This window comes from Pseudarthrobacter sp. AB1 (assembly GCF_014926485.1).
Classification (GTDB): Bacteria; Actinomycetota; Actinomycetes; order Actinomycetales; family Micrococcaceae; genus Arthrobacter.
Genome location: NZ_PZKO01000043.1, coordinates 1 through 55,489 on the forward strand (window position 1 = coordinate 1; position 55,489 = coordinate 55,489).

At 65.5% G+C, this 55,489-nt stretch carries 53 protein-coding genes and 2 pseudogenes (1 of these 55 cut by a window edge); 29 read left to right on the forward strand and 26 right to left on the reverse strand.

The window, feature by feature from the left end; all coding sequences use genetic code 11:
- The 3 genes and pseudogenes from DAD99_RS11305 to pucL form a co-directional block, all read right to left on the reverse strand.
- Positions 1-174, reverse strand: a pseudogene (locus tag DAD99_RS11305) (IS1380 family transposase); the annotation flags it as partial.
- Between the two features lie 120 nt (positions 175-294).
- The gene (locus DAD99_RS11310) at positions 295-1,794 is read right to left on the reverse strand and encodes a nucleobase:cation symporter-2 family protein (protein WP_193341611.1); all 1,500 of its coding nucleotides are present in this window, start codon (positions 1,792-1,794) and stop codon (positions 295-297) included.
- A gap of 146 nt (positions 1,795-1,940) precedes the next feature.
- On the reverse strand, positions 1,941-2,849 hold the full coding sequence (gene pucL, locus DAD99_RS11315) for a factor-independent urate hydroxylase (protein WP_193341612.1): 909 nt from the start codon (positions 2,847-2,849) through the stop codon (positions 1,941-1,943).
- Between the two features lie 362 nt (positions 2,850-3,211).
- Between pucL and DAD99_RS11320 the strand changes: the two genes are divergently transcribed.
- Positions 3,212-3,400, forward strand: coding sequence for a hypothetical protein (locus DAD99_RS11320; protein ID WP_185261643.1), 189 nt, complete (start codon positions 3,212-3,214; stop codon positions 3,398-3,400).
- 2 nt (positions 3,401-3,402) lie between these two features.
- Here DAD99_RS11320 and ligD read toward each other — a convergent pair whose 3' ends face one another.
- Complete coding sequence (gene ligD, locus DAD99_RS11325) at positions 3,403-4,647, reverse strand: non-homologous end-joining DNA ligase (protein WP_193341613.1); 1,245 nt, start codon at positions 4,645-4,647, stop codon at positions 3,403-3,405.
- A 61-nt stretch (positions 4,648-4,708) separates the two neighbouring features.
- Entirely contained in the window at positions 4,709-6,079 is a 1,371-nt protein-coding gene (locus DAD99_RS11330) for an 8-oxoguanine deaminase (protein ID WP_193341614.1), read from the reverse strand.
- 389 nt (positions 6,080-6,468) lie between these two features.
- Here DAD99_RS11330 and DAD99_RS11335 point away from each other — a divergent pair, with 389 nt between their 5' ends.
- From DAD99_RS11335 to DAD99_RS11370, 8 genes are all read left to right on the forward strand, one after another.
- On the forward strand, positions 6,469-6,963 hold the full coding sequence (locus DAD99_RS11335; RefSeq protein ID WP_193341615.1) for a nucleoside deaminase: 495 nt from the start codon (positions 6,469-6,471) through the stop codon (positions 6,961-6,963).
- 14 nt (positions 6,964-6,977) lie between these two features.
- Positions 6,978-8,504 carry an NCS2 family permease gene (locus DAD99_RS11340; RefSeq protein ID WP_193341654.1) on the forward strand — a complete coding sequence of 509 codons (1,527 nt, stop codon included), beginning with the start codon at positions 6,978-6,980 and terminating at the stop codon, positions 8,502-8,504.
- A 140-nt stretch (positions 8,505-8,644) separates the two neighbouring features.
- The gene (locus tag DAD99_RS11345) at positions 8,645-9,901 is read left to right on the forward strand and encodes an XdhC family protein (protein ID WP_193341616.1); all 1,257 of its coding nucleotides are present in this window, start codon (positions 8,645-8,647) and stop codon (positions 9,899-9,901) included.
- Positions 9,892-10,851: an FAD binding domain-containing protein gene (locus tag DAD99_RS11350; protein ID WP_193341617.1), complete on the forward strand. Its 960-nt coding sequence runs from the start codon at positions 9,892-9,894 to the stop codon at positions 10,849-10,851. The genes DAD99_RS11345 and DAD99_RS11350 overlap by 10 nt, the downstream gene beginning before the upstream one ends.
- A 2-nt stretch (positions 10,852-10,853) precedes the next feature.
- The gene (locus tag DAD99_RS11355; protein ID WP_193341618.1) at positions 10,854-13,688 is read left to right on the forward strand and encodes a molybdopterin-dependent oxidoreductase; all 2,835 of its coding nucleotides are present in this window, start codon (positions 10,854-10,856) and stop codon (positions 13,686-13,688) included.
- Positions 13,689-13,950: 262 nt separating this feature from the next.
- Positions 13,951-15,519 (forward strand): NCS1 family nucleobase:cation symporter-1, encoded by a 1,569-nt coding sequence (locus tag DAD99_RS11360; RefSeq protein WP_193341619.1) that lies wholly within the window; start codon positions 13,951-13,953, stop codon positions 15,517-15,519.
- Positions 15,520-15,547: 28 nt separating this feature from the next.
- A complete protein-coding gene (locus DAD99_RS11365; protein ID WP_193341620.1) occupies positions 15,548-16,291 on the forward strand; it encodes an aspartate/glutamate racemase family protein in 744 nt (247 codons plus the stop codon).
- 43 nt (positions 16,292-16,334) lie between these two features.
- A complete protein-coding gene (locus tag DAD99_RS11370) occupies positions 16,335-17,114 on the forward strand; it encodes an SDR family oxidoreductase (protein ID WP_185261634.1) in 780 nt (259 codons plus the stop codon).
- Positions 17,115-17,136: 22 nt separating this feature from the next.
- Here DAD99_RS11370 and nboR read toward each other — a convergent pair whose 3' ends face one another.
- From nboR to uraD, 4 genes are all read right to left on the reverse strand, one after another.
- Positions 17,137-17,799, reverse strand: coding sequence for a nicotine blue oxidoreductase (gene nboR, locus DAD99_RS11375; protein ID WP_185261633.1), 663 nt, complete (start codon positions 17,797-17,799; stop codon positions 17,137-17,139).
- An 83-nt stretch (positions 17,800-17,882) separates the two neighbouring features.
- Positions 17,883-20,648 carry a pyruvate dehydrogenase (acetyl-transferring), homodimeric type gene (gene aceE / locus DAD99_RS11380; RefSeq protein ID WP_193341655.1) on the reverse strand — a complete coding sequence of 922 codons (2,766 nt, stop codon included), beginning with the start codon at positions 20,646-20,648 and terminating at the stop codon, positions 17,883-17,885.
- A gap of 172 nt (positions 20,649-20,820) precedes the next feature.
- Positions 20,821-21,162 carry a hydroxyisourate hydrolase gene (gene uraH / locus DAD99_RS11385; protein ID WP_193341621.1) on the reverse strand — a complete coding sequence of 114 codons (342 nt, stop codon included), beginning with the start codon at positions 21,160-21,162 and terminating at the stop codon, positions 20,821-20,823.
- Positions 21,159-21,656, reverse strand: a complete 498-nt coding sequence (gene uraD / locus DAD99_RS11390; protein WP_193341622.1) for a 2-oxo-4-hydroxy-4-carboxy-5-ureidoimidazoline decarboxylase — start codon at positions 21,654-21,656, stop codon at positions 21,159-21,161. The genes uraH and uraD overlap by 4 nt, the downstream gene beginning before the upstream one ends.
- Positions 21,657-22,252: 596 nt before the next feature.
- Here uraD and DAD99_RS11395 point away from each other — a divergent pair.
- The 5 genes from DAD99_RS11395 to DAD99_RS11415 all read left to right on the forward strand — a co-directional run bounded on the left by DAD99_RS11395 (position 22,253) and on the right by DAD99_RS11415 (position 25,927).
- Positions 22,253-23,026: an oxygenase MpaB family protein gene (locus DAD99_RS11395; RefSeq protein ID WP_193341623.1), complete on the forward strand. Its 774-nt coding sequence runs from the start codon at positions 22,253-22,255 to the stop codon at positions 23,024-23,026.
- Between the two features lie 197 nt (positions 23,027-23,223).
- The gene (locus DAD99_RS11400; RefSeq protein ID WP_193341624.1) at positions 23,224-24,270 is read left to right on the forward strand and encodes a metallophosphoesterase; all 1,047 of its coding nucleotides are present in this window, start codon (positions 23,224-23,226) and stop codon (positions 24,268-24,270) included.
- A 58-nt stretch (positions 24,271-24,328) separates the two neighbouring features.
- Positions 24,329-24,508, forward strand: coding sequence for a hypothetical protein (locus DAD99_RS11405; RefSeq protein WP_185261628.1), 180 nt, complete (start codon positions 24,329-24,331; stop codon positions 24,506-24,508).
- 63 nt (positions 24,509-24,571) lie between these two features.
- Entirely contained in the window at positions 24,572-25,141 is a 570-nt protein-coding gene (locus DAD99_RS11410) for a GNAT family N-acetyltransferase (RefSeq protein WP_193341625.1), read from the forward strand.
- 102 nt (positions 25,142-25,243) lie between these two features.
- Positions 25,244-25,927: a DNA alkylation repair protein gene (locus DAD99_RS11415; protein WP_193341626.1), complete on the forward strand. Its 684-nt coding sequence runs from the start codon at positions 25,244-25,246 to the stop codon at positions 25,925-25,927.
- A gap of 86 nt (positions 25,928-26,013) precedes the next feature.
- On the opposite strand, the gene DAD99_RS11420 is transcribed toward DAD99_RS11415, so the two are convergent.
- Positions 26,014-26,211: a hypothetical protein gene (locus DAD99_RS11420; protein WP_185261625.1), complete on the reverse strand. Its 198-nt coding sequence runs from the start codon at positions 26,209-26,211 to the stop codon at positions 26,014-26,016.
- A 185-nt stretch (positions 26,212-26,396) separates the two neighbouring features.
- Complete coding sequence (locus tag DAD99_RS11425; RefSeq protein ID WP_193341627.1) at positions 26,397-26,939, reverse strand: TspO/MBR family protein; 543 nt, start codon at positions 26,937-26,939, stop codon at positions 26,397-26,399.
- 95 nt (positions 26,940-27,034) lie between these two features.
- Here DAD99_RS11425 and DAD99_RS11430 point away from each other — a divergent pair, with 95 nt between their 5' ends.
- Positions 27,035-27,367 (forward strand): metalloregulator ArsR/SmtB family transcription factor, encoded by a 333-nt coding sequence (locus DAD99_RS11430; protein ID WP_185261623.1) that lies wholly within the window; start codon positions 27,035-27,037, stop codon positions 27,365-27,367.
- Positions 27,368-27,379: 12 nt separating this feature from the next.
- A complete protein-coding gene (locus tag DAD99_RS11435) occupies positions 27,380-27,877 on the forward strand; it encodes an SRPBCC domain-containing protein (protein WP_193341628.1) in 498 nt (165 codons plus the stop codon).
- Between the two features lie 89 nt (positions 27,878-27,966).
- On the opposite strand, the gene DAD99_RS11440 is transcribed toward DAD99_RS11435, so the two are convergent.
- Complete coding sequence (locus tag DAD99_RS11440; RefSeq protein ID WP_193341629.1) at positions 27,967-29,262, reverse strand: MFS transporter; 1,296 nt, start codon at positions 29,260-29,262, stop codon at positions 27,967-27,969.
- A gap of 27 nt (positions 29,263-29,289) precedes the next feature.
- Positions 29,290-30,510, reverse strand: coding sequence for a M20 family metallopeptidase (locus DAD99_RS11445; RefSeq protein WP_193341630.1), 1,221 nt, complete (start codon positions 30,508-30,510; stop codon positions 29,290-29,292).
- 145 nt (positions 30,511-30,655) lie between these two features.
- Between DAD99_RS11445 and DAD99_RS11450 the strand changes: the two genes are divergently transcribed.
- Together DAD99_RS11450 and DAD99_RS11455 are read left to right on the forward strand one after the other, a co-directional pair.
- On the forward strand, positions 30,656-31,693 hold the full coding sequence (locus DAD99_RS11450) for an Lrp/AsnC family transcriptional regulator (protein ID WP_185261619.1): 1,038 nt from the start codon (positions 30,656-30,658) through the stop codon (positions 31,691-31,693).
- A 102-nt stretch (positions 31,694-31,795) separates the two neighbouring features.
- On the forward strand, positions 31,796-32,386 hold the full coding sequence (locus DAD99_RS11455; RefSeq protein ID WP_193341631.1) for a DUF1992 domain-containing protein: 591 nt from the start codon (positions 31,796-31,798) through the stop codon (positions 32,384-32,386).
- A gap of 74 nt (positions 32,387-32,460) precedes the next feature.
- Here the strand turns inward: DAD99_RS11455 and DAD99_RS11460 are convergent, their stop codons facing one another.
- Positions 32,461-34,794, reverse strand: a complete 2,334-nt coding sequence (locus DAD99_RS11460; RefSeq protein ID WP_193341632.1) for a transglycosylase domain-containing protein — start codon at positions 34,792-34,794, stop codon at positions 32,461-32,463.
- A gap of 115 nt (positions 34,795-34,909) precedes the next feature.
- Here DAD99_RS11460 and DAD99_RS11465 point away from each other — a divergent pair.
- Positions 34,910-35,356, forward strand: a pseudogene (locus DAD99_RS11465) (PadR family transcriptional regulator); the annotation flags it as partial.
- Between the two features lie 66 nt (positions 35,357-35,422).
- Here the strand turns inward: DAD99_RS11465 and DAD99_RS11470 are convergent.
- Positions 35,423-36,730, reverse strand: coding sequence for an ammonium transporter (locus DAD99_RS11470; protein WP_193341634.1), 1,308 nt, complete (start codon positions 36,728-36,730; stop codon positions 35,423-35,425).
- 370 nt (positions 36,731-37,100) lie between these two features.
- Positions 37,101-37,895 (reverse strand): carbon-nitrogen hydrolase family protein, encoded by a 795-nt coding sequence (locus tag DAD99_RS11475; protein ID WP_193341635.1) that lies wholly within the window; start codon positions 37,893-37,895, stop codon positions 37,101-37,103.
- A 32-nt stretch (positions 37,896-37,927) separates the two neighbouring features.
- Here DAD99_RS11475 and DAD99_RS11480 point away from each other — a divergent pair, with 32 nt between their 5' ends.
- Positions 37,928-38,584, forward strand: a complete 657-nt coding sequence (locus tag DAD99_RS11480) for a GntR family transcriptional regulator (RefSeq protein WP_193341636.1) — start codon at positions 37,928-37,930, stop codon at positions 38,582-38,584.
- 88 nt (positions 38,585-38,672) lie between these two features.
- Here DAD99_RS11480 and DAD99_RS11485 read toward each other — a convergent pair whose 3' ends face one another.
- Complete coding sequence (locus DAD99_RS11485) at positions 38,673-40,064, reverse strand: MFS transporter (protein ID WP_193341637.1); 1,392 nt, start codon at positions 40,062-40,064, stop codon at positions 38,673-38,675.
- A 150-nt stretch (positions 40,065-40,214) separates the two neighbouring features.
- On the opposite strand from DAD99_RS11485, the gene DAD99_RS11490 reads away from it, so the two are divergent.
- The 6 genes from DAD99_RS11490 to DAD99_RS11515 all read left to right on the forward strand — a co-directional run bounded on the left by DAD99_RS11490 (position 40,215) and on the right by DAD99_RS11515 (position 45,283).
- Positions 40,215-40,901 carry a DUF2848 domain-containing protein gene (locus DAD99_RS11490; RefSeq protein WP_193341638.1) on the forward strand — a complete coding sequence of 229 codons (687 nt, stop codon included), beginning with the start codon at positions 40,215-40,217 and terminating at the stop codon, positions 40,899-40,901.
- Between the two features lie 53 nt (positions 40,902-40,954).
- Entirely contained in the window at positions 40,955-41,353 is a 399-nt protein-coding gene (locus tag DAD99_RS11495; RefSeq protein ID WP_193341639.1) for a DUF3592 domain-containing protein, read from the forward strand.
- Between the two features lie 82 nt (positions 41,354-41,435).
- A complete protein-coding gene (locus DAD99_RS11500) occupies positions 41,436-42,470 on the forward strand; it encodes an LLM class flavin-dependent oxidoreductase (protein ID WP_193341640.1) in 1,035 nt (344 codons plus the stop codon).
- 102 nt (positions 42,471-42,572) lie between these two features.
- The gene (locus DAD99_RS11505) at positions 42,573-42,776 is read left to right on the forward strand and encodes a hypothetical protein (RefSeq protein ID WP_185261609.1); all 204 of its coding nucleotides are present in this window, start codon (positions 42,573-42,575) and stop codon (positions 42,774-42,776) included.
- A 208-nt stretch (positions 42,777-42,984) separates the two neighbouring features.
- Positions 42,985-44,082, forward strand: a complete 1,098-nt coding sequence (locus tag DAD99_RS11510; RefSeq protein WP_193341641.1) for a ferredoxin reductase — start codon at positions 42,985-42,987, stop codon at positions 44,080-44,082.
- Between the two features lie 13 nt (positions 44,083-44,095).
- A complete protein-coding gene (locus DAD99_RS11515; RefSeq protein WP_185261607.1) occupies positions 44,096-45,283 on the forward strand; it encodes an acyl-CoA desaturase in 1,188 nt (395 codons plus the stop codon).
- A gap of 62 nt (positions 45,284-45,345) precedes the next feature.
- On the opposite strand, the gene DAD99_RS11520 is transcribed toward DAD99_RS11515, so the two are convergent.
- The 5 genes from DAD99_RS11520 to DAD99_RS11540 form a co-directional block, all read right to left on the reverse strand.
- Positions 45,346-46,191: an alpha/beta fold hydrolase gene (locus tag DAD99_RS11520; protein WP_193341642.1), complete on the reverse strand. Its 846-nt coding sequence runs from the start codon at positions 46,189-46,191 to the stop codon at positions 45,346-45,348.
- Positions 46,192-46,297: 106 nt separating this feature from the next.
- Positions 46,298-46,495 carry a hypothetical protein gene (locus DAD99_RS11525; protein WP_193341643.1) on the reverse strand — a complete coding sequence of 66 codons (198 nt, stop codon included), beginning with the start codon at positions 46,493-46,495 and terminating at the stop codon, positions 46,298-46,300.
- Positions 46,496-46,612: 117 nt separating this feature from the next.
- Positions 46,613-48,217: a carbohydrate-binding domain-containing protein gene (locus tag DAD99_RS11530; protein ID WP_193341644.1), complete on the reverse strand. Its 1,605-nt coding sequence runs from the start codon at positions 48,215-48,217 to the stop codon at positions 46,613-46,615.
- A 31-nt stretch (positions 48,218-48,248) separates the two neighbouring features.
- Entirely contained in the window at positions 48,249-49,025 is a 777-nt protein-coding gene (locus tag DAD99_RS11535; protein WP_193341645.1) for a polyphosphate polymerase domain-containing protein, read from the reverse strand.
- Positions 49,022-49,693, reverse strand: a complete 672-nt coding sequence (locus DAD99_RS11540) for a DUF4956 domain-containing protein (protein WP_227007938.1) — start codon at positions 49,691-49,693, stop codon at positions 49,022-49,024. The genes DAD99_RS11535 and DAD99_RS11540 overlap by 4 nt, the downstream gene beginning before the upstream one ends.
- Before the next feature lie 178 nt (positions 49,694-49,871).
- On the opposite strand from DAD99_RS11540, the gene DAD99_RS11545 reads away from it, so the two are divergent.
- Positions 49,872-50,624 carry a lytic transglycosylase domain-containing protein gene (locus tag DAD99_RS11545; protein WP_193341646.1) on the forward strand — a complete coding sequence of 251 codons (753 nt, stop codon included), beginning with the start codon at positions 49,872-49,874 and terminating at the stop codon, positions 50,622-50,624.
- Between the two features lie 8 nt (positions 50,625-50,632).
- Here the strand turns inward: DAD99_RS11545 and DAD99_RS11550 are convergent, their stop codons facing one another.
- The 4 genes from DAD99_RS11550 to DAD99_RS11565 form a co-directional block, all read right to left on the reverse strand.
- Positions 50,633-51,733, reverse strand: a complete 1,101-nt coding sequence (locus tag DAD99_RS11550) for a bifunctional glycosyltransferase family 2/GtrA family protein (RefSeq protein ID WP_193341647.1) — start codon at positions 51,731-51,733, stop codon at positions 50,633-50,635.
- Positions 51,734-51,741: 8 nt separating this feature from the next.
- The gene (locus DAD99_RS11555) at positions 51,742-52,716 is read right to left on the reverse strand and encodes a phosphodiester glycosidase family protein (protein WP_193341648.1); all 975 of its coding nucleotides are present in this window, start codon (positions 52,714-52,716) and stop codon (positions 51,742-51,744) included.
- Between the two features lie 88 nt (positions 52,717-52,804).
- On the reverse strand, positions 52,805-53,212 hold the full coding sequence (locus DAD99_RS11560; protein ID WP_193341649.1) for a response regulator transcription factor: 408 nt from the start codon (positions 53,210-53,212) through the stop codon (positions 52,805-52,807).
- A gap of 132 nt (positions 53,213-53,344) precedes the next feature.
- Positions 53,345-54,088 (reverse strand): GAF and ANTAR domain-containing protein, encoded by a 744-nt coding sequence (locus DAD99_RS11565; RefSeq protein WP_193341656.1) that lies wholly within the window; start codon positions 54,086-54,088, stop codon positions 53,345-53,347.
- 480 nt (positions 54,089-54,568) lie between these two features.
- On the opposite strand from DAD99_RS11565, the gene DAD99_RS11570 reads away from it, so the two are divergent.
- Together DAD99_RS11570 and DAD99_RS11575 are read left to right on the forward strand one after the other, a co-directional pair.
- Positions 54,569-55,027 carry a hypothetical protein gene (locus DAD99_RS11570; protein ID WP_193341650.1) on the forward strand — a complete coding sequence of 153 codons (459 nt, stop codon included), beginning with the start codon at positions 54,569-54,571 and terminating at the stop codon, positions 55,025-55,027.
- A 90-nt stretch (positions 55,028-55,117) separates the two neighbouring features.
- A protein-coding gene (locus DAD99_RS11575; protein ID WP_309233251.1) for a hypothetical protein crosses the window boundary here: on the forward strand, positions 55,118-55,489 show its beginning. 468 nt of this gene lie beyond the right edge of the window; the window shows 372 of its 840 coding nt (coding positions 1-372); the start codon lies at positions 55,118-55,120; its stop codon lies off the right edge, out of view.

The window sequence follows — 55,489 nt, forward strand, 5'->3', positions numbered from 1 at the left end:
GGGCCGGTGCCAGGCGCCGGAGGGGACGAACTGGCCCAAACGGTCTTCGCATAGGTCCCTGAATCCGAGCGCGTCAACAAAAGACGTCACCACGTTCAGCCCGGCATGGGAGACCAGCGACTGCTCCGTCGTGGCAACAGGAAGGGACGGGAAAACTCCGGTAATCTTGGACATCAGAAAGGTGCTTCTTTCAGCCGGTGGATCAGTGCGTCGACAACACTATTTTCCCAGCTCAGAAGCACCTTTCGTCGCTTTAACACACCCCGCGGGCGACAGCCTCATGAAAACCCCGGGCTAGTGCTCAGATTTTGAGGACTCCACCGGGACTTCCTTGCCTTCCGCGTCTATCAGCTTGCCGCCTTCGTAGCGGTCGCCGTCGGTGAGGCATTTGAGGTCTTCTTCCCGGACTACCCGGCCGGTGCCCGCCACGAATACGGACTGGTTTTCGGAGTTGCCGGCTTTGAGGTGGTTGAAGAGCAGGTTCAGCAGGATGGCCATCACGGCGGCGGAGCTGATGCCGGAGTGGAAGATCGTGGCGAACCAGTTGGGGAATTTGTCGTAGAAGGCTGGGGCGGCGATCGGGATCATGCCGAAGCCGATGGAGGTGGCCACGATGATGAGGTTCATATTGTTGCGGTATTCGACCTTGGCCAGGGTGCGGATGCCGCTGGCGGCGACGGTGCCGAACAGGACGATGCCTGCCCCGCCCAGAACCGCTGTGGGAACGGCGGCCACTACGCGGCCGAGGATAGGCAGCAGTCCCAGCAGGACCAGGATCACGCCGCCGGCTGCCACCACGTAGCGGCTCTTGATCTTGGTGACGGCGACCAGGCCGACGTTCTGGGCGAAGGCGCTCTGGGTGAATGATCCGAAGACCGGGGCGATGAGGCTGGAGCCCATGTCTGCGCGGAGGCCTGCTGCGATGCGTTTGGAGTCGACCTTGGTACCGATGATTTCACCGACGGCCAGGATGTCCGCCATGGTTTCGGTCAGGATTACCAGGACGACGATCAGCATGGAGATGATCGCGGCGATCTCAAAGGTGGGGGCTCCGAGGTGGAACGGTGCCGGGAAGGCGACGATTGGGCCGTCTCCGACCTTGGCGAAGTTGGCCATGCCGGTGGCGACGGCGATCAGGGTTCCGATGACCATGGCCAGCAGGATCGAGAGCCGGGAGATGGTTGCGTTGCCGAGCTTGCTCAGGAGGAGAACGAGGGCCAGGGTGACAGCGGCGAGACCGATGTTTTCGATGCTGCCGTAGTTTTCGGCTTTTTTGTTACCGCCCATGGCCCAGTTGGCTGCAACCGGCATCAGGGTCAGGCCGATGGTCGTGATGACAGTTCCGGTGACCACCGGTGGGAAGAAGCGAACGATTTTCGAGAAGACAGGGGCGATCAGCAGGCCGATGGCTGCCGACACGATAACTGCGCCGAAGACGGACTGGATCCCTCCGCCGGTGGTGACGATGGCGACCATCGTTGCCACGCCGGCGAAGGAGACGCCCTGGACCAGCGGCAGCTGGGAGCCGAAGAACGGAATACCAATGGTCTGGAGGATGGTGGCAAGCCCGCCCATGAAAAGTGCGGCGGCGATCAGGATGCCGATGTCGGCAGGGGGCAACCCTGCGGCCTGGCCGACGATGAGCGGAACGGCAACGATGCCGCCGTACATGGTCAGCACGTGCTGGAAGCCGTAGGCGAAGCTGCTCCCGAGGGACAGGCGCTGGTCTTCGGGTCGGTCAGTACGCTGGCGGCCGGTCTTGACGGGGCCGACGGACTTTTTCTTGAGGTTCATGGCAGACTTTCTGGTTCATGGCAGACGTCTTCGTCTGGCTAACGTGGTCTGGCTAAAAATGTGGGCACCGGCCCGGTGGATTTCGCCCGGTGATCGAGCCGGTTGAAACCTGGTGGATTTCGACAGGCTCGATCACAGCGGATGGGTCAGCAGAACCCGGCGATGCCGGACCAGGCGAGGTCCGCCGGTGTGGCGTCGTCGCGCTGGACCGTGGCCTCGATCAGGCCGTATGGCCGGTCGGCTGCGAAGAAGACCTCGTTGGGGTTGTCGAGTCCGAACGGCGAGAGGTCCACCAGGAAGTGGTGCTTGTTGGGCATGGAGAACTTGATCTCGTCGATTTCGCTGTGGGCTTCCAGGACTTTGGTGCCCATGTCGAACAGCGTCTGCTGCAGGGCGTGGGAGTACCTCTCCGTGAACCCCTCGAGCAGAAGGCCCTTGACGTCCTCGTAGCTCTTGTTGAAGTCCAGGGTGCTCAGGTCCGTACCGGTCTTGAACCGCCAGCGGGCGGAAACGTCGGTGGCCAGGATGCGGTCCGTGGTTTCCGGGAGGGTGGTGTATTTGTCCTTGGGGTAGCCCACAAAGCCGGACTGTGTGGTCTTCAGGACGGTCAGGTCCATGAGCCCGGAGATCAGGTGCGTTGCGGCGCCGTCGCGGACCAGGACGGCGGTGCGGACTTCCTGGCCGTTGCGCACGAAGGAGTGGTCGTGTTCGCTGCCGTGCGCCTGGATGCGGTCCCAGCTGTAGGACTCGGCTTCCCAGCGGCCACCAGTGACCCAGTCGAAGCTGGACGTGAAGTGCTCGCCGAGGCGCAGGAGGAACGCTTCGGGGGAGCCGACGCCTTCGCGGGCGAAGGCGTAGATGGTGTTCTTCTGGGTGTCCGTTGCCACCACGTGGGCGTTGTCGCCCTCGCGGTGGGCGGCCTCGAAGTCTCCGCGCAGTTGCGAGGTGACGTTCAAGTCCTCTATCTCGTGGCGGTCTGTGTCGCGGGTGATTTTGACAACCCGGACTTCAGCCTTTCCGTACTGGTTGTGGCCGAGGATGATGTTGCTGCTCATGGTCAGATTCCCAACTTCAGGTATGTGGGACCAAGGTTCCACATAGAAATTAAGCGCGCATTTACCGCGCGTTTCCAGTGCCGTCGGCCCAACAAAAAATGAGCCGACATCAATTGATGTCAGCTCATTACGACCCTGCCTGCTGCTCCCAGGTTACGTGACTTGCGCCACGAGTTGAACATCACAATAGCCCAGCTTTGCGGTGGTGTACATCACAATCTGAAAAATCACTTTGTGACTGAGGGGCTCGCGGACCGTTGACGTACCGAGACTTGGCAGATTACTATATTTCATATAGCAAAAGTTATTTTCCGCTTTGTGGAATTTTCGCAGTAGTATCAACCACCTCGGAGGAGGATCAGATGTACCAGCAGGACACAACGCCGGTCGCACCGGAAAACACGGCGGCACCCGCCGTCCAGGAGTTCTACCTTCCCCTCGGAGGCGGGACGGATCCGGACTTCTATCTGCCCGCAGACCGGGAGCATATTCCGGGCCGCTTCTCCCGCTGGGTCCAGGGCCTGCCGGGCTTCGGCAGCCGGCGCCGCTAGCCCTACTGCCCCGGGCGCCCCGGCCACTGTTTGCCGGCCCAGGGGTCGTAGTCGGAGATGAGCTCCTCCTGCAGCGGGCGCTCCGCTTCGGGGACGTGCTGCAGGTTCACCCGCACCCGGTACCAGAGCGAGCTGGACCCGCGCATTCCGTCGACGAGCACGTCGGCCGGACGCAGGGCCGGGACGATGTCCGCATGCCGGGTCTTCCACTCGTCGAGCGCCGCGACCGCCTTGGCTTTGGATTTGGTCCGGGCCACCTCGATGAGCGGCATTACCGACTGCCGGCGGCCGGAGCCGTCTCCGCTGCGGGGCGCTTTCTCCGCGGGGCCGAGCCTGGCCGCCAGCGCCAGGAGCCCGTCGAGTGCACCCACCGCGCCGTCGATCCCGGCGTGCGGGTCGCCCGCGTCGGCGAAGCGCCCGGGCACCGTGCGCACCGTGAATTGTTCCGGACGGATGGAGCGCACCTCGTCCCAGGTGAGCGGCGTCGACACCCGGGCGTCGGGCAGGGGCCGGATCGAGTACGCGGATGCCACGGTGCGGTCCTTGGCGTTCTGGTTGAAATCGACAAAGACGCTCTCGCCGCGCTCCTCCTTCCACCAGCGCGCGGTGGCGAGGCCGGGCGCGCGGTTTTCGATCTCGCGGGCGAGGGTCTCGGCGGCGAGCCGCACGTCGCGGTAGGACCACTGCGGCGCGATCCGGACCAGGATGTGGAGTCCGCGCGACCCGCTCGTCTTCGGCCACCCCACCAGTCCGACGTCGTCGAGCACCTCCCGCGCGACATACGCAACGTCGACGATCTGGGACCAGCTGACTCCCGGCATCGGATCGAGGTCGACGCGGAGTTCGTCGGGGTGATCAAGGTCCTCGGCGCGCACGGGATGCGGGTTGAGGTCCAGGCAGCCAAGATTCACCACCCACGCCAGGCCCGCAGCATCCCGGATGACGGCCTCCTCGGCCGACGTCCCCGATGCGTAGTGCAGCGTGGTTGTATCGATGAAGTCGGGGTGGTTTTCGGGCACGCGCTTCTGGAAAAACGGCTCAGCGTCGATGCCTTTCGGGAAGCGCTTGAGCACCATGGGCCGGCCGCCCGCACCGCGCAACGCACCATCCGCCACGGCGAGGTAGTAGCGCACCAGATCGAGCTTGGTCAGTCCGGGTTCGGGGAACACCACCTTGTCCGGACTCGAGATGCGCACCTCGGTGCCGCCAATGGTGAGGATCTTGGCCGGGGTCTTCGACGGGCTCATGCCGCCACGCTAGCAACGATCGGATGTTGCGGCCAGAGCTGGTGCGGCGGTCAGCAATGAGCTACCCCGCCACAAGCTTCCTCGCCGCGGCCGAGTGCTCCGCAATGAGCCCCGCGACGTCCAGCCCCGGAATCTGTCCGTCCACCACGCGCCATTTCCCGCCTACCATGACGCGGTCCGCGCGGTCCGCGCCGCACAGCAACAGCGCCGCGACAGGATCGTGGCTGCCGGAGAACCGCAGGTCGTCGAGGCGGAAGAGCGCCAGGTCGGCCTGCATCCCCGGTGCCAGTTGACCGATATCGGAGCGCCCCAGGACCGCAGCCGAGCCCCGCGTCGCCCAGCCAAGGGCCCGCTCCACGGGAACGGATGCCCCGTAGCGCAGCCGCTGCAAGTACAGCGCCTGCCGGGCCTCGAGCATCATGTTGGAGGCATCGTTCGACGCCGATCCGTCCACACCCAGCCCCACCGGAACCCCGGCCGCCTCAAGTTCCAGCACGCGGGCGGTGCCCGACGCGAGCCGCATGTTCGACGTCGGGCAGTGCGCGACGGCGGTGCCCGCGGCTCCCAGCCGGGCGATCTCGTCGTCGTTGAAGTGGATGCCATGGCCCAGCCACGTGCGGTTGCCCAGCCAGCCGACGCTTTCCAGGTAGTCCACAGTCCGCAAGCCAAACATCGCGTGGCAGAAGTCTTCCTCGTCAATGGTTTCGGCGAGGTGCGTGTGCAGCCGGACGTCCAGCCGTTCGGCCATGGCTGCACTCTCCGCCATGATCTCCTTGGTCACCGAGAACGGCGAGCACGGGGCCAGGGCAATCTGGATGACGGCGCCGTCGCCGCGCTCGTGGTACTGCGAGATGAGGCGTTCGCTGTCCGCCAGGATGATCTCCGGCCGCTGCACCGTTGACTGCGGCGGCAGGCCGCCGTCGTCCGTTCCCAACGACATGGAGCCGCGCGTGAGGGTGGCCCGCATGCCCAGTTCGCGTACGACGCCGACCTCCACGTCGATCGCGTTCTCCAGTCCCGCGGGGAACAGGTAGTGGTGGTCGGCGGACGTGGTGCAGCCGGAGAGCAGCAGCTCGGCCAGGGCCACTTTCACCGCGAGTTCCAGGCTCCCAGGAGTCAGCCGGGCCCAGACCGGATAGAGGTTCTGCAGCCAGGGGAAAAGCGGGGCGTTGGCCACCGGACCCCAGGCGCGGGTGAGTGTCTGGTAGAAGTGGTGGTGGGTGTTGATCAGGCCGGGCAGCAGCACGTGGCTGCCGGCGTCGAAGGTCTCATCGCAGGGTGCGGACGGCTGCCCGCCGGCCGGAACAAGCTCGGTGATGACACCGCCGGTGACCACAATGCCGCCGCCGGCGTCGAGCCCATTGGCGGTGAAAATGGCGAGCGGGTTCCTGATCCAGAGCCTGGACGGGGACGGGGAGTGCGGGTGGGCCATGGATGGCTCCTTGTCTGGTCGGCGTGAGTGCGTTCCAGCTCAGTTAGGCCCTGTCTGCTGATCCAGGTGGCGCCAGCCTAGGGTGCTGCCGCGACGGAAGTCAATGCAACACGGGGTCACCTACGGCCCATTCCGCCCCTCCGGATGGGCCGTAGGTGACCCCGCGTTGTTACGCAATTTCACATCACGAAATTAAGTTTCCAGAAACTATGGCGTCACTCACACATCCGGTGCTAGTCTCGATCTTGCCAAAGGCGGGCACCCGGACTCCGGGAAGCTATCTACCAGGCGAACCTTCAAAAGCACATGCTGAAGCCTGGTAGCCATCTCACTGGCGCGTCCCCCGTCTCAGGGTTACTGGGCTTCCTTGCCACTAAGGAAGTCGCAAAATGAGTACCACCGTCACGGCCGAACATTTCCTGGCCACCTCCATAAAACTGGCAACAGCCAACGTCCTGAACAGCGGCGGCCCGTTCGGCGCCGTCATTGTCACCGCGGATGGCCGCGCCTTCGAAGGCGTCAACCGGGTCACCGCCACGAACGACCCCACAGCCCACGCCGAGGTCACCGCCATCCGCAATGCCTGCCGCGAACTCGACACGTTCGATCTCAGTGGAGCCACCCTCTACACCAGCTGCGAACCCTGCCCCATGTGCCTGGCCTCAGCCCTGTGGGCCCGGATCGGCAACGTGGTCTTCGCCGCAGACCGGCACGACGCCGCCTCCGTGGGCTTTGACGACGCCGTCTTCTACGAGTACTTCGAGAACGAGGACCGGGACGCACTGATGCCGGTCGCCAAGCTGGAACTGGGTCACCCCCAGGCCCCGGCCATCCTGGAACCGTTCAACACCTGGAACACGCTCGATTCCAGGATTGACTACTAGGGCCGGTGGCTGACATGACAATCCTGGACCCCGCAGAAATGCGATCGGCAGCTGAAGAGCAGGCTGCGCCCGCAGGCGCAGGGCACACAGCGGCACCCCGCCCCCCGGCGTCGAAATCCTTCCTGGACAGCTTCTTCCAGATCACCAAGCGTGGCTCCACGCTGGCCCGCGAATTCCGCGGCGGCATCGTCACGTTCTTCACGATGGCCTACATCGTGATCCTCAACCCCCTGATCCTGGGCGGCTTCTCGGCCGAGAACGCCCCCACCGACGTCGCCGGCGGCTGGCTCTCAGCAGCGCAGGTGGGAGCCGTTACCGGCCTCACCGCCGGCGTTATGACCATCGTGTTCGGCCTCGTCGCAAACCTGCCCTTCGGGCTCGCGGCCGGCCTGGGCATCAACTCCTTCCTCGCCGTCGCGGTCATTCAGGAAGTCACCTGGCCAGAAGCCATGGGCCTGGTGGTCATCAACGGCGTCCTCATTGTCCTCTTCGGCGCCACGGGTGCCCGGACGGCGATCTTCAAGGCAGTCCCCAAGGAACTCAAGGCCGCCATCACCGTGGGCATCGGCCTGTTCATCGCCTTCATCGGCTTTGTGGATTCCGGGTTCGTCCGCCCCACCAAGGGCGGCCCGCCGGTCCAGCTCGGCAACGACGGCTCCATCACCTCCATCCCCACCCTCGTGTTCATCGTCGGGCTGCTGGTCATGGGCATCCTCGTTGCCCGCAAGATCCAAGGCGGCCTCCTGATCGGAATCGTCGCCACAACTGCCCTCGCCGCCGTCGTCGAGGCCACCATGCATATCGGTCCCGGCAACGCAGACAACCCCGGTGGCTGGCACCTCAACACACCGGTGCTGTCCGGGCAGCTGGTGTCCGCCCCGGACTTCAGCCTGGTGGGCCAGTTCGATCTCTTCGGCTCGTTCTCAAGGATCGGCGGCCTGGCGGCCACCATGCTGGTCTTCACCCTGGTGTTCACCAACTTCTTCGACGCCATGGGTACCATGACCGGGCTTGCCAAGAGCGCCGGCGTGGCGCACAAGGACGGCACGTTCCCCAGGCTCAAGTCCGCCTTCATCGTCGAAGGCATGGGCGCAGTGGTGGGCGGCGGAACGTCCGGTTCCTCCAACACCGTCTACATCGATTCCGCGGCCGGGATTGGCGAAGGCGCCCGCACCGGCCTGGCCTCGGTGGTCACGGGCCTGTTGTTCCTCGGATCGATGTTCTTCACACCGCTCACCTCTGTGGTTCCGCTCGAGGTGGCCGCCGCCGCCCTTGTGGTGGTGGGCGCGATGATGATGGCGCAGATCCGCGAGATCAAGTTCAGCAAGTTCGCGATCGCACTGCCGGCCTTCCTGACCATCGTCACCATGCCGCTGACCTACTCGATCGCCAACGGCATCGGCGTCGGCTTCGTCTCCTTCGCGGTCATCAGCGCGGCATCCGGGAGGGCCAGGAAAGTCCATCCGCTCATGTGGGTGGTGAGCGTGGGCTTCCTGATCTACTTCGCCCGCGGGCCCATCAACGTCCTGCTGGGCGCGTAAACCGGCCCCGCCCCGTCCTCTCAAACCAACCACCGTGACCCTCCCTCTACACCGGCAAGGAATGAGACTATGAGGCAAGACCGCGCTCTGTTCCGGACAGGCTTTCCGTCCGGAACCCCAGTGGTAAAGGACGTGTTGCCATGCTGGATCTGATCCCCTCACTGGGAAGGTGGCAGCCCGCGGTCTCCGGCCAGCGTTGCGCCGTCGCCACCATCGTGGCCGCCGGCGGTTCCGTGCCCCGGCCGCTCGGCACTTCAATGGTGGTCTCCGAACACGGGGACGTCCTTGGCAGCCTGTCCGGCGGATGCGTGGAGGGCGCCGTGGTGGAGGCTGCGCTTGCGGCAATGCGCGACGGCGGCAGCCGCCTTGAGTCGTTCGGCTACAGCGCCGAGGACGCATTCGCCGTCGGGCTGACCTGCGGAGGGCAGCTGGAAGTCCACATCCAGCCGACCGGAACCGCCGGCCTGGACCTGGCCGCCCTGCGCGGCTTTGCCCACGCAGACGCGCCGTCCTCCCTCGCCATCATCCGCCGGCTGGACGACGGCGGCGGGGGCGGGGGAGGGCCCGTGTTGGTGGCCGATCCCGCTCGCTTCACCGCAGCGGGATCGGCCGCGCTGGCAGCCCTGCTGGGCGGCGATTCCTCCGTGATCCGGGCGGCAGCCGTGCAGCTCGAACCCCTGCTGCGCGGCGGCCGGGCCGGCCTGGTCCGGCTGGCCCCGGCCGAAGGCTGCGGGACCACGGTGCCTGTGCCGGAGCCCATCACCCTGTTTGTGGAAAGCCGGCTGCCGCGGGCCCGGATGCTGATCTTCGGCGCCAACGACTTCGGCGCCGCGCTGGTGCCGGCCGGGAAACTGCTGGGCTATGACGTCACCTTGTGCGACGCCCGGCCGGCTTTTTCCAGCCAGGGCCGTTTCCTCGCCGCCGACCAGGTGGTCACGGACTGGCCGCACCGCTACCTTGCCGCCGAAGCAGCCGCAGGACGCCTGGACGGCCGAAGCGTGGTGTGCGTGCTGACCCACGACCCCAAGTTCGACATCCCGTTGCTGGAAACCGCGCTCGGCCTGGGCCTCGCCTATGTGGGCGCCATGGGGTCGCGGCGCAGCCACCGCCAGCGCATCGACGCGCTGCTGGCGGACGGGACGCCGGCTGAAGCGCTGGAGCGGCTCCATTCACCCATCGGCCTGGATCTGGGCGCAGTCACCCCGGCCGAGGTGGCTGTTTCCATCACCGCCGAGATCCTCGCTTCCCGTGTGGCGGCATCAAAGGAAACGCCCACGGCAGCTTCGCTCAAGGACGGCAGCGGCCCCATCCACCACCCAGAACCCAGCTTTACCGACGAACCCCACTCTCACGAACCCCGCACGCACGATCCCCGCCAGGAGGACCCATGGACATGAACACCATCGAGGAAGTCGTCCCAACGACGGACCCCACCGACTGGCGCGACGGCGACGCCTGGCTCGCCGGCGGCACGGTGCTCTTCTCCTACGGCAGTACTGTCCTGAAACGGCTCCTGGATCTGGGTGAAGCGGGCTGGCCGGCGGTGACCGTGAGCGACGCCGGGATTGAACTGGCCGCGACGTGCACCGTCGCGGAGCTCTACGCCCTGCCGGCTTCGGAGTCCGTTGCCGGCAGGAACTGGCCTGGCCTGGACTTGTTCTGGCCGTGCTGCGACTCCTTCGTGGCATCCTTCAAGATCTGGAACATGTCCACCGTGGGCGGCAACCTGTGCACCTCGCTGCCGGCGGGACCCATGATCTCGCTCTGCGCCGGGCTGGACGCGACCGCCACCATCCTCGGCCCCGGCGGCACCAGCCGCACGGTACCGGTGGCCACGTTCATCACCGGGGACGGGCAAAACAGCCTGGCACCCGGGGAACTCCTGCGCAGCATCCACATCCCGGCGTCGGCCCTGTCCGCGAAAGTGGCTTTCCGGCGGCTCTCGCTCAGCAACCTCGGCCGTTCAGGGGTGCTGCTGATCGGACGGCGCGACGGTGACGGCGGCCTCGCCATCACCGTCACGGCCGCCACGAAGCGCCCCGTGCAGCTGCGGTTCGCCGCAGCCAAGATGGCGGGCCCCGCGGCCCTGGCGGCCGCCGTCGGGAAGGCCATCCCGGCGGAGCTGTACCACAACGACATCCACGGCCTGCCCGAATGGCGCCGGGACATGACCCTCCGGCTCGCGGAGGAAATCCGTGCGGAACTGCTGGAAGAACGGCTCACCGTGTCGGGCGATTTCTGGACCGGACCGTCCGGCCGGCCGCACGCCACGTCGCCGCAACCGAGTGCGCAACCAAGCGCAAAACCCGCACCCGCATCAACCCCGAAACAGCAGAAGGAGGCCTGAGCATGGCAATCGAAATCAACGGAACCGCCACCCCGGCCACACCCCGCCCCGGCCAGTGCCTGCGCACCTTCCTGCGCGAACAGGGCAACTTCGGTGTGAAGAAGGGCTGCGACGGCGGCGACTGCGGTGCCTGCACCGTCCACGTGGACGGCACCCCCGTGCACAGCTGCATCTACCCGGCCGTCCGCGCCGAGGGCAAGGCCGTCACCACCATCGAAGGCCTCGCCCAGGGCGGAGCGCTGCACCCCGTGCAGGAACAGTTCCTGGCCGAACAGGGCTTCCAATGCGGCTTCTGCACCGCCGGCATGATGATGACCGCCGCTACCTTCGATGCCGAACAGAAGGCCAACCTGCCCCGCAGCCTCAAGGGCAACCTCTGCCGCTGCACGGGCTACCGCTCCATCGCGGACGCCGTCTGCGGGACCCACAACACGCACAATCACGACGGCGGCGCGGCGGATCCTGCGGCCCGTCCGGCTTCCACGGATGGCACCGCCGCGGCCGCAACCACAACATCCCGGACCGGGCAGCTCGGCGACAATGTGCCCGCCCCGGCAGGCGCCGCCGTCGTCACCGGTACGGCCCGCTACACCCTCGACGTCCCGGCGGAGGAGCTCGAAGGCCTGCTGCACCTGAAGCTGCTGCGCTCACCCCACGCGCACGCGCGGATCGTCTCCATCGACAGGACGGCCGCGCTTCAAGTGCCCGGCGTCGTCGCGGTCTTCACCCACGAGGACGCCCCGGCGCAGCACTTTTCCACCGCCCAGCACGAGCTCTACACCGACGACCCCGACGACACCCGCGTCCTCGATGACGTGGTGCGGTTCATCGGCCAGCGCGTGGCCGCCGTTGTGGCCGAATCCGTAAGTGCCGCCGAGGCCGGGGCCCGGGCCCTTCACGTGGAATACGAGCTGCTGGACACCGTCTTTAGCGCGCAGGACGCTATGCTTCCCGGCGCTCCGGCCCTGCACGGGGACAAGGACGCCGTGAAGGCCAGGATCTCGCGTCCGCGGCAGAACGTGGTGGCCGAGCTGCATTCGGAGCTGGGCAGCGTGGCGGACGGGTTCGCCGCGGCCGACTTCATCCACGAGCACACGTACCGGACCCAGCGCGTGCAGCACGTCGCCCTGGAAACGCATTCCTCCATCGCCTGGCTCGACTCCGAAGACCGCCTCGTGGTCCGGACCTCCAGCCAGGTCCCGTTCCTGGTCCGGCGCACGCTGGGCCGGGTCTTCGACCTGGCGGAGGACCGCATCCGCGTGGTGGCCGGGCGCGTGGGCGGCGGCTTCGGCGGCAAGCAGGAGGTGCTTACCGAGGACCTTGTTGCCCTCGCCACGCTCACCCTTCGCCGGCCCGTGCAGGTGGAGTTCACCCGCACGGAGCAGTTCACCGCCACCACCACGCGGCACCCCTTCAGCATCAAGCTCAAGGCAGGCGCCGGCAAGGACGGGCTCCTCACCGCGCTGCAGCTGGACGTGGTCACCAATACCGGCGCGTACGGCAACCACGCGCCCGGCGTGATGTTCCACGGCTGCGGCGAATCGCTGGCCGTGTACAAGTGCGCCAACAAGAAAGTGGACGCGCATGCCGTCTACACCAACACCGTGCCGGCCGGGGCCTTCCGCGGCTACGGGCTGAGCCAGATGATCTTCGCGATCGAGTCGGCCATCGATGAGCTGGCTGTTGGCGTCGGCATGGATCCGCTGGAATTCCGGCGCCGGAACATGGTGCGCGAGGGCGATGACATGCTCTCCACCAACCCTGAGCCGGAGGAGGACGTCCACTACGGCAGCTACGGACTGGAGCAGTGCATCTCCCTGGTGCGGGACGCCCTGGACCGCGGCAAGCAGCGCTACCATGACGCCGGCCTCGATGACCTCGGCCCGGAATGGGTCATCGGGGAAGGATCCGCGCTTTCCATGATCGACACGGTCCCGCCCCGCGGCCACTTCGCCCACACCCGCGTGAGCCTGCTCCCGGCCGGCACGTTCGCGGCCGACGTCGGGACCGCCGAATTCGGCAACGGCACCACCACCGTGCACGCGCAGCTGGCCGCGACGGCGCTCTCCACCACGGCAGCCAAGGTGGCCGTGCGGCAGTCTGATACCGATCTCGTGGAGCACGACACCGGCGCATTCGGCTCGGCCGGGACCGTGGTGGCCGGCAAGGCCACACTCCTGGCGGCCACCGGGCTCGCATCCCGGATCATCACCGTTGCGGCGGCGCTGACCGGGGTTCCGGAGGCCGAATGTGCGCTCGACGACGGCGGCGTGGACTGTGCCGGGCGGCGGGTTCCGCTCGCGGACATCCATGACGCCGCGCAGCACCAGGGCGTGCAGCTTGCCGTCGAGGGGAACTGGGACGGGACCCCGCGATCAGTGGCGTTCAACGTCCACGGCTTCCGCGTCGCCGTCAATACCGGCACGGGCGAGCTGCGGATCCTGCAGAGCGTGCAGGCCGCCGACGCCGGGGTGGTGGTCAATCCGCGGCAGTGCCGCGGCCAGATTGAAGGCGGCATCGCGCAGGCGCTGGGCGCTGCACTGTATGAGGAGGTCCGGGTGGACGACGCCGGCCGGGTCACCACGGATATCCTGCGGCAGTACCACATCCCGTCTTTCGCGGACGTGCCGCGCAGCGAGGTCTACTTCGCTTCCACCAACGACCAAATGGGCCCGCTCGGCGCAAAGTCCATGAGCGAGAGCCCGTTTAATCCGGTGGCGCCGGCACTGGCCAACGCCATCCGGAACGCCACGGGGGTCCGGTTTGCGGAGCTGCCGATCGGACGGGACAAGATCTACCTCGGCCTGAAGGAAGGAACGCCAAACCTTTCCCACTAAGACCAACGCGGGGTCAGATACGGCCCATGGCGCGGGGTTTATTGGGCCAGATCTGACCCCGCGTTGCTGTCGAAGCAACCGTTTGTGACCGGCGCTGTTCCGGCGATCCTTGACTGATGCGTGACCCAGGTCATATCGTTATTTCACTACTCGATACCCATTTTCCGCATTGTGGAAATTGCAATGACGCTCCTGCCGGTCGTTTCCGGCATTAATCCCACTGCGGAACACATGGAAGACATCTTCAAGAAGTGAGATCACGATGCAGACAACCCCGTTGACCGGCGTTGAACCGCCACCCGAGACAGCAGTTGACTTGGGCAAAGCAGCCCAACCCTCCGTGGGTGTCGACGCGCTTTGCGATGCAGCCAGCGCCACCTCAGGCCAGGCCATCAGCCCCACCTTGTACAACGTAGACCTTGCCCCCACCAAGCGTGAAGGCCGCCGGTGGACCGGCTACAGCATCTTCACGCTCTGGGCCAACGACGTCCACAGCCTCGGCAACTATGCCTTCGCCATCGGCCTCTTCGCCCTTGGGCTGGGCGGCTGGCAGATCCTCCTTGCCTTGGGCATCGGAGCCGTGTTGCTCTTTGCCCTGCTCAACTTCTCCGGCTTCATGGGGGTCAAGACCGGTGTACCGTTCCCGGTCATGAGCCGGATCAGCTTCGGTATCCGCGGTGCCCAGATCTCCAGCCTGCTCCGCGGCGCCGTCGCCATCGCCTGGTTTGGGATCCAGACGTACCTGGCCTCGGTGGTCCTCCGCGTAATGCTCGTGGCCATGGTGCCCTCCCTCAAGGAGCTGGATGGCAACTCCATCATGGGCCTGTCCACACTCGGCTGGATTGCCTTCGTTGCACTGTGGATCGTCCAGCTGGTCATCGTCAGTTTCGGCATGGAAATGATCCGCAAGTATGAGGCCTTCGCCGGGCCCATCATCCTGGTGACCATGGCTGCCATCGCCATCTGGATCTTCGCCGAAGCCGGCGGCTCCATCGCCTGGGCCGGAGACAACGCGCTCGAAGGCGCCGAAATGTGGCGCACCATCTTTGCCGGTGGTGCCCTGTGGGTGGCAATTTACGGAACCTTCGTCCTGAACTTCTGCGACTTCACACGCTCGGCGGTCTCCAAGAAGGCCGTGGTCCGCGGAAACTTCTGGGGCATCCCCATCAACATGCTCGTCTTCGGTGCCATCGTGGTCGTCATGGCAGGCGGCCAGTTCAAAATCAGCGGCAAGATCATCGAGAGCCCCTCGGACATCGTCCAGACCATCCCGAACACGCTCTTTCTTGTCCTGGCCTGCCTGGCCCTGCTGATCCTGACCATCGCCGTGAACCTGATGGCCAACTTCGTGGCCCCCGTCTATGCACTGACGAACCTGTTCCCCAAGCACCTGAACTTCCGCAAGGCGGCCTGGGTCAGCGGTACGATCGGCCTCATCATCCTTCCCTGGAACCTCTACAACAACCCCTTGGTCATTGTGTACTTCCTCGGCGGACTGGGCGCGCTGCTGGGGCCCCTGTTCGGCGTGGTCATGGCAGACTACTGGCTGCTGCGCCGCGGCAAGGTCAACGTGCCGGAGCTCTACATCGAGTCGCCCACGGGAGCCTACTTCTACAAAAAGGGTTACAACCCTAAGGCGATCATGGCACTGATACCGGCTGCTACCGTCGCCCTCGTGATCGCTTTTGTCCCGGCCTTCGAGGGAGCCGCCCCGTTCTCCTGGTTCTTCGCAGCCGGCATCGCGGCAGTGGTGTACTACCTGATTGCGGATCGCAAGCAGCAGTTCGACGACGTCGACGGCGAGCCCATCGCCATCGTCAGCACCCACTAACCAACCCTTTCCGAAAGAGGAAAGCACCATGCGCGTCCTTGTGGCCAACGTCAACACCACTCAGTCCATGACCGATTCGATCGCCGCTCAGGCACGGCAGGCCGCACTTCCGGATACGGAGATCGTGGGAATCACTCCCCGCTTCGGCGCGGACTCCTGCGAGGGAAACTTTGAGAGTTACCTCGCGGCCATCGCCGTCATGGACGCCGTGGTCAGCTACCCGGAACCCTTCGACGCTGTCATTCAGGCCGGCTACGGCGAACACGGCCGCGAAGGGCTCCAGGAGCTACTCGACGTTCCGGTCGTGGACATCACCGAAGCGGCCGCGAGCACGGCGATGTTCCTGGGCCACAAGTACTCCGTGATCACCACCCTGGACCGTGCCGTTCCGCTGATCGAGGACCGGCTGAAGCTGGCCGGCCTCGACGCCCGGTGCGCCTCGGTCCGGGCCAGCGGCATGGCCGTCCTGGAACTGGAGGAGGAGCCGGAGCGCGCTGTGGAAGCCATCATCGAACAGGCGCTGCTGGCCGTCCGCGAGGACAAAGCGGAAGTCATTGTGCTTGGCTGCGGCGGTATGGCCGGCCTGGACGAGGAGATCCGCAAGCGGGCGGGCGTCCCCGTGGTGGACGGCGTGGCGGCTGCTGTCACGATTGCGGAATCGCTGGTCCGGCTGCGGCTGAGCACCTCAAAGGTCCGGACGTACGCCACCCCGCGGCCCAAGACAGTCATAGGCTGGCCCATAACGGCGGCGGAAGTACCCGCCGCACCTTAGGCCGGCGATCAACAGTCCGGCCATCAACACAAGGAGCGACCCCATGACTGCAACCCACCGGCCCGTACAACCCCACCGGCCGGCACCGGTCGCCGTCGTGACCGGTGCCGGTTCCGGGATTGGCAGGGCCGTGGCGCGGCTCCTGCTGGCCGACGGGTACCGCGTGGTGTTGGCCGGCCGCCGTGAGGCTCCGCTGCTGGAGTCCGCGGCCGGCCACCGCCAGGCGCTGACGGTGCCCTGCGACGTAACAGTGCCCGACGACGTCGAGCGCCTTTTCGCTGCTGCCGTCGTGAAGTGGGGGAGGGTTGACCTCCTGTTTAACAACGCCGGCGTGTTTGGCCCGGCCGCGTCGGTGGATGAAATCAGCGTTGCCGACTGGGACGCGGTGGTGGCGGTGAACCTGACCGGCTCGATGCTGTGCGCCGCCGCTGCCGTCCGGGCCATGAAATCCCAGAACCCGCCAGGCGGCCGGATCATCAACAACGGGTCCATTTCAGCGCATTCGCCGCGGCCGCGGACAGTGGCCTACACGGTCACCAAGCACGCCATGACGGGTCTGACCAAGAGCATCGAGCTGGACGGCAGGGGGTTCGGCATCACCTGCGGCCAGATAGACATCGGCAACACAGCCACTGACATCATGGCCACCATCGGAGTGGACTCCGGAGCCCTGCAGGCTGACGGCAGCCGCAGGGTGGAGCCCACCTTCCCGGTGCAGGACGCCGCGCGTGCCGTGCTCCTGATGGCTGGCATGCCGCCGTCGGCCAGTGTGGGCTCGGTGGTCATTACCGCCGCCGGCATGCCGTTCGTCGGCCGGGGCTAAGCGCGATGAAACCAACGCGGGGTCAGATACGGCCCATGTTGCGAGGTTTTTTGGGCCGTATCTGACCCCGCGTTGTTGTTTCGAGCAGGTGCAGCTGCCCGGGGGTATCGAGGTCTTCGCCGCCGCAGAGGTCGCTGCAGTCCACGAGGTCTATCAGTTCCGGGTGGGCCTGGAGGAAATGGCGTGCCCCGGCGTCGCCCGTTGCAGTGTCGGCGGCCTCAGTGCGGAGGCTGGAATCCAGGAGCAGCGGATGTCCCCGCCGGAGATTTCCATCCGGGCCACGGTAGGCGGCCGCCGTGACCCGGCCGGGCTGATGGGATGCCAGCAATCTGGCGACGGTTTCTGCGGTCAGGCCGGGCTGGTCCACCAGCGCAATAAGCACATGGTCCTCCGGGGCTGCTGCGGCGACTCCCGCCCGGAACGAACTTCCCATTCCGCCGGCCCAATCCGGGTTGTCGATGACACGGTGCCGGCTCAGATCGGTGGCGGCACGGACCGTTACCGCGTCCGCGCCGAGCACCGTCACCACTTCCCGGCAGCCGCCCGCGAGCAGCACGTCTGCCAGGACTTCAACGAGAGTGCTGCCGCGGAACCGGAGCAGCGCCTTGGGCCCGAGCCCCAGCCGCGTCCCGGCGCCGGCGGCAAGCAGCACCGCCGTCGTGCGTGGTTTGTCCAGGTCAGCCATCGCCCCAGCCTATCCAGCCACATGACAAATGACGGCAGTGTTCCCGGGGAACACTGCCGTCAAAGTGTGTCTCGACGAGTGAGTCAGGCGTCGCCTCCGGTGCCGCCGGTGGTCCCGGCGTTGACGTCCAGGAGCTTGTAGCGGTCCATCGCGTAGGCGGGCACGCCGCCGTCCACTTCGCCGCGCGAGGCCAGCAGTTGCAGGGTCTTCACCACGATCGAGTGGGTGTCGTTCTTGAAGAAGCGGCGGGCAGCTGCACGGGTGTCGGAGAAGCCGAAGCCGTCAGCTCCGAGCGACGCGAACTGGTGCGGGAGGAACTGGCGGATCTGGTCCGGGACGGCTTTCATGTAGTCGGTCACCGCCACCACTGGCCCCTGGGCATCGGCGAGCTGCTGCGTGACGAACGGGACGCGGGCGGGCTTGCCCGGGTTCAGGAACGCCTCTTCCTCGGCGGCTAGCCCGTCGCGGCGCAGTTCGTTCCAGGACGTCACGGACCAGACGTCGGCGGAGACACCCCAGTCCTCGGCGAGGATCCGCTGGGCATCGAGGGCCCAGGGGACGGAGACGCCGGAGGCCAGGATCTGGCTCTTGGGCCCTTCAAGACCCGACGCCGACACCCGGTAGATGCCTTTCAGCACTCCGTTGACGTCGAGGTTCTCAGGTTCGGCCGGCTGGGAGATGGGCTCGTTGTAGACCGTGATGTAGTACATGAGGTTCTTATCGGCTGCAGGTCCGGTTCCATCGCCGCTTGCGGCCGGTCCGTACATGCGCTCGATGCCGTCCCGGATGATGTGGCCCATCTCGTACCCGTAAGCCGGGTCGTAGGTGAGGACCGCCGGGTTGGTGGAGGCGAGGATCGGTGAGTGGCCGTCGGCGTGCTGGAGGCCTTCGCCGGTCAGGGTGGTCCGGCCGGCGGTGGCGCCGATGATGAAGCCGCGGGTCATCTGGTCCGCGGCGGCCCAGAAGGCGTCACCGGTGCGCTGGAAGCCGAACATGGAGTAGAACACGTAGACCGGGATCAGCGGGACGCCGTGGGTGGCGTAGGCGGTGCCGGCGGCCGTGAAGGCTGCGACCGCGCCGGCTTCGTTGATGCCGGGGTGGATCAGCTGGCCCTGGGCGGATTCCTTGTAGGCCAGGACCAGGTCCCGGTCCACGGACAGATACGCCTGGCCGTCCGGATTGTAGATCTTCGCCGTGGGGAAGAACGCGTCCATGCCGAAGGTCCGGGACTCATCCGGAACGATCGGGACAATACGGTGCCCGAACTTCTTATCCCTGAGCAGGTCCTTAAGCAGGCGCACGAAGGTCATGGTGGTGGCGGCCTGCTGCTTGCCGGAACCGCGCTTGGCAACCTCGTAGGTTTTGGCGTCCGGCAGCTCCACCGGAGCGTGGTCCGGCCGGCGCTCGGGGACGAAACCGCCCAGGGTGCGGCGGCGTTCCATGAGGTACTGGATCTCGGGGGAGTCCATGCCGGGATGGTAGTACGGGGGCCGGTAGAGGTCCGCGTCGAGCTGTTCGTCCGTGATGGGGATGCGGAGGTAGTCGCGGAACTTCTTCAGGTCATCGAGGGTGAGCTTTTTCATCTGGTGGGTCGCGTTGCGGCCCTCGAAGTGGGGTCCGAGTCCGTAGCCCTTGACCGTTTTGGCCAGGATGACGGTGGGTTTGCCCTTGAATTCGGTGGCTGCCTTATACGCGGCGTAGACCTTGTGGTAGTCGTGGCCGCCGCGCTTGAGGTTCCAGATTTCGTCATCGGAGAGGTCCGCGACCATGTCCTTGGTCTGCGGGGTCTTGCCGAAGAAGTGCTCGCGGACGAACCCGCCGGATTCTGCCTTGTAGGTCTGGTAGTCCCCGTCCGGGGTTTCGTTCATGATCTTTACCAGGGAGCNGTCGGAGTCCTGGGTGAGCAGGTCATCCCACTCCCGGCCCCAGACGACCTTGATGACGTTCCAGCCCGCGCCGCGGAAGAACGCTTCGAGTTCCTGCATGATCTTGCCGTTGCCGCGGACGGGTCCGTCGAGGCGCTGGAGGTTGCAGTTGATCACAAAGTTCAGGTTGTCGAGNTTCTCGTTCGCGGCGAGCTGGAGCAGGCCGCGGGACTCGGGCTCGTCCATTTCGCCGTCGCCCAGGAATGCCCAGACCTGCTGGTCCGAGGTGTCTTTGAGGCCGCGGTTGTGCAGGTACCGGTTGGACTGGGCCTGGTAGATCGCGTTCATCGGGCCGATGCCCATGGACACGGTGGGGAATTCCCAGAACTCCGGCATGAGGCGCGGGTGCGGGTAGGAGGAGAGCGCGTGGCCTTCCTTGGACTTTTCCTGCCGGAATCCGTCCATGTCCTCTTCGGAGAGCCGGCCTTCCATAAACGCGCGGGCGTACATGCCGGGGGAGGCGTGGCCCTGGAAGAAAACCTGGTCGCCGCCGCCGGGGTGGTCCTTGCCACGGAAGAAGTGGTTGAACCCGACTTCATACAGGGTGGCGGCGCCGGCGTAGGTGGAGATGTGTCCGCCCACGCCGATATCGGCCCGTTGCGCCCGGTGCACCATGATGGCGGCGTTCCAGCGCAGCCAGGACCGGTACTTCCGCTCGATCTCTTCGTCCCCCGGGAACGCAGTTTCCTGGTCCGCCGGGATGGTGTTCACGTAGTCCGTGGTGGTCACCATCGGAACTCCGACGCTCTGGGCTCCGGCGCGCTGGAGCAGGCTGCGCATGATGTATTGGGCACGTTCGGTGCCCTGTTCCTGAATCAGCGCATCCAGGGACTCAACCCATTCGGCGGTCTCTTCCGGATCACGATCGGGCAGCTGGTTTGTCAACCCGCTGAGGATATGGGAGGTCTCTTCTCCTGCAGCCACGTCCAGCCTCTTTTCATCGTTGAATAGTTGGCTCAAGTTTTCGTTCTGTGAGAAAACTTTATTGCATCTCGAGATTATCTAGGCGACGATCCGCGCGTCAAGGCGAGCAGACAGTCACAATCGGCGGCGAAGGGCTCCGACGCGCGGCCGCCAAGGGGTACTGCCTGACTGCTCAGCTGCCCCGGTAGGTGGAATACGCGAACGGGCTCAGCAGGAGCGGCACATGGTAGTGCGGCTCCGACTCCACCACGCCGAACGTGAGGGTCACCTCGGGGAAGAATGACTCGGTGCCGCTGGCGGCGAAGTACTTGCCTGTGTCGAACGCCAGGCGGTACGTCCCCGAGGGCAGGCGCTCCGGTCCCAGCTCTTTGATGCGTCCGTCCGCGTCGGTGGCGCCGTCGGCGATCCGGACCCAACGCTCGCCGTCGAGCACGTGGAGGGTTACCGGGACCGCGGCCGCCGGTTTTCCGGAACCGGTATCGAGTACATGGGTGGTGACGTGGGAAATGCTCATTTGCCCATCAGTCCTTCGAGTCGGAGCACTGCGATTTCCCGCAACTGCTGGCCAATGATTGTTTGCTCTGCTTCAGGGGTGTGAGCGAGCCTGGTGTTGAGGGCGGCCAGGATCTCCTCCCGGCTGCGGCCGGCGGCGCGGATCAGGAACACCTGCCCGAACTTCTCCTCGTAGGCGCGGTTGCCTTCAGCCAGGGCCTCGGCGATGGCCGCGTCGGCCACGCCCAGCCCGGCCTGTTCTGACTGGGACAGCTTGGCTTCCGCGCTGTCGCCCTGCGCCCGCTCGCCGATCCGTGGATGGTGGGCGAGGGCTGCTTCGATCTCTGCCGGGGTGAAGGGATTGGCTGCGCCGCGGCCTGCCGCCAAGAGTGCGACGGGACTGGAATAGGGCCGCGCGTCGGCGAGCTCGTCGATCCAGCGTTGGATGTCCAGGCAGGGGCGCAGGAAATCGGCAGCCTCGGCGCGGCCGGCCGCGTTGAACTGTTCAAGATGCATGAGGCAAGTCCTCGTGTTTCGATGCTGGCATCCACGGTGTAAGGCTATGCGGATATTTTATTCCGCATCATGGAACTGTTATTTCAGCATATGCAAAAGTCAACCGCACGCACCTGCGGGTGTCAACTTCCGGGACGGTGCCGGTCAGCACCAAACGGAAAGCGGACGACGGCGGGAGGTCCCCGCCGTCGTCCGCTGACGGGCAAACGGTCAGCCGCCACGCCGTGGTTACCGCGCGGTTACAGCCGCGGCACGCATTCCCCCGTTTCCCAGCAACGCCAGCCCCGCACGGTCGCCATCGCCAAAGTCGAACTGCCCGCTGTTTTCCGCATACATGCTGCGTGGGATCATCCACGTGGTCCAGCCCCAGGACGGGCCCCAGCTCGTGCATGATGATCGCACGGATGTGGGCCGGCCCCTCCGGCCACGCCAGTGTGTCCGCAAGGTAGGGTGCATCGAGGGTCACCTGGCCGGCGACGTACACATAGAGATCGCCGGGAATATGGGCGTAGGCGCTGCCGCCGGTCCCGGCAACCTTCCCCGCCAGCTTGGGCCCTGCCTCCGGGCGCGATGGCCTTCTCCGGTATCGTGGGTCCATGGTGCGGAACCTGGCCGATATCGGTGCTGAAGGCGTATTGCTCGCCGGGGCGGGCCGCGCCATCCTGCTGCAGATCGCCAACCCCGCGGTTGGCCATGGCGTCGCCGAGCACAGTGACTTCATTGCCCGGCCGCTGGACCGGTTCCGGGCCAGTGTCACCTACGTCTACGCCGTGGTTTACGGCACCGAGGACCAGGTCGCGGCCGTGCGGCGCAAAGTCAATCGCGCCCACTCTGCGGTCCGCCGCAAGCCCGACGCCGGCTCCCACGGGTACAGCGCGTTCGATGCCCAGGCGCAATTATGGGTGGTGGCCACCCTGTACGACACCGCCATTACCGTCTACGAGAAAATCTACGGCCCTCTGGACGACGACGCAGCCGACCTCATGTACAGCGACTACGCAAGAATCGGCACAGTCCTGCAATTGCCGGCGGACCTGTGGCCCGCCGACCGCGCAGCCTTCAGGACATACTGGGACGCGTCCCTTCGGACTCTGGAACTGGACGCCGTGACCGCCGGCGTCGGCCGCGACCTCCTGTACCCACTGGCCGGTCCGCTCTGGCTGCGGCTGAGCATGCCGCTGATCCGGTTCATCACCGCCGGCCTGCTGCCGGACCACTTGCGCGCCGGTTTCGGGCTGCCGTGGAGCGACCGCCACAGCCGCCTGTTCCACCGCACCACCCGGTGGTCAGCCCTGGTGTATCCGCGGCTGCCACGCCCTGTCCGGCACTGCGTCAAAAACTACTGCCTCGGCCGGCTCCGCACCTCGTAGGAAACCACCGCGCGGGGAAAACGGACGACGGCGGGAGGTTCCCGCCGTCGTCCGCTTGCCTTCGGGGTTGCTCGCTGTTCATTGCCCCGAAACCGAGGGGTCCCTGGCTGTTATTCCGCAGCGGGAATGCTTTGGACGCACCCGCTCACGCCCCTCGCGGGCGGGGATCACCGCAGAGCCCGAGTAAGGACTTCCCCATGCGCCTGAACAGATTCAAGACCGCGGCCGTTGTGGCCCTCATCGCAGCCAGTGCCGGCACCTTGATCCAGCCCGCCGTGGCCGCCGACAATGCGGCCGACAACCAGCAGGGGTTCAGCTTCGGCGTCATTGGCGACATCCCCTACGGCGCCGCCGAAATCGCGAAGTTCCCTGCACGGATCCAGGACATCAATGCCGACAGTGCGCTGAAGTTTGTCACCCACGTGGGGGACATCAAAAACGGCTCGTCCGTCTGTTCGGATGAATACTTCCAGCACATCCGCGCCGAGTTCGATACGTTCGAGCATCCGTTGATCTTCACGCCCGGCGACAACGAATGGGTTGACTGCCACCGCGCCAACAACGGTGCCTACAACCCGTTGGAGAGGCTGGACAAGCTGCGCGAGGTCTTCTTCAACGAACCCGGCAAGACCCTCGGTGCCACCATGCCCGTCAAGACGCAGGAGAAGTTGGGCCTGCCCGAAGACGTCCGCTTCACACAGAACCGTGTGGCCTTTTCCGTGGTCAACGTCCAGGGCAGCAACAACTCGCTCCAGCCGTGGACCGGCCGTGGCGAAATGGCCGCCACGTCCGAGCAGTTGGCTGAAGTGGCGCACCGGACCCAGGCCGTCCTGGCGCAGCTGCGGGAGACCTTCAGTGACGCCAGCCGCCGTAACGACCGGGCCGTGGTGCTGATGACCCAGGCTGACATGTTCGATCCGGCCCTGCTCGACACCGCCCAGGCGAACCCGGACGCGGTCTCCGGCTTCCGTGAAATCGTCCGGACCATCGTCGAGGAATCGAACCGCTTCGACGGCCCGGTCTACCTGATCAACGGCGACAGCCACGTCTACGCTGAAAATCAGCCGCTGGCCAAGGGCTCACCATGGCTGGCGGTCTACGGACAGGATTCCGCTGATGACCTGCAGCGAATCACCGTCGACGGCTCCAACAACGCCACCAACTACGTCAGGTTCACGGTGGCCGGAAACGGCGCCAAGGGTGCTGACATCCTCTCCTGGGAAAAGGTCGCCTTCGGCGGCTAGCACCAAAAACGGCTGGCACCAAAGGCATCTTTCGGCGTCACCGTAACGAATCCCTGTCATGAACTACTACAGCCAAGCAGCGCAGGAACGGGTCCGGGACGCCGCATACGACGCAGTCGAGAAAGTCCTCAACAGCATGTTCGAACCGTTGAACCGGCAGGCCCTCACGGCGCGCTGGAACCAGGCCTGCGAGGCCATGGCGAAGCACCTGGAAGCGCGGGACACCGGCGAAGAGTAGACGCCCTACTCTCGGTCGCCAATAGGATTAACGGATGATCGAGATCGGAAGTTTGAGCTGTCTATGAAGGTCACCACCACAACGCTCCAGATGCTCCAGCCGCCCGCCTGGACGGCGCGCCCGTTGCCCGAGGAGGCACGGCTGGACCGGGCTGATGGGGTCACCCCGGAGTTCGCCCGCTTCCTCTATGGCCTGGTCGGCGGACCGTGGCACTGGACGGACCGGCTCGAGTGGACGCGGCAGCAGTGGGCCGAGGAACTCGCGGTGCCCGGGACGGAATTCCGGGTCCTCTATGGTGAGGGCGTGCCGTGGGGGTATGTCCACCTGCAACCCGTCGTCGCCGAAGATGGCACGCACGTGGAGATCAGGTACTTCGGCCTTTCCGAGCAGGCGATCGGCCGGGGCCTCGGCGGCCTGCTGCTGGAGCATGGCATCACGGCGGCCTGGTCGCTGACACAACGCTTCGACCTCCCGCACGTGTCCCGTGTCTGGGTCCACACCTGCAGCCTCGATGGTCCCGTGGCCTTGGCGAACTACCAGTCACGCGGCTTTGTGCCGTGCGGGACCGAGGAAGAGGATACGGAAGTGGCGGCCGAGCCGCTCGGTTCCTGGGTGGCCACCGGCGGTCGATGAGCGGTCCCGGGTGGCTGGCAGCCACCAAACCTCCCGCCGTCGTCCGCTTCCGCCCTGTCAGCCGTAGGCTGGAACCGACAAGAGGGTGACCGGAGGGATGACATGTCCGAGACGATAACAGCCGGGCTGCTGGGCCACGTGATGGCCGAGCTGGCCGTGCTTGAGGACCCGAAGGTGCGCGAGGCGAACGAGAAGCGCGGCGATGACCATGGCGTGAACCTGTCCAAGCTGCGCGCTGTCGCCAAGCGGCTGAAGACGCAGCAGGAACTCGCGCGCGCACTCTGGGCCACGAACGACACTCCGGCGCGGTTGGTGGCGCTGCTGATCTGCCAACCGAAGGCGTTCGAACGCGACGAGCTGGAGACCATGCTGCGCGAGGCGCGTGCCCGCAAGGTGCACGACTGGCTGGTGAACTACGTGGTGAAGAAAAGCCCGCACTCGGAGGACCTGCGCGTGGCTTGGACGGCGGATCCGGATCCGGTCGTGGCAAGCGCCGGTTGGGCCCTGACCAGCGAACTCGTGGCGAAGAAGCCCGCAGGGCTCGACCTCCCGGGGCTGCTGGACACCATCGAGGCGGAGATGAAGGACGCCCCGGACCGGCTGCAGTGGGCGATGAACCACACGCTGGCCTTCATTGGCATCGAGCACGCGGAGCTCCGGGCCCGCGCGCTTGATATCGGCGAACGGCTCGAGGTCCTCAAGGACTATCCGACGCCGCCGAACTGCACCTCGCCGTTCGCGCCGGGCTGGATCAACGAGATGGTGAGCCGCCAGGCCAGGGCGTAAGGCTATTGACCCGGACGCAAAACTGAAGCGGACGACGCCGGGAACCTCCCGCCGTCGTCCGCTTCAGTTTTTTGGCTGTGAACCGATCAGACGGTGGCGAGCTGGCGTTCCTGGCCACGGACGCTGACCGTGAAAGTGTTGGGGCCGCTGCACTGGACCGCGATGCGGCATTTGGTGGTGTTCGCCTTGACCGAAAGATCGTGCACAACGCTCTCAAGGGTGTGCTCAATGGCAAACCGGTCCCAGATTTTCAGCGTGATGGAGTCAGTGTTCTCAAACGTCATTGTCAGTACTTTCGCTCATGCAGTTAACGGCTCCGCGTCGTCCTTGAGGGTGCCGCATCCTCGTCGGTGAGGATTGCTGATCTTGGTAATGCGGGAACGAGGTCCCGATCTCATGCTTCATGGTCGCCGCCCGCATTTGCAACAGAAACGGCGAAAGTGTGAGCGATTACACGCCCGCGCCTGCCTTAGTTACTGACGGCGGCGTAAAGGTTCAGGGACGCCGAAAACACCAGCCACGTTACGTTCGGCAGCATCAGGATGCCGGCAGTCTGGCTGATGGGTCCGAAGCGCAGAACTGTCAGGACCGCCGTGAGCGTGAGGGCGGCGAGGACGGCCAGTGCCAGCCAGAGCGCCGCGGTCCCCAGCGCGGGATACAGGCCGAAGAACGTCGGGGGCCAGAGCAGGTTCAGGGCCAGCTGGAGCCCGTACAGCGTGAGTGCGCGGCGGCGGGGGAGGCGCCGCTGCCGCCACACCAGCCAGGCCGCCACGGCCATGGCCGCGTACAGGACCAGCCAGACGGACGTGAACATCAGCCCGGGAGGCGTCCAGGGGGCTTTGTCGGCCAGGACGTACCAGCCGCCTGTAGCCGCGCGGACCGGGAGGGATCCCACGAACGACACGGACCAGGAGAGCGCGAGGAAGCCGATCAGGGCAGCGATCTGCCGCCGTCGGGACGGCACGTCCGGGGCTGCCGGACCTTGCGCTTCGGTGGGGATAGTGGCAGGCACTGACCCACTGTGGGCAATGGCGGGCACCCGCGTCAAACCGGGATGCGGCCGGGGTGTCTTGACACCCTGCCGCCGCGGGCATATCGTACAACCAAATGGTTGTAGATCAGCTCAGAGATTCGGACGTTGACCGCCTGTTCCAGGCGCTCGCGGACGCCACCCGGCGGGACATTGTCCGGCGGGTGACGGCGGGGGAGTATTCCGTCTCCGGCCTCGCCGCCCTCTACGCCATGAGTTTCGCCGCCGTCCAAAAGCATGTGGCGGTGCTGGAGCGGGCTTCCCTGGTAACGAAGGAGAAGCGCGGAAGGGAGCAGATTGTGCGGGGTGACCACGAAGGACTGCAGAAGGCCCGCCGGCTGCTTGACGAGTATGAGGCGATCTGGCGGCAGCGCGCCCAGCGGATCGCAGACATTCTGGCTGAAGGATAGGAAGGTTTTGCAATGCCTGTTATCAGTTCCACCAAGAACCTCGAAGCACTCAGCTTCACCCTCGTGGCCGAGTTCGACGCCGGCGTCGACCGTGTCTGGCAGATCTGGGAAGACCCCCGCCAGTTGGAACGCTGGTGGGGTCCGCCCACCTGGCCGGCCACATTCGAGGAGTTCGATTTCCAGCCCGGCGGCAAGGCCGGCTACTACATGACCGGCCCCGACGGGGAGAAAGCCGGCGGCTGGTGGCGCTTCACCGCCATCGAGGCGCCGCGCAAGCTGGAGTTCGACGACGGCTTCGCCGATGAAGCCGGCGCCCCGAACGAGGCCATGGGAATCACCCATGCCGCCGTTGACCTTGAGGACCTGGGCGGCCGCACCCGGATGACCGTTCGGTCCACCTTCGAGTCGGAAGAGCAGATGGAACAGATGGTCCAGATGGGCATGGAAGAGGGTATGCGGGAGGCGGCAGGGCAGATCGACGCCCTGCTCGCCCAACACGCCCGCGCCTGACCGGACTGGCGCACTTCACGTAAAAGGGGAGAGTACGACGGCGGGACGTCCCGCCGTCGTACTCTCCCCTTTGTTGTGGGTACCGACGCCTAGGCGTGCGTCAGGTCCTTGCCCTTCGTTTCAGGGATGCTGAACACAAACGCGATGCTGATGGCCAGCAGGACCACGGCGTAGACGTTGAATAGGTTGCCTTGTCCGATGCTGCCGAGCCAAGCCTGCAGGTACGGTGCGGTACCCCCGAAGGTCGCGACGCAGATCGAGTAGGGGACGCCCACGCCCACCGTGCGGATGCTGGTGGGAAACAGTTCGGCGTAGACGGCCGGGACGATTGCGGCACTGCCCGCGATGAAGAACAGCATGACGGACATGGTGACCGTGAGCTGCCACGGGGAGTCTTTCAGCAGCCATGTCATCGGGAAATGGAACAGCGCGGCGCCGGCGGCGCTCATGATCATGACGGGCTTGCGGCCGATGCGATCCGACAGCCTGCCCCAGAAAGGCAGGGCGACGATGAACAATACATTGGCTATAACGCTGGCCCAGAGGGTCTCTCCGCGGTCCATCTTCAGAACTGACGCTGCATAGCTGGGCGTCACGATACCCCAGATGTAGTAGGACACGGTCAGGCCAACGGTCAGGCCGATGACCTGCAGGGCCTGCTTGCGGTGCCGGTAGATCTGCGGCCACATCGGCTCGTGCTTTTCCTTGGGTGATTCCGCCTCGAACGCTGCCGTTTCCTTCAGGCGCGCCCTCATGATCAAGGCGTACAGGCCCATGATGCCGCCAACGATGAAAGGAATCCGCCAGCCCCAGGCGTTCATGTCAGTCATGCTCAGGACATTGGTCAGGGTGGCGCCGAGCATGGTTCCGGCCAGGATGCCCACCGTGCCGGAGACGTAAATGAGCGTTGCCCAGAAGCCGCGCTTTTCCTTGGGCGCCATCTCCGAGAGGTACGTCTGCGACGACGGCAGCTCGCCGCCGTGGGCAAGGCCCTGGATGAGCCGGGCCACCAGCAGCAGGACCGAGGCAAAGGCCCCCACGGCTTCGAAGGTCGGTGCGATACCGATCAGCAGGCTGCCCAGGGCGGCGAGGCCCACTGCGAACGTCATGGACGTCTTGCGGCCGATCCGGTCACCGATCCAGCCGAAAACGAAGCCGCCGAACGGACGGGCGACGAAGCCGACGGCGAAGATCGCCAGGGTGGCGAGGAAGGCCGACGTCGGATCCGCCTTGCTGAACAGTGCGCTCGCGATGAACGGCGAGAAGGTGGCGTAGATGGCCCAGTCGTACCATTCGACGGCGTTGCCGATGCCTGTGCCGATGAGCGTGCGAAGGTGGGACTTGTGAACCTGGACGTCTGCTGGGACGCCTGCAGTTGTGGTCATTTCATGCTCCAAAGGGTGAGGGAAGGGTCAGTTGGCGACGGCAAGTGCCGCGATGCGGGCGACGGCCAGCTCGGCGTAGAGCGCGGTTCCGTCGGACAGCACGCCGTCGTCGAAGGCGGCGTAGGGGGAGTGGTTGAACGCGGTTTCGGTGTGGTCGGCGCCGGGTGCGACGGCGCTGAGTCCGATAAACGTCCCGGGTACCTCCGCCAGAACCCTCGAAAAATCCTCAGAGCCGCTGAGCGGTGTGGCCCACCGGGTGAGACGCGAGTGTCCAAAGAGGTCTTCAATGGTCTTCTCCGCGGTGCGTGTTTCGTCGTCGTCGTTGACGGTGAGGGGGTACTCGTGGCGGTAGTCGACGTCCACCTCGAGGCCATGGGCAGCGGCGATGCCCTTCAGCAGGGTGGGAACGGCGGACATCATCCGCTCCCGGGAACCATCCGAGAAAGTTCGGACGGTGGCTTCGATGCGCGCCGATTCCGGAATGATGTTTCGCTTCGTGCCTGCCTGGAGGACGCCGACGGTCAGAACCACGGGATCGAACATGTTGAACTGGCGGGTGATCATGACCTGCAGGGCGGTCACCATTTCGGCGGCCGCCGTGACGGGGTCCTTGGCTGTGTGAGGGGCCGAACCATGGCCGCCGGCGCCCAGAACCGTGACGGTGAGGGCGTCCGAGGCGCTCAGCATCACGCCGGGTTTGGTGCAGAACCGGCCATGCGGTTCCAAAGCGGAAAACACGTGCATCCCATAGGCGGCGTCAACCCGGCGCCCGGCCACGTCCAGCACGCCTTCGCGGATCATGTGGGCCGCCCCGTCGAAGCCTTCCTCGCCCGGCTGGAACATCAGCACGACGTCGCCGGCCAGCCGGTCCCGGCGCTCGGCCAGGAGCGTGGCTGCGCCGGCGAGCATGGCGGTGTGGAGGTCGTGGCCGCACGCGTGCATGGCGCCGTCGATCTTGGACGCGAACTGGACGCCGGTCCGTTCCTGGACGGGGAGGCCGTCCATGTCGGCACGCAGGAGGACCGTCGGTTTTGTTGCCGATGCGTGCGTTGCGGTGCCGCGCAGAACCGCGGTGACCGACGTCGTGCTCTCGCCCAGGGTGATCTCGAACGGCAGGCCGTCCAGGGCTTTCAGGACCTTTTCCTGGGTCCGGGGGAGGTGCAGTCCGATCTCCGGTTCCTGATGCAGCTCGTGGCGGAACCGGGCGATCTCGTCCTGGAGTTCCCTGGCGTCAGTGGTGATCGACATATGCTCTCCTAATTTCTGAACGTTTGGTCAGTAACCCGCTTCCATTGTGAAGTGATGAGGTTCACAAGTGCCGAAATAGCTGGAAAAAAGCAAAAGTATGATTGAAATGGCAGGATTCATTCACTGAAGCGTGGAGGTTGGCGAAATGGTGCTAAGCGAGGAAGACCTGGCGCTGATCAACGCGCTGCAGATTGCACCGCGGATCAGCTGGTCGGATGCTGCCACGGTGCTGGGAGTGCACGCCACAACGCTGGCCGCACGCTGGGACAGGCTGAAGTTGGCCGGGGCGGCCTGGACGACGGCCCACCTGATTGGCGATCCCAAACAGATGTGCCTGGCGTTGGTGGACGTGGACTGCGAAATGCGGCAGCGGGACGAGGTGACCGCGGCGCTTGCGGCAATCCCCGAAGTGGTCACGGTGGAGGAAGCTGGAAGCAACCGGGATCTTATGCTGACGGTCATAGCGCCCACCTTGGCCCGGTTCACGGAGGAGGTGCTTCCTCGGTTCAAGGAGATCCCCGGACTGCTGAAGTACCGGACCTCGTTGTGCACCCGACTGCATTCCAGTGGCTATGCGTGGCGGCTCAACATTTTGGACAAGACGAAGCAAAATGCGCTTAAGGCCTTGGCCGGTCCGGCGGCCACCGCTTCGGCGGCCCCGATGACCGGAGCTCCGCTGCCGCCCAGCCATCTGGATCTGATCCCGTTCCTGGCACGCGACGGGCGCGCGGGCGCCGCGGAGCTCGCCCGGAGCCTGGGCAGGAGCCCGGCGACAGTTCAGCGGCAGCTCAACAGGGTGCTGGCAAGCGGGCTGCTGTCCTTCCGTTGTGAAATTGCCCAGAAGCTCTCCGGCTATCCAGTGAGCTGCCAGTGGTTCGTCAAAGTGCCGGCGGGCCAGCACGAGGCCGCTGCTGCCGAACTCCGCAGCCTCCGCACTGTCCGGCTCAGCGCGTCCACCACAGGGAGCACAAATTTTGTCATCCTCATGTGGCTGCATTCGCTGGCCGATGTGATGAACGCCGAATTGGCCCTCCAGCAACGCATCCCGCAGATCGAGCTCGTGGAGAGCGTCGTGATCCTGAACACCGCCAAGCGGGTGGGCTGGATGTTGAACCCGGATTCGACCGCGAGCGGCGCCGTTGTGGTCTCGGGCACGGAGCTGCCGGCCCTGGGGCTCCAGTGACCTTTGTGCCGGCCGTGGGTGGCCCTCGTTGAAACCTGCACCGGCCATCTGAATACTGGAAGTCTGAGAGAATCGGGACGGGCGCGGAGGCGGTGACTGATCATGGGCGGCGAGAGTGCTTTCAGGCGCCGGCTGGAACGGGCTGCCGAGCTCCGGTCCTACCGCGGAGCCGGGATCAGCGCCGAGGAAGAGGCCGAGCTTGAGGCCGCCGAGGCGAAGGAACGGGACAAACGTCAGAAGGTGGACGATGCCCGGCAGGCGGAGTATCTGATCCGGGACGCCATGGCGCAGGGCAAATTCGACAACCTCAAATACGCCGGCAAGCCGATCCCCGGGCTGGGGGAGGCCTACGATCCCGACTGGTGGGTCAAGGGCCTCATCCAGCGCGAGAACATCAGCGGGCTGGGGCCCAGAGCCATTCTGCTCCGCACTGAAGACGCTGAGCTGGACGGGCGGTTGGATGCCCTGTTCACCGAAAAGCAGGTCCGGGACATCCTCGCCGACTTCAACGCCCGGGTGATCGACGCCCGGCGCCAGCTCCAGGGCGGTCCGCCCGTCATCACCAAAACGCGCGACGTCGAAACGGAGGTGGCGCGCTGGCGCGAACGCCGCGCCGCCCCCGCACAGGACGCCCCGCCCGAACCGGAACCGAAGCGCCCGTGGTGGCAGCGGCTCTGGCGCGGCACCACTTAGGAGGACGCACGACGGCGGCGCCTCCCGCCGTCGTCGGCTGGCAGGGCCTGCCTCCCGTCAGCGCCTGCCTCCCGTCAGCGCCTGCCACCCGGAAGACCGTTCGCAGGCGGAAGGCCAAGAATTTCGGGCATCGGCGGTAGGACCGGCGAGGGTGCGGGAGCAGGAGGTGGCTCTGGTGCTGGCGGTGGCGCCGGGTTTGGTGCTGGCGCTGGTGCGGGAGCAGGCCTCGGCGCGGCCGGAGCGGGAGTCGGTTTCGGCGGGGCCACCATGGAAGCCGGTGGCGCCGGGAACGGGTTTGCCGGGTAGAGCGGGGCGGCCTGGAGCATGTAGTTGACCCACTGCGGCCCGGCGATCATGTACCCGTCAAGGCGGGGGTAGAACTGGCCGTTGATGGTGACGTTCTGGCCGGGGCGGTTTTGGCCTTCCAGTGCATCGCCGAAGAAGGAGGCTGTAGCCAGGCCCGAGGTGTAGCCCACCACCCAGGTGGAGCCGTTGTTGTTCGAGGTGCCGGTCTTGGCGGCAACGGGCATCAGTGTGTGGATCTTGGGGTTGATCCACACGCCGGAGCCAACCTTCAGCACGTCCTGGAGCACGGCATTGACGCCTCGGGCAACCTCCGGTTTGACGGCGTCACGGCACTCGCTGGTCTGGCCCGGGAGCTTCCCACCCGACACTTCCGTGACCTCAAGCATGGCAATGGGGGAGCAGTACCGGCCGTCATTGGCGAAGGTGGCGAAACCATTGGCCAAGTGGACCGGGGCGACGCCGATGGCGCCGAGCAGATTGCCCAGCTGATGCATGTTGATCTGGGCGCCATCGAGTCCGCTGTGCAGCCCCACGGCGTCCACCATCTTCTGGATGCCGCAGAAATCGAGCTGGGTGGCCGAGGCGAAGGTAGCCGTGTTGATCGAGTTGTACAACCCGTAGTTCACGGGCATGGAGCGGTAGTAGCCCTCGTCCGAATTCTGCAGGTCATCGGCGGCGCCCAGCTCAGGGTTGTTCTGCGCTGTGCTGTAGGCGCCCAGCACCTTTCCGCAGCTGGAGCGCCACGGGAAGCCCAGCGGATACACCCGCCGGGAGGCGTCCACCATCCCTGTCAGCGGCTTACCCTCGTTCAGCCACTCTGCGAACGTGAAGGGCTTCATGGTGGAGCCTGGCTGGAAACCGCCCGCCCCGTTGAGGTCATTGCCTTGCGAATCGCGGGAGTCCACGTTGAAGTTCAGTTGCGTGTCGAACCTGCCCTCGGCAGGCAGGAACACCGTGTTCTGCGCCATTGCCAGGATATTCCCGGTGCCCGGCTGCACCGTCACCAGGGACGCGCCCCAGCGGTCAGGATTCGCCCCGGCGGTGGCGTCCACCTGCGCCTGGGCCGCCGCCTGGAGCCGGCTGTCCAGCGTGGTGACGATGGTGAGCCCGCCCCGGTACAGCTTCCGCTCGCGCTCGATCAAGGTGGTGCCGTAGGCCGCGTTGTTCAGGATCAGATGCGAAATGTAGTCGCAGAAGTACGGCGCCATCAGGGCGTGGGCGCAGCCCTGCTTCCCCGGACTGAGCTTGAGCTCAATGGGCGTGGCCACGGCGGCGTCGTGGTCTGCCTGGGTGATCTTGTCCGTGGCCAGCATCTCGGTAAGAACCTGGTTCCGGCGGCTCGTGGCCTGCTCCGGATTGACCGCGGGGTTGTAGTAGCTGGGGCTGTTGACCAGCCCGGCCAGCAGGGCGGCCTGCGGCAGCGTGAGATCCGTGGCCGTAGTGCTGAAGAAATACCGTGCCGCGGCCTCGATTCCGTACGCCTCGCGGTTGAAGAACACGATGTTCAGGTAGCCCTCGAGGATCTGGTCCTTGCTGAACTTCTTCTCCAGCGCGATGGCCAGCTTCATCTCGCGCAGCTTGTCCCCGACGCTCTTCTGGCCGCTGAGAATGACCTCGTCTGTCTTGTCCTGCGACACGAAGGACTCGTTGATCACGTTGGTGACGTACTGCTGGGTGATGGTGGAGGCGCCCTGCCTGCCCTCGCTCGTCAGGTTGAAGATTGCAGCGCGGAGGATCCCTTGCGGGTCAATGCCCGGGTGCTTATAAAATCTGCTGTCCTCGATGGCCACGACGGCATCCCGGACATAGGGGGACATCCGGTCCAGGGGAATCTTGATCCGGTTCTCGGCATAGAACGTGGCGATTGGCTGGCCGTCTGAGGTGAGGACTTTGGTGGATTGCGACGGCGGCGCAACGATCAGTTCCGTGGGGAGATTTTCAAAGTAGCTGATGGAGGTGCTGACGCCGAAGCCCACCGTCGCAACCGCAGGGACCACCAGGCTTGCGGCCAGGACGCCGCACATGGCGCTCGCCGCGAAGAATCCGATGACCCCTCCCAGGGTGGCGGCCAACCGGTGCCTGCGTTTCTTTTGCTGCGCCATTGTTCAGCCCTCAAGCTCGCGACGTGTGAACAGGATACGCCGCCGGGACCTGTTGCATCCAGATATGGGATCAACTGATGCCAAGCCGGTATTTTCCGCCCTGTACTTTCGTTCCGGGCCGGGTCCCCGGCGGGCAGGCAGGGGTGATGTCCGGTGGGCCATCCTGTCGCTCCTGGCCGAGGCCCCCTCCAACGGATATGGCCTGATCAAGACCATCGCGGAGAAAACCTCGGGGGCATGGCGGCCCAGCCCGGGGTCGATCTACCCGACGCTGCAGCAGCTGGTGGACGAGGACCTGATTGAGCCCCTCAGCGAGGGCCGGCGGACCGACTTCACCCTCACCGATGCGGGCAAGGCCTATGTGGCCGAGCATGCGGAGGAGCTGGAGAATGCGTGGAACAGCGATGCGGAAGGATCCGGGCCGGCCTTCCACCAGAGTGTGGGCAAGCTGATGGGGGTCATTCATCAGTTCCGCACGGCCGCCACGGAAGAGCAGCGCAATGCCGCGGTGGAAAAGCTCGACGAAACCCGCCGCGCGCTCTACCAGATCCTGGCCGACTGAGCCCGCCCAGGTCAGGCTGAGCGGGCCCGGCCGGAGGCGTCAGAAGGCGTTTAGTAGCCCCTGTCCTTAGGCGAAGGTGTCTTCCTTGGCGGGAGCGGGAGCCGCAGCAGGTTCCGAGGTCCGGCGGACCAGCGGGTTGAAGTGGCTACCAAGCCCACCGAAGGCGTAGGCGGTCTCGGCATGCTCGGAAAGATCCACGCCTACCATCTCGGCTTCGTGGCTCACCCGGAACCCGATGGTCTTGTTGATGGCCCGGCCGATCACCAGGGTCACACCACCGGAGAGGGCCACGGTGACCAGTACCGCTACGGCCTGAGCCGTCAGCTGCTGGAGTCCGCCGCCGTAGAAGAGGCCGCCGCCCTGGCCGTCCACGGGGAGGGCGATGAAGCCCAGGGCGAGTGTGCCGATGAGCCCGGCGCCGAGGTGTACTCCTACCACGTCCAGGGAGTCGTCAAGGCCGAACCGGTACTTCAGGTCAACAAACACGCAGCTGGCTGCACCGGCAACCAGGCCCAGACCGATGGCGGCCACTGGGCTGATGTTGGCGCAGGACGGTGTGATGGCCACCAGGCCGGCCACAACACCGGAGGCTGCGCCCAGGGACGTGGGGTGGCCGTGGCGGATCTTCTCCGTCAGCAGCCAGCTGAGCATGGCCGCGGCCGGGGTGACCAGGGTGTTGATCCAGATCAGGCCGGCCTGCTCCGCGGTGGTGGCGGCGCCGCCATTGAAGCCGAACCAGCCGAACCACAGGATGGCCGCGCCGAGCATGATGAAGGGGACATTGTGCGGGCGGTGGCTGGGATCCTTGGCGAAGCCGTGGCGCTGGCCAACCACCAGGGCCAGGACCAGGGCCGCCGTGCCCGAGCTGATCTCCACCACTGCACCGCCGGCGAAGTCGATGACCTGGCCGAAGACCTCGGTGATGGCTCCGCCGGCGCTCATGAGCCCGCCGCCCCAGATCATGTAGGCCAGGGGGCAATAGACCAGCGTGACCCACAGTGGCACAAACACTGCCCACGCGCTGAACTTGGCACGGTCCGCGATGGCGCCGCTGATGAGGGCCACGGTGATGATGGCGAAGGTGGCGCTGAAACCGGCTTTGATGAGGTCAGGGGAGCCCATGAGGTTCTGCAGCCCGAAGTTGGCGAAAGGGTCGCCAAAAATGCCGAGGATTCCGTCGCCGGTGGTCATGGAATAACCCCACAGGACCCACACAACTCCCACGATGCCTGCAGAGATGAAGCTCATCATGATCATGTTCAGTGCTGCCTTGGCACGCGTCATGCCGCCATAGAAAAGACCGAGTCCGGGTGTCATAAGCAGCACCATTGCCGCCGCGATCATCATCCAGACGTGTTGCGCAGTGATCTCCACCGGTGGGTCCCTTTCATTGATCCTGAATACGGGGACTTCCCATAGGTGTCCCGCGTATCCCCCCGATCAATATTTGCCGCCGCGTGTTTCCGTTTGCACTTCACTAAGTTGCGGACAGGTTACGGACCGGCGTCTTTCGTGAAGATCGCATGACCGTGATGTTTCCGGCGTGTAAACAGAACCTGTTGAATGACGCTCCGGCAGGAAGCCTTGCGCCCTTGGTGCCAGCGACGGCGGGCGGCGGTGCGCGCACGTGGTGAGAAGTCGCCGTCGGGCGCTGAAAAGGGCAACGTTTCCTGAAAATGAACGGCGACTCACCGCCGTTGCGGCCGGCCCTCGCGGGGAGAATTCGCCGGGCCGGCCCGCGGCGTCAGAAGGTCCGGGCGTTAGCCAGGACAGGCAGTTTGCCGCGGACCTCTGCTACGACGGACTGGTCAATGTCGACGACGGCGAGATCCGGTTTGCCGCCGAGGGCCACCAGGGCAGCACCCAGGGGAGAGATGACGGCGCTGTGGCCCACGCCGGTGGGAGCCTTGCCGGCGGAGGCGATGCCGACACTCGCCGGATCTCCCTGACCGCTGGCCACTACGAAGGTGGTGCTGTCCAGGGCGCGGGCGCGGACCAGGAGGTCCCACTGTTCAGCTTTGCCCTCGCCGGCCCCCCACGAGGCGCAGACAATGTTGACCTGGGCGCCGGCTTTGGCGTTGGCCGTGAACAGTGCCGGGAATCGCACGTCGTAGCAGGTGGCCAAACCGAATGTGGTGCCGCCCACCTCGAAGGTCACGGGGGCTGTTCCGGCGTCGACGGTATCGGATTCGGCGAAACCAAACGCATCAAAGAGGTGGATCTTGTCGTAGGAGGTCTCGACGCCCGGGCCAGTGACCAGCAAGGTATTCCGCACCCGGCCGCCGTCGCCCGGGGTGAACATGCCCGCCACCACAGTGATGTCCAACTCGTGGGCAATGCCGCGGACGGCGGCGGCCCATGGCCCGTCCAGCGGCTCGGCAATGTCCGTCAGGCTGTTGCCGAAGGCGCGCATGGCGGCTTCCGGGAATACCACGAGCTCGGCTCCGGCGGCTTTGGCCCGCGTGGCGTAGTCTCGGATTAGCTCCAGGTTGGCGGCCAGATCGGCGCCGGAGATGATTTGGGCCACAGCTAAACGCATGAAATTACTCCAGTCTGTTGTATACATAATGTATGCGAAAAAGTTCGGCGGCGTCGGCGTCCGGCCGCGAGAAGGCGTACGCGTACCTGCGGGAAAACATCCTGATTGACCCGGAGGTGCAGGGGAAGTTCCTGAACGAGCAGGAGCTGGCCGCCGAGATCGGCGTCTCGCGAACTCCGGTCCGGGAGGCGCTCCTGCTGCTCGTCTCCGACGGCCTGGTGGAACTGATTCCGCAGCGCGGTGCCTATGTTCCGCCGGTAACGGGCCGCGAAATGTCGGAACTTATGGAGCTCCGGGGTGTGCTGGAAAGCCATGCCGCCCGCCTGGTGATCGAACAGCGCCGCGTTCCTGCGGAAACCATGCAGGACACCCTCGACCAGCAGGCCCAGCTTCCACATGAGCTGAATGCGGACGCTGCGCAGGAGTTCATCCGATTGGACACCCTCTTCCATCAGCTGCTGATCGACGCCGCGGGCAATGAGCTCATCTCCCGAACGTACAGCAAGCTGCATGTCCGGCAGATTCTGGTGGGCGTCGCTGCCCTGTTCCGCACCGGTGACCGGCGCGGACAGGTGTGCGCCGAACACCAGGACATCCTCGATGCCCTGGTGTCCGGCGATGCCGCCAAGGCGCAGGAGGCCATTGACCATCACCTGGCCGTCACCCGGGATATCCTGCTCCGCGCCTGATGGAGAGTTTTTGTCCACATAACGCGAGGTAAAAGGCGTTTTGGGTGCATTATGTGGACAAAAACTCCGGCCGGCTTTGTGGGAACGGTCAGTTGGCCTTGCCGGCGACCGACTCTTGCCGCGCTGCCGCGGATCCTTCCAGCAGCAAGCGGAAGTCTTCGTCCTCCACAACGTTGGAGTCGCGGCCGAGGGCCAGGCCCACGGCTGTGACGGCCGCGGCCACGGTGACGTAGATGGCCACCGGAATCCAGGTGCCGAACTGGGCCAGGAGCAGAGTGAACATCAGGGGAGCGATGGCGCCGCCGATCACGCCGGCGAAGGTGTAGGCCAGTGAGCTGCCGGTGGAGCGGAGCCGGGGTGAGAACTGTTCCACGATGAAGGCGGCCTGCGGGCCGTACATAAATGAGTGCGCCATAAGGCCGAGCACAATGCCGATGATGAGCATCGGCTCGTTGTCGGCGCCCAGGACGCCGAAGAAGACGAAGGTCCACACAGCGCCCACCACCGCTGCGGTGCCGTAGACCAGGCGGCGGTTGAACCGGTCGGACACAGCGCCGGCCAGCGGGATCATAAACAGCTGGAATGCGGAGCCGATCAGGACTGCCGTCAGCACCTGGCTGCGTTCATAGCCGAGGGCCTGGATGCCGTAGGTGAGGGTGAAAACGGTGAACAGGGCGTAGAGCACGTCCGGGCCCACCCGGCACAGCGTGGCGGCGATGAGGGGCCGGAGTTCCTTGCTGAAGACCTCGCGGACAGGGGCGCTGGGCTGTTCGCCGTGGGCTTCGATGGCCTTGAAGATGGGGGTGTCTTCCAGCTTCAGGCGGATCCAGAGGCCGAAACCGACCAGCAGGGCCGAGACCAGGAACGCGATGCGCCAGCCGAAACCGATGAACTGTTCCTCGGTGAGGGTGAGGGTCAGGACAGCCAGGGCGCCGTTGGCCATGAGGTTGCCGGCGGGCGGGCCCACCTGGGCTGCAGAGGCCCAGAAACCGCGCCGGTGGGGATCGCCGTATTCACTGGAGAGCAGCACGGCGCCGCCCCATTCGCCGCCGACGCCCACGCCCTGGGCGAAGCGCAGCAGCACCAGGATGATCGGGGCCGCGATGCCGATAGTTGCGTAGCCTGGCAGCACGCCGATCAGGACGGTGGCCACGCCGATGATCATCAGGGTGGTCACCAGGACCTTCTTACGGCCGATCCGGTCTCCGAGCCGGCCGAAGATGATGCCGCCGATAGGTCGGGACACGTAGCCCACCGCATATGTGGAGAAGGCCAGGATGGTGCCGGTCAGGGGATCGGATGACGGGAAGAAGACGAGGGGAAATACGACGGCGGCCGCGGCCGAGTAGACGGCGAAGTCATACCACTCAAGGGCGGTGCCGGTGAGGCTGGCGGCGAAGGCCTTGTACAGGCCCTTGGGGTGAATCGGCTTGTCCGGACGCGGCGCTGCGCCGGAAGCCGGAACTGGGACGTTAACCATGGGTGTTGACCTCCAGGAGATGTTTACGGGTGACGCCTGTCACGCTGGCGTTAAATGTATACATTACGCATACTGGATGTACATTGGCCACCGTTTCCGGTTTCCAGTGTGTAAATTTCTCCAGCAGGACACGCAAAGGATGGACAGAACATGACGACTCTGAGCTTCGAACTTCCCGACGGCAGCACCCGCACAGTCCAGGTCAAGCACCTCCTGAACGCCGGTTATGCAGGGCGGGAACAGGAGGAAGTGCAGGCCCACATTGCCGAACTGGCCGAACTCGGCGTTCCGGGCCCCACCACCACGCCGGCGCTGTATCCGGTCTCGCCGTACCTGGCGCAGCAGGTTTCCGAAGTCCGCGTGCAGCATGCCCGGACCTCCGGGGAAGCCGAATGGGCGCTTGCCATCACGGACGACGGCGTGCTGCTGACCGTCGCGTGCGACCACACGGACCGCGAGCTCGAGGTCCATGGGGTGGCCTGGAGCAAGAATGCCAGCCCGGACGTCCTGGGCCGCAAGGCGTGGCGGCTGGACGACGTACGCGGCCACCTGGACCAGATCACGCTGAAGAGCTGGGTGGGGGAGGGCGAAACCCCGGACACCCTGATCCAGGACAGTTCGCTGGAAGCCCTGCTGACCCCGGACTACTGGCTGGACGTGCTGACCGAGCGCGGCCTGAATGAGCCGGGGACGGTCCTTATTTCCGGCACGGTAGCCATGACCAGCGGCGTGAACCAGTTCGCCCGCAGCTGGAAAGTGGAGATGACTGACCCAGTGACCGGATCCACCATGGATGCCCAGTACATGGTGGAGCAGATGGCCGAGCCCATCGGCTGATTCCGCCGGGCAGGCTCACGCTGGGGGTCGGAACTCCCGGTAGCATCATTGCTATGCCCACTGCGCTTGAAATGGCAGGTCCCATTCTGGAAATGATGACCTGGCTGTGCCTTCCGCCGGGGCTTGCCCTGCTGTTCTACTCGGGCATCCTCCGGCGGTTTGTGCACCCTTGGAACATTGCGGAAGCAGTGGTCTATGCGGACGCTACCGGAACGGGCTTCCGCTGGTTTGACCGCAAGTACCAGGTTCACCACGCCCCGATGTCACCCCACGACATCAAGGAACTGGCCGTGGGCGACACCCTGCCGATCTACTACCACCCCAAGCGCCCCACGCAGTGGCAGACCGCAGCGCCCGAAGCGGTGGGGCGGACCGCCGTCGTGCTTGGCCGGGTGCTCACCGGGATCGGTGCCGTGGCGCTTATCGCGGGTTTTTTCCTGCCGATGTTCTGAACCGAAGGTGCGTTAAGGGGCTGAACGCCGGCAGTCGAGGCCAGCCGGGAATGCTGCCAGCCGTGGGGAGGTTGGGCCATACATGCAACGCATCGGATTCCTTTCGTTCGGCCACTGGGGCCCCGGCCAGGGCTCGCGTACCAGAACCGCCGGCGAGGCCCTGCGCCAGGGCATTGAGCTGGCCGTGGCCGCCGAGGAACTCGGAATCGACGGCGCGTTCTTCCGCGTGCACCACTTCGCCCGTCAGCAGGCGTCCCCGTTCCCGCTGCTGGCAGCCATCGCCGCCCGGACCAGCCGGATAGAGATCGGCACCGGCGTGATCGACATGCGCTACGAAAATCCGCTGTACATGGCCGAGGAAGCCGCGGCCACGGACCTGATCAGCGGCGGCAGGCTGCAGCTGGGCATCAGCCGTGGTTCACCCGAGCCTGCCCGGAACGGGGCCGCTGCCTTCGGCCACCAACCGGCAGAAAATGAAACCGACGCAGACATGGCCCACCGCCACACTGCCCGGTTCCGGGACGCCATCACTGGTGCCGGCGTGGCCGAGGCGGACCCGCGCTACGCCGGCGGTGTCACCGGCTTGTTGCCGGTCCAGCCGCAGTCGCCGGGCCTCGCAGAGCGGATCTGGTGGGGCGCAGGAAGCCGCAGCACGGCCGTGTGGGCGGCCGGCCTGGGCATGAACCTGATGAGCTCCACCCTGCTCACCGAGGACACCGGCGTCCCCTTCGACCAGCTGCAGTCGGAGCAGATCCAGTTGTTCCGCGACGCCTGGGCCAGGGCTGGGCACGGCCACCGGCCGCGTGTCTCCGTCAGCCGGAGCATCCTGCCCATCGTGGACGATGAGGACAGCAGGTATTTCGCGGGCAGTGCGCTGCGGGACAGCCGTGACCAGGTGGGCGTTATCGATGGTCTGACAGCACGCTTTGGCAAGACCTATGCCGGCGCCCCGGATGTCCTGGCCGAACAGCTGGCCGCCGACGCCGCGGTCCAGGCCGCGGACACGCTGCTGGTGACGGTGCCCAACCAGTTGGGCGTTGACTTCAATGCCAAAATGCTGGGAAACATCGCCCGGTACATTGCGCCCGCCGTCGGCTGGAGCCCGGCACGTTCCTGATCCGGCGCCGATTCTGCTGGGTGATCCGCCCGGAAGGGAATATCCTAAGAAGGTGCGGGCCATTGAGGCCCAGTTGTCCCTGACGGCCCAGAGAGGCTCACCATGTCCGAAAAACTACACCTGACACCGGAAGACGAGTTCCCGGATGATCTTTCCAGCATCCCGGACCGGGAACTGCAGGTTCTGGACAGCCAGGTGCAGCGTCAATTGGACTATGAGTACGTGGCCGAGGGTGAACCGAATCCGGAGACGGAGTTCAGGCACCATGACCTGGACGAGGAATTCGAGGACCGGGAGAGCCGCTGACAACCGTCCCCGCCGTCGGTCTGGCCATTCGCGTGACCTGCAGTGGAAATTAGTCAGTATCCTTATTAATATTGCTCAAGGAACAATCCATAAGCCACAGCCGTTAGGCTTGTAGCGGGCTTAGGGGGCTAAGCGCCCCATTTTACTGCGTGACTGCGGAACGGTCAGGAGAGAGAAATATGGCTCGCGCCGCTTTAGGTTTTACTGCATGATCCGGCTACGTCAGCTGGCACAGGCGGCTTCCGTACTGACCACGCCATTGGCACCGGAAGATATTCTAGCGCTCTTCAACCCTGTCTTCTCCGCGCGCCAACTCCGCGGAGTGGTGACCCGCGTGGTCCAGGAAACGGCGCAGTCGGCCACCATTTTCTTTCGTCCCGGCCGCGGCTGGCATTCGCACCTGGCCGGCCAGTGGGCGCGCATCGGCGTTGAGCTCGACGGCGTCCGCCACTGGCGCTCCTATTCGCTGAGCGCCCCCGCCGGCAAGGACCCCGCCATCACCGTTACCGACGTCGGCGCAGTTTCCGGAACCCTGGTCCGGACCACCAAACCTGGTGACGTCCTTTTCCTGGCACCCCCGCAGGGCGACTTCGTCCTTCCCGAGCACCCCCGGCCGCTGCTGATGGTCACCGCCGGCAGCGGCATCACTCCGGTGATGTCTATGATCCGCACCCTTGTTCCGCGCCGCCCGGATGCCGACGTCGTGCTGGTGCACTCGGCCCGCACGCCCGGCGACAGCCTCTTCCGCGAGGAACTCGCCGAACTGGCTGACCAGTTCCCCAACTTCCGGCTGGCCCACTGGTACACCGGCGAACAGGGCCGGATGGACCTGACCAACACAGCCGAGCTCGATGAGATCTGCCCGGACTGGAAGGAACGGGCCGCGTACGCGTGCGGGCCGGACAGTTTCCTGGACGACGCCGAGGCCCTGTGGAAGCAGGCGTCCCTCACAGCCGGCGCCCCCGGTTCCGATGTTGCCCTCGCCGGCGATCCCGGCAACCTGATGATTGAACGGTTCAACACCACCTTCGCCGGGGGTGTGGGGCACGACGGCGGCCTGGTCACCTTTGAGGCGTCGGACCGGGAAATTGACGCCGACGGCGATACTCCGCTGCTCGACGTCGGCGAGGACGCCGGGGTGCTAATGCCCAGCGGCTGCCGGATGGGAATCTGCCACAGTTGCCTGACCCCGCTCCTGGCCGGACAGGTCCGTGACCTTCGCACCAACGAGGTCCACGGCGAACCCGGCCAACTGATCCAAACGTGTGTCTCGGCAGCCGCCGGACCCGTCAACCTCGAACTCTGAGGAGCAATACCGCATGTCAGTAGTTTCAGAAAGCAAGAAAGTTTCCGAAGGCAAGACCGCCCCCACCGGAGCGGCAAAGACGCGCCCCGGCGCGCTGGCCGAGTCCGGCAGCCCGCTGGTCCGTCCTCCTGCCGCAGCGCACCTTACGGACGAACAGGTAGCTGAGCTGGGCCGCGAACTCGACGCGATCCGCGACGAAATCCTGGCCAAGCGCGGTGCTACCGACGCCGCCTACATCCGGCGCATGATCAAGATCCAGCGCGGGCTGGAGATCTCCGGACGCGCGGCCTTGCTGGTCAGCAAGAACAAGGCAGCCTGGGTCACAGGTACCACGCTGCTGAGTTTCGCCAAGATCCTGGAAAACATGGAACTCGGCCACAATATCCTGCACGGGCAGTGGGACTGGATGCGGGACCCGGACATCCACTCCACCACGTGGGAGTGGGACTTTGTCACCCCCTCACGCGCCTGGCAGCACACGCACAATGACCTCCACCACCGCTGGACCAACGTGGTTGGCAAGGACAACGACGTCGGTTACAACCTCCTGCGCATGGACGAGGACCAGCCGTGGCAGCCCCACAACCTGGGCAACCCGCTGTACAACGCCATCCTTTCCCCGCTGTTCGAATGGGGCATCGCCATCTACGACCTCGAGCTTGCTGAGTACCAGGCAGGCAAGAAGTCCAAGGAAGCGCTCGTCAAGGACCTCAAGGCCCTGGGCCGCAAGGTGGTCACCCAGTTCACCAAGGACTACGCCGCCACTCCTGCCGTCGCCATGCTCACCGGTTCCGGCAAGCAGGCGCTCTACGGCACCCTGACCGCCAACGCCGTCCGCAACGTCTGGGCGCACGCCGTGATCTTCTGCGGTCACTTCCCGGAAGGCACTGACACCTTTACAGAGGAAATGGTGGAAGGCGAAACCCGCGGTGACTGGTACGTCCGGCAGATGATCGGTTCTGCCAACATCTCCGGTTCCAAGTTCATGCACCTGATGACAGGCAATCTGTCGCACCAGATCGAGCACCACCTGTTCCCGGACCTGCCGTCCAACCGGTACGCTGAGGTCGCTCCGCGGGTACGCGAGATCTGCCAGCGCTACGGACTGAAGTACACCACGGGTCCCCTGCTGAAGCAGGTGGGATCGTCCTGGGCGAAGGTCTTCAAGCTGGCACTGCCGGGCAAGGCTGCCAGGGCCTGAGCTGACTAAGCCTTAGAAGAGTGGAGGGGCCAGGCGAATCGCCTGGGCCCTCCACTCTTTTGTTATCCGGCCTGCTTCTTCAGGAAGGCGAGCAGGGCTTCGTTGACTTCCGCGGCGTGCGTCCACAGCAGGCCGTGCGGGGCGCCGTCGATCTCCACGTAGTGGGCGCTGGGCAGGGCCCTGGCAAACCGGCGGCCGGTGGCATCGATGGGCAGGATGTTGTCCGCAGTGCCGTGGACAATCAGCGCGGGGACATCAATCCTGGGGATGTCCCCGCGGAAGTCGGTCAGCCATGGGGGCTGCGCGGCCACTGATGCGGTGGCGCCTGCATCGGCGGCGATTCTCCAGCTGGCGTCCAGGACTTCCTGGCTGAGCCGCGGGGTGCCCAGGAACGTGTCGGTGTTGTAGAAGTTTTTGAAGAATTCCGTGAAGAACGCATACCGGTCCGATGTGACCGCTTCGGTGAGTCCGTCGAAGACTTCCTGGGGAACGCCGTCCGGGTTGTCGTCTGTTTTAAGGAGGAACGGCTCCAGCGATCCAAGGAAGGCTGCGCGGGCCACCCGGGCCGAACCGTACGTGCTCAGGTAGCGGGCAACTTCACCGGTGCCCATGGAGAATCCCACCAGCACGGCGTTGTTGAGTTCCAGCCGGTTCAGGAGTGTATTGAGGTCGGCGGCGAACGTGTCATAGTCGTAGCCGCTGGTGACTTTGGTGGACTTGCCGAAGCCGCGGCGGTCGTACGTGATCACTCGGTATCCTGCCGCCAAAAGGGCGGTGGTCTGCTTTTCCCAGGAGGATCCGTCCAGCGGGTAGCCATGGATCAGGACAACGGGCTGGCCGCTTCCGTGGTCTTCGTAGTAGAGCTCGGTATCGGTGCTGTTCTCGGTTCCAACGGTGACGAATGCCATCTCGGCGGTCCTTTCGAAGCTTCGGGATCAGTTTCGGGCGCAAGCAAAAGCAGGCGCCCGGCATTTCCTACTCTAGGGACCGCCGGCCGCGGCACCAAGGATGTGGCTACGGGGAGGGTTGGGGCAGTTCGCACGCGATCTGCGGGTTGAGGCCCAGATAGTTCAACGGCCCGGCGACGATGGTCACGGCCACCGTTCCCGCTTGGGCGCAGGACCCCGGAGCCCCGCCGAAGTAGCCGCGCTGCCAGGCGGCGATTCCTCCGATGATCAGCCAGATGACAATCAGTGCTCCGAGAAACTTCATGGTGTCCTCCCAAGGCCGTGGCTGCTTGTGCGTTCAAGTATGCGCCGATATCCGGAAAGCTCACAGGGCCCAAGACGCCCGTTACCTTTTCGTTGCTAACGGGCCTTTTGGTAGAGGTCAGGGGCGGGTGCCGAAGCCGCCGCCCGGGCCCTGGGCCGCGGTGTACTCGCCGGCCGTCACGGTGCCCACCTGATGGGCGCCGTCCAGGGAGCCTTCGCCCAGTCCGGCACTGACCGTGGCCGTGCCGCCGGTGTAGACCGTGTATTTCTCGCCTTCGGTGATCGCGGCGGAGGAGAACACCAGGGATGCGGTGGTCTTGGTGGTCACGAAGGCACTGACCACGTTGCCCGCGGAATCAGCGATCTGCACCATCGTGCCGGCTGGAACGGCCGATCCGAGCGTAACCTGCACGCCGGACTGCGTGGAGGAGGCGCCCGGCGTGACCACCATGCCCAAGCTGCCGGCCGCCGCCACGGTGCCGCCGGTGACGGTCAGCTCGCCGTTGACGTCCAGCGCCCCGTTGCCGGAGTTCGTGGGTCCGTTGACCACCACGGTGCCGCCGGAGATGCTGGCGTTGCCGTTGGAGTCCAGGCCGTCGCCCTGCGCGTTGATGGTCAGCGAGCCGCCGGTGATTTCCACCGTGTAGTCGCCTACGGTTTCGCCGCCGCCCATGCCGCCGCCCGTCCCGCCCTGGGCCGAGGTGGAGGCCGCGCCCGAGGCGTTCACGCCGTCGTCGTTCGCGGTGACGTTGGCCGTGCCGCCGGACATCACGATGTGCTGGGCCTCCAAGCCTTCCTTGGACTCTTCGACGGTGGTGATGCCGGCGGCGAGGGTGAGGGTGTTAAAGGCCGTGATGCCGTCGTCGGCCGCGCTGATGTTCAGGGTTCCGCCGTTGATGAGGACCCAGCCGCGGCCTTCATCCTCCCCGTTGTAGGACTTGAAACCGTCGTCGCCGGCGGTGACCTGGTAGGCGCCGTCGAGCAGGACCGCGTAGTCCTTGCCCACGATGCCGGCGTCGGTGGCGTTGACGGTGACGTTGCCGGAGGCCAGCACGAGGCCGTCCTTGGAGGAGATGCCGTCGTTGAAGTTGCCGTTCACGGCCAGCGAGCCGGCGCCGGCGATGGTGAGATCTGCCCGCGAGTAGAGCGCCGCGTTCGGGGCGTCCTCGGCGGTGTCCTTGTAGGTGGCCGCGTCGCTCAGGTCATTGGACGTGCCGTCCGCCAGGAACACGATGGCCTCGTGGGCGCTTTGCACCATAAACGGCGACCCAGTGGAACTGGAGATCTCGGCGTCGTCCAGGATGATCCGCACAACGTCCTCCTCGCCGGCGGCCACAACCACCTGGCCGTCGGACAGTGACCCGCTCAGGCGGTAGGTGCCGGCCGCGCTGATGGTGACGGTGTCGCCGTCGGCCTTAACAGCGTCCGACGACGAGCCGGCGGCTACTTTGCTGCCACCGTCCGCCAGGGTCACGGCTACTTCGGAGGCCGCATCCCAGGTGAGGTCGTCGGCGTCGTAGTGTGTGTCGGCGGCGAGGGTGTCCAGGGAAACCGCGGCCTGTGCCGTGCCGGAGGTTGTGGACGAGTTGGAAGTGCTGCCGGTGGATGTGGACGTGGTCCCGGTGATGGACGTCCCCGTGGCAGTGCCGGCGGCAGAGCAGCCGGCCAGCCCGACGGCGAGGGCGAGGGCAGTGACGGACAGGGCGGTGCGTACGCGGTGCATGGTGTGTTCCTTTGAAGTCAGGGGGAGAGGGTCAGGCGGCGGGGCGGAGGTTCATGGTGCGCCGGAGCGTGCGGTTCCAGCGGTTGGCCGGCAGGTCCGGGCAGAGCGCCGCCATGCCGGTGGCGAACTTGGAGATGCGTGATGGCCGGATTCCGTGGGCCCAGAGGTGCCGGTCCAGCGGGCCGGACGCCGAGCCGGACTTGGTCTCGAGGATCACGGCGCCGTCCAGGACCCAGGCCGGCCCGCCCGGGCGCTGCCAGGTGACGTTGGTGTCGATGGTGGCCCGACTGCCGGATTCCGGCAGGTAGAGCGTGGTTCGGTGGTAGCGGGTTTCGAGGACCGGCCCGAGGGCTCCGGGGGGCGCTGCGCCCACCGCGGCGGCAAGGGTTTCCTGGACGTAGTCCAGGCCTTCGGACGTCAGCCGGGAGCGGTCCGTGAGCTCGTAGGGGATGCGTTCCTTGACGGTGGCTTCGCGGGCGCCTTCGGTTTTGACTTCCAGGAAGCTGATGGCGCTGTCCACATACGTTCTGGTGCGGACCTTGTACCGGCGCCGGCGGCCATGTGCGGCGAGGAGGTAGCTGTCCAGCTGTGCAGTGTCGAAGTACACGGAGTCGTACGAGAAGCAGCGGGAGCCGTCCATTTCCAGGACCCGGACCTCGGCATCGAACGTGGCCAGGAGTTCCTGGGCCAGGTCCTCGGGGACCACGTACTTGCGGTCCACCCTGGTCTGGAGCGCGGCTTCGGAGTTCAGTTCGTCGAGTCCCACGGCCGGCAGTCCGCTGAGGCTGCTGACGGCGCCGGCGTTCATGCCGCACCTGCCGAGGCACGGACGGGGTCGGCCGCGAAGTCGGCAGGTACAGCCGGCGCTGTTTCCTCTGCGTAGGGAGTCACTACGGCTGAGATGGTGGCCTGAGCTGCCGGCCGGTTGATGCGGGGGGTGTAGGCGTAGCGGACGTCGACGGTGGTTTTGTCGTTGACCAGGTCAAGTTCCTGGACTGTGGCGGAGTGGACCTTGCCCTGCAGGACTTCCTCGAGCCGTGCGTACAGTTCGCCGTCCTCTGCCAGGGCCCGGTCCAGGATGACGGTCTGGTGCCGGTGGGCGGGCAGGACGCGGGGGTGGTCGCCAACGAACATCACCAGCAGGATCAGGCCCATCAGTGAGGCGGTCAGCCAGACGGGTTCGATGCCGAGGCCCGCGATCAGGCCCAGCGCCAGGGCCGAGAAGTAGTAGGCCACCTCGTTCTGGGCCAGCTCGGTGGAACGGAGCCGGATGATGGACAGGACGCCGAACAGGCCAAGTCCCAGGCCGATTCCGGCAGCGGAACCGGAGAGTGCGGTGGCCACGGCTAGCACGCCCACGTTCATGCCCAGGTACGAGACCACCAGGTCGCGGCGGCGGTGGCGGCGGAGGTAGAGCACGAAGGTGAGGATGCTGATGGCCGCGAGGTCTGCGGCAATGAACATGAGGGAAGTCATCGGGATTCTCCGGAATCTGTTGGTGGGCTGTTCTCTACGATCCGCGGCCAAACTGTGCAGGTGCTGTGACGGAACCTAGGCCGGTATATGAGTGCCGGCTGGGCGCCCGGCTGCTGTTTCCCGTGAGTCATAGAGCCGCCGTTCCTGCTGGCGGACTTCGGTCGATAGGATCAAGTCCGTGCTCCGACTTAAACGCCTTGCGGTTTTCTGCGTGTTCGCGATCTGCGTCATCACCGCGGTGTCATTCTGGGCGCCCGGGCAGTCCGGCGCGCCCGCCCACGGGGCTCTTCCTCCTCCGCCACGGGCTGAGGCGAAACTCGAAACGTCCTCCACCGGCCTTACCACTGCCGTCAATATCACCCGGAACGCGGAGGCCGAGTGGCTCATCCTGGCTGCCGCACAAACGGGAATTCCTGCCCGTGCGCTTCGGGCTTACGTGGGCGCGGCAAGCGCGGCCAATCATTCCGCTCCGACGTGTGGGATCGGCTGGAATACGGTGGCGGCAGTCGGATTCGTCGAATCCCACCACGGAGCGTACGGCGGCGGAAACCTGAATGCCGCAGGGCAGGCGAGCGGGCCAATGGTCGGCCCGAGCCTGGACGGCAACGGATTTGCCGCCATTGCTGATACCGACGCCGGCGTCCTGGATGGCGACGCTCGCTGGGACCGCGCCGTCGGACCCATGCAGTTCATTCCCTCCACCTGGGAGCTGGCGGGACGGGACGGGAACGGTGACGGCGAAGCGGATCCTTTCAACATCGACGATGCCGCCCTCAGCGCGGCCGGTTACTTATGCGACCATGGCCGTGACCTCACCGCCGCGAACGGATGGGCTGAGGCCATCTACTCATACAACCAGTCCGACTCCTACGTGGACCAGGTGCGCGACCAAGCCACCTTCTACGCCGAGAAGACGGGCACCACAGGATAGAACCTTGACTACCGGCGTAACGTCCCGGGGTGGTGGCCGCGCCCCGGATCCAGAGACGGATTCTCAGCCTCCCGTGCGGCGCTCCTGGCCGTGCATCGGGAAAAGAGGAACCGCTGCTGCACCACGTAGCTGACGGCCAGCAGCGCGATTTCCGCCAGGATCTTGGCCGGCAGGGCTGACACGGAGAGCGCGTCCAGGGCTGAGATCAGGCCATAGTTGGCGGCGAGGAGAACCAGAACCAGGCCGAAATAGCGAACCCCGGCAGCGGCGGCGGGCCTGTCCCGGCCGTGCTCGAACACCACACGGCGGTTGGCGAGGAAGTTCACCACCGAGCTCACGGCCCGGGCCCCCACCACGGCCAGCAGCAGCGAGTCGGTGACCAGTGCCAGGAGCAGGAACACCACGGTGTCCACGACAAACGCGGTGAAGGAGGATGCGAGGAACTTCAGCAGCGGCGCATAGATGCGGACGGAGTCCGCCACCGGCCGGAAATGGGACCCCGAATTGTGGTCCAGATAGACCGTGGCGATGTCCACGGTGTTGATCAGATAGCCGGCCGGCTTGGCTTCCAGCAGCAGGTTCAGTTCGTATTCGTAGCGCTCACCACGGACGGACCGAAGCCACGGGAGCATGGCTGCCGGATAGCCGCGGAGGCCTGTCTGGGTGTCGGAAATGCGCTCACCGGTGACCAGCCTGAACAGCAGCCGGGTGGCGCTGTTGCCGAATTTACTGCGGGCCGGGACGTTGCCGGTGAAGTTCCGGGTTCCCAGCACCAGGGCCGGTGAGCCGGGCTGCACCGCTGCCGCCACGCGGAGGATGTCCACGATGGTGTGCTGGCCGTCGCTGTCGGCACACACCACGTTCCGGTCCGGGAGGTGGTCGGCGATGAACCCGAACCCGGTCTTCAGCGCGAAGCCCTTTCCCCGGTTGAGGGAATACCCGATGACGTGGCACCCGAGTGCCTTGACGCCGTCGAACACGTCCTTGTACCCAGGCCCGCTGCCGTCATCAACCACCACCACGGTGGCCCACGGCTCGGCGTCGCGGATGGAACGGATCAGGGCAGGCAGCTGCTGGTCCGGCTGGTAGGCCGGGATCAGGATGATCATGGCGGGCCCTACTCCGCGATGAAGAGGATGTCGGAGGTGCCGCGTTCCTTGTTCTCGCCCAGCGGGTTGTTGACCAGTCCGCCGTTGAAGTACATGGTGGACGAGCCGCCGCCGTCGAGGTTGTACGCGGTGGTGGCGCCGAGGCCGTGCATGATTTCCGCCAGCCCGGTCATGGTGACGCCCTCGCTGTAGCCGGGGCTGCGGCCGTCCACCACCACAAACACCAGGTGGTTCTCGTCGATGATGCCCACGGCGGTGCGCGGCTGTTCGCCCTGGATGGAGTGGTTGCCGAAGTTGGTGTCCACTTCGACGTCCTCAATGCCCTCGGCCACCCCGCCGTCGTCCAGCAGGGACGGGCCGAAGGAGAGGGTGTTCCAGACGCCGTCGGCCAGGAGCTGTTCGGCGGTGGTGGCGGTTTCGTCGTAGACCTTGACCGTGCCGTCGCGGTAGAAGGCCAGGCCTTGGCGGGCGCCGTCATCGCGGAACACCACACCGTTGCGGATCACAATGCCAGTGTCACGGAAGCCGTAGTAGTCGCCGTTGATGGCGAAGATCGCGTTGTTGGCCTCGGCGATGTCCGACGTGGTTTCGGTGATGTTCTCGCCGAAGCTGTTGTTGGCGAAGGCTGACTGGAGCGTGGTGGCATCGTTAAGCACGACGTCAGCCACGTAGTAGGTGACAGTGCTGTCGCCGCTGCCGGTGCTCACCGTGGAGATGTTGATGTTCGAGCTCTCCGACACGTAGGACGTGTCTGTGGTGACAGCGGTGGAATCAGTGGCGGTATCCGCCGTCGTGCTTTCGCTGGTGCCTGTTTGGCTGGCCTGGTACGCGGAGACGTCCGAGATTTCCACGTGCTGGACCACAAAGCGGTCCAGCGCCCAGGCCGTGGCGCCTCCCGCCGAAAGCGTCAGGGCCACGGCCCCGGCGACGACGGCACGCCGGACCCGGTCGCCGTTGCGTGGTTTGTTCTTGAGAGGAGTCATGCCTCATTTGTAGGCAATGAAGCTATCGCTGCGATTTGCCGGATATGTGCTGCGCCTGTGAATGGGTGGGCAGTCGAGAAAGGGCCGCCTAAAGCTGCCGTTGTGGCGTGGTTTCCGGGCGGGCGGGGGCGTTCGCCGGGCAGAGGCGCAGCGCGAGCTCCTGCAGTTCTTTGGGGTGAAACGGCTTGGTCAGGTAGGCGGCAGCGCCGGAGGCCATTCCGGCCAGTATGTCGTCTTCCTCGGACCGTGCGGTGAGGAACAGCATGGGAGCGGTGCTTAAGGCCCGGATTGCCCGGGCTACGACGTGCCCGTCCATGTCCGGCAGGCCAAGGTCAAGGGTGATCAGAGCGACCGATGGTTCAGCGGCCGCGGCAATTCCTTCGGCGCCGTTGGCGACCGAACGTACGGAAAAGCCTGCGCGGGTCATGACCACCGTGATCAGACCGCGGATGTCATCGTTGTCCTCGATGACAAGGCAGATGCGTTTTGTTTCCATGAAGCCCCTCAGCCAGCTTGTCCTCCAGTGTACGGGCTGGTGGGCTGTAAAACCGTCAAAGCGACGCTTTCCGCAACCGTCCTAGGGTCATCTCGGCGGTTACGTCGCTGGCAGCCGGTTGCGGGGCGGAACTCAGCCATCGTAGTGCGTCTGGGCAGGCCCTTGGCCAAGTGCATTCACCACGGCCGCCGCGACGATATGCAGCTTGGAATTGCGGGTGCTGGACGCCGCTTTGAGCAGTTCAAAAGCCTCCTGCTGGCTGCACCGGTTCTGGGCCATGATGATGCCCACCGCCATGTCGATCACCGTGCGTGATTCTAGGGTGGCACGCAGGTGCGCCGCCGTCTCGCTGTAATGCGCGAAACGCACCGCAAGCCGCAGGGCCAGCGACGTCTGGCGGACGAAGTCCTCCGCAGCCTTCAGCACGCGGCCTTCGAAGCGGGAGGTCCGGTGGGAGTAGAGGAGGAGCGTGGCTTTGGTTTCCCCCTCCAGCCGGAACGGGATGGCGAGCACTGAACGGATGCCTTGGGCGAGGACGGCCTCGCAGTATTCGGGCCAGCGTGATTCGTCTTTGACATCGGGAACGCCCACCGTCACCTGCTCCAGCGAGGCAGCCATGCCCGGGCTCTGCTCGGACTGGTATTCAATCTGGCTGATAGCGCGGGCAGCGGTGCCGCTGCTGGCGATGGTGGCCGACTTGCGCGGGCGCAGAAGAGTGATGCCGCACAGCACTTCGTCGCCGGGTTCGGAAAGGTTGCGGGCCGTCACCCGGGCGAGCTCATCCAGGAACTCCTCTACGTCGGAGCTATTGAGGAGTTCTTCGTGCAGGTGCTCGGTGATTGATGTAGCTGATTTTGCTGTTGACTCGCTGGCCACGGTTCTTAGTGCCATTCGCTCAGGTCAAAACGAGCCGGCAACTCCCGCTCTACCCTGCCGTCGTGGCAAACGGTGGCGACGGTCGCTGGATCGACGAACTGTCCAACGGCCTGCTGCTAAACCGATAACCAGAAGTATATACAGGTCAGAGCCTTGGGGAGCGCCATATCGCGGGCCAAGCCGCGGAGGACTTAGGTACTACGGGTTGCCGTGCGGACGGTACCGCACGCGGATCCGGCAGCGGGGCGTTCGGGCTTGAAACGTCCCGCCTCGTCGGCGAAAACTGAGTACGCGGCCCCTGATCCAAGAGGTCGTTTCAGGGGAGGTCCGCAAAATTCCAGTACTCCTACGCGTTGTTGGGACCACCGAGGCCGGGAAGTATGGGCGTCATCGATCAGCCGGAAGCAAGGTGCCTTAGTGGTTCCCGATGGCTGTGCGTCTCAGCATCTGTTTCTACCCCCAGCCAAAGGAGTCTCTACCATGCGCAAAATGACAAAGAAGAATCGGGTCCTCGCAGCAGCCGGTGCACTGGCACTGGTGGCAGGCGGCGGCGGCGCTGCCTACGCCTACTGGACCACCACCGGCACCGGATCCGGCCAGGCGACGAACTCCGCGGGCGGTGGCACCGTGACCCTGCACGCGAACTTCGCCGGCGGGCTTACTCCCGGAGACTCCCGTGCGGTGACCTACACGGCGGACAATGCTGACTTGAACAGCAGCACCAAGGTGGGCGAACTGACCGCCACCGTAACGACGGACAAGGCCGGATGCCTTCCTTCGTGGTTCGGCGTCACTGCCGTAACCAGTAACACCACGGTCGCTAAAACTTCAACGGGGACGTCCGTGGGCAGCGGAACGCTGACCTTCAATGACAGTGCAACGGTCGACCAGGACGCCTGCAAGGGCGCCGTTGTGACCATCAACGTCGGCAGCGTCTAACAGGCTTCGCCGGCGGGGAGGAGCAGAACCTCCCCGCTGGCGAATTCCAACTCCTCCCGCTCCAGTCAGATCAGACCAGAAGGGCTGAACGTGCAGAATGATTCTGGGTACTTCCGCACAGTCATGCGAAGAACCACCACCGCAGTAAGAGTGCTGCTGGTGGGTCTGATGGTGATGCTCGTTTCGGCGGGCACCATCTTCGCGGCCAGCCAGGGCGGGAGCCAGGGAAATAAGACGGGCGTCACCATCCAGGTGAACCCCTCCAGCCGGACGATTGACCGGGGCGACCCGGTCAACTATTCAGTGTCCCTGACGTCCACAAACGGGTTCAGCGGCAGCGTCACCCCCTCGGTCTCGGGCCTGCCAGCCAGTACATCTGCCGCCTTCGCACCCACGTCCGTTAGGCTCGCCTCGGGCAAAACGGCCACGGTCACGCTGACGGTGGCGACCTCGGCCTCCACT

Bases quoted from the DNA above. Each gene is read 5' to 3' on its own strand.
- DAD99_RS11400 (WP_193341624.1), top strand. From the start codon at position 23,224: ATGCGCCTGAACAGATTCAAGACCGCGGCCGTTGTGGCCCTCATCGCA.
- nboR (WP_185261633.1), bottom strand. From the start codon at position 17,799: ATGGCTGACCTGGACAAACCACGCACGACGGCGGTGCTGCTTGCCGCC.
- DAD99_RS11360 (WP_193341619.1), top strand. From the start codon at position 13,951: ATGCAGACAACCCCGTTGACCGGCGTTGAACCGCCACCCGAGACAGCA.
- DAD99_RS11555 (WP_193341648.1), bottom strand. From the start codon at position 52,716: ATGACTCCTCTCAAGAACAAACCACGCAACGGCGACCGGGTCCGGCGT.
- DAD99_RS11510 (WP_193341641.1), top strand. From the start codon at position 42,985: ATGATCCGGCTACGTCAGCTGGCACAGGCGGCTTCCGTACTGACCACG.
- DAD99_RS11405 (WP_185261628.1), top strand. From the start codon at position 24,329: ATGAACTACTACAGCCAAGCAGCGCAGGAACGGGTCCGGGACGCCGCA.
- DAD99_RS11455 (WP_193341631.1), top strand. From the start codon at position 31,796: ATGGGCGGCGAGAGTGCTTTCAGGCGCCGGCTGGAACGGGCTGCCGAG.
- DAD99_RS11525 (WP_193341643.1), bottom strand. From the start codon at position 46,495: ATGAAGTTTCTCGGAGCACTGATTGTCATCTGGCTGATCATCGGAGGA.
- DAD99_RS11550 (WP_193341647.1), bottom strand. From the start codon at position 51,733: ATGATCATCCTGATCCCGGCCTACCAGCCGGACCAGCAGCTGCCTGCC.
- DAD99_RS11490 (WP_193341638.1), top strand. From the start codon at position 40,215: ATGACGACTCTGAGCTTCGAACTTCCCGACGGCAGCACCCGCACAGTC.
- DAD99_RS11330 (WP_193341614.1), bottom strand. From the start codon at position 6,079: ATGGCCCACCCGCACTCCCCGTCCCCGTCCAGGCTCTGGATCAGGAAC.
- DAD99_RS11415 (WP_193341626.1), top strand. From the start codon at position 25,244: ATGTCCGAGACGATAACAGCCGGGCTGCTGGGCCACGTGATGGCCGAG.
- DAD99_RS11335 (WP_193341615.1), top strand. From the start codon at position 6,469: ATGAGTACCACCGTCACGGCCGAACATTTCCTGGCCACCTCCATAAAA.
- uraH (WP_193341621.1), bottom strand. From the start codon at position 21,162: ATGAGCATTTCCCACGTCACCACCCATGTACTCGATACCGGTTCCGGA.
- DAD99_RS11430 (WP_185261623.1), top strand. From the start codon at position 27,035: ATGGTTGTAGATCAGCTCAGAGATTCGGACGTTGACCGCCTGTTCCAG.
- DAD99_RS11485 (WP_193341637.1), bottom strand. From the start codon at position 40,064: ATGGTTAACGTCCCAGTTCCGGCTTCCGGCGCAGCGCCGCGTCCGGAC.
- DAD99_RS11420 (WP_185261625.1), bottom strand. From the start codon at position 26,211: ATGACGTTTGAGAACACTGACTCCATCACGCTGAAAATCTGGGACCGG.
- DAD99_RS11570 (WP_193341650.1), top strand. From the start codon at position 54,569: ATGCGCAAAATGACAAAGAAGAATCGGGTCCTCGCAGCAGCCGGTGCA.
- pucL (WP_193341612.1), bottom strand. From the start codon at position 2,849: ATGAGCAGCAACATCATCCTCGGCCACAACCAGTACGGAAAGGCTGAA.
- DAD99_RS11440 (WP_193341629.1), bottom strand. From the start codon at position 29,262: ATGACCACAACTGCAGGCGTCCCAGCAGACGTCCAGGTTCACAAGTCC.
- DAD99_RS11365 (WP_193341620.1), top strand. From the start codon at position 15,548: ATGCGCGTCCTTGTGGCCAACGTCAACACCACTCAGTCCATGACCGAT.
- DAD99_RS11495 (WP_193341639.1), top strand. From the start codon at position 40,955: ATGCCCACTGCGCTTGAAATGGCAGGTCCCATTCTGGAAATGATGACC.
- DAD99_RS11520 (WP_193341642.1), bottom strand. From the start codon at position 46,191: ATGGCATTCGTCACCGTTGGAACCGAGAACAGCACCGATACCGAGCTC.
- DAD99_RS11435 (WP_193341628.1), top strand. From the start codon at position 27,380: ATGCCTGTTATCAGTTCCACCAAGAACCTCGAAGCACTCAGCTTCACC.
- DAD99_RS11350 (WP_193341617.1), top strand. From the start codon at position 9,892: ATGGACATGAACACCATCGAGGAAGTCGTCCCAACGACGGACCCCACC.
- DAD99_RS11475 (WP_193341635.1), bottom strand. From the start codon at position 37,895: ATGCGTTTAGCTGTGGCCCAAATCATCTCCGGCGCCGATCTGGCCGCC.
- DAD99_RS11370 (WP_185261634.1), top strand. From the start codon at position 16,335: ATGACTGCAACCCACCGGCCCGTACAACCCCACCGGCCGGCACCGGTC.
- DAD99_RS11505 (WP_185261609.1), top strand. From the start codon at position 42,573: ATGTCCGAAAAACTACACCTGACACCGGAAGACGAGTTCCCGGATGAT.
- DAD99_RS11535 (WP_193341645.1), bottom strand. From the start codon at position 49,025: ATGAACGCCGGCGCCGTCAGCAGCCTCAGCGGACTGCCGGCCGTGGGA.
- DAD99_RS11500 (WP_193341640.1), top strand. From the start codon at position 41,436: ATGCAACGCATCGGATTCCTTTCGTTCGGCCACTGGGGCCCCGGCCAG.
- DAD99_RS11460 (WP_193341632.1), bottom strand. From the start codon at position 34,794: ATGGCGCAGCAAAAGAAACGCAGGCACCGGTTGGCCGCCACCCTGGGA.
- DAD99_RS11445 (WP_193341630.1), bottom strand. From the start codon at position 30,510: ATGTCGATCACCACTGACGCCAGGGAACTCCAGGACGAGATCGCCCGG.
- DAD99_RS11530 (WP_193341644.1), bottom strand. From the start codon at position 48,217: ATGCACCGCGTACGCACCGCCCTGTCCGTCACTGCCCTCGCCCTCGCC.
- DAD99_RS11480 (WP_193341636.1), top strand. From the start codon at position 37,928: ATGCGAAAAAGTTCGGCGGCGTCGGCGTCCGGCCGCGAGAAGGCGTAC.
- DAD99_RS11450 (WP_185261619.1), top strand. From the start codon at position 30,656: ATGGTGCTAAGCGAGGAAGACCTGGCGCTGATCAACGCGCTGCAGATT.
- DAD99_RS11395 (WP_193341623.1), top strand. From the start codon at position 22,253: ATGGTGCGGAACCTGGCCGATATCGGTGCTGAAGGCGTATTGCTCGCC.
- DAD99_RS11340 (WP_193341654.1), top strand. From the start codon at position 6,978: ATGACAATCCTGGACCCCGCAGAAATGCGATCGGCAGCTGAAGAGCAG.
- uraD (WP_193341622.1), bottom strand. From the start codon at position 21,656: ATGCATCTTGAACAGTTCAACGCGGCCGGCCGCGCCGAGGCTGCCGAT.
- DAD99_RS11345 (WP_193341616.1), top strand. From the start codon at position 8,645: ATGCTGGATCTGATCCCCTCACTGGGAAGGTGGCAGCCCGCGGTCTCC.
- DAD99_RS11320 (WP_185261643.1), top strand. From the start codon at position 3,212: ATGTACCAGCAGGACACAACGCCGGTCGCACCGGAAAACACGGCGGCA.
- ligD (WP_193341613.1), bottom strand. From the start codon at position 4,647: ATGAGCCCGTCGAAGACCCCGGCCAAGATCCTCACCATTGGCGGCACC.
- DAD99_RS11515 (WP_185261607.1), top strand. From the start codon at position 44,096: ATGTCAGTAGTTTCAGAAAGCAAGAAAGTTTCCGAAGGCAAGACCGCC.
- DAD99_RS11560 (WP_193341649.1), bottom strand. From the start codon at position 53,212: ATGGAAACAAAACGCATCTGCCTTGTCATCGAGGACAACGATGACATC.
- DAD99_RS11310 (WP_193341611.1), bottom strand. From the start codon at position 1,794: ATGAACCTCAAGAAAAAGTCCGTCGGCCCCGTCAAGACCGGCCGCCAG.
- DAD99_RS11355 (WP_193341618.1), top strand. From the start codon at position 10,854: ATGGCAATCGAAATCAACGGAACCGCCACCCCGGCCACACCCCGCCCC.
- DAD99_RS11540 (WP_227007938.1), bottom strand. From the start codon at position 49,693: ATGACTTCCCTCATGTTCATTGCCGCAGACCTCGCGGCCATCAGCATC.
- DAD99_RS11410 (WP_193341625.1), top strand. From the start codon at position 24,572: ATGAAGGTCACCACCACAACGCTCCAGATGCTCCAGCCGCCCGCCTGG.